At 64.8% G+C, this 57340-nt stretch carries 51 protein-coding genes and 1 tRNA gene (1 of these 52 cut by a window edge); 31 read left to right on the plus strand and 21 right to left on the minus strand.

The window, feature by feature from the left end; genetic code table 11:
* The first annotated feature begins 151 nt into the window (after positions 1-151).
* The 8 genes from KHY18_RS07775 to KHY18_RS07810 all read left to right on the plus strand — a co-directional run bounded on the left by KHY18_RS07775 (position 152) and on the right by KHY18_RS07810 (position 11332).
* The gene (locus KHY18_RS07775) at positions 152-1576 is read left to right on the plus strand and encodes an MFS transporter (RefSeq protein ID WP_249728984.1); all 1425 of its coding nucleotides are present in this window, start codon (positions 152-154) and stop codon (positions 1574-1576) included.
* A gap of 117 nt (positions 1577-1693) precedes the next feature.
* Positions 1694-2485: an SDR family oxidoreductase gene (locus KHY18_RS07780; protein WP_213297397.1), complete on the plus strand. Its 792-nt coding sequence runs from the start codon at positions 1694-1696 to the stop codon at positions 2483-2485.
* Positions 2486-2591: 106 nt separating this feature from the next.
* The gene (locus tag KHY18_RS07785; protein WP_213297404.1) at positions 2592-2993 is read left to right on the plus strand and encodes a PaaI family thioesterase; all 402 of its coding nucleotides are present in this window, start codon (positions 2592-2594) and stop codon (positions 2991-2993) included.
* Between the two features lie 76 nt (positions 2994-3069).
* Positions 3070-4086: an NADP-dependent oxidoreductase gene (locus KHY18_RS07790; RefSeq protein WP_213297407.1), complete on the plus strand. Its 1017-nt coding sequence runs from the start codon at positions 3070-3072 to the stop codon at positions 4084-4086.
* Positions 4087-4095: 9 nt separating this feature from the next.
* Positions 4096-5007: an SDR family oxidoreductase gene (locus KHY18_RS07795; protein ID WP_213297415.1), complete on the plus strand. Its 912-nt coding sequence runs from the start codon at positions 4096-4098 to the stop codon at positions 5005-5007.
* Between the two features lie 309 nt (positions 5008-5316).
* On the plus strand, positions 5317-6657 hold the full coding sequence (locus KHY18_RS07800; protein WP_349630259.1) for an efflux RND transporter periplasmic adaptor subunit: 1341 nt from the start codon (positions 5317-5319) through the stop codon (positions 6655-6657).
* A 14-nt stretch (positions 6658-6671) separates the two neighbouring features.
* The gene (locus KHY18_RS07805) at positions 6672-9848 is read left to right on the plus strand and encodes an efflux RND transporter permease subunit (RefSeq protein ID WP_213297418.1); all 3177 of its coding nucleotides are present in this window, start codon (positions 6672-6674) and stop codon (positions 9846-9848) included.
* Positions 9845-11332: an efflux transporter outer membrane subunit gene (locus KHY18_RS07810; RefSeq protein WP_213297421.1), complete on the plus strand. Its 1488-nt coding sequence runs from the start codon at positions 9845-9847 to the stop codon at positions 11330-11332. The genes KHY18_RS07805 and KHY18_RS07810 overlap by 4 nt, the downstream gene beginning before the upstream one ends.
* On the opposite strand, the gene KHY18_RS07815 is transcribed toward KHY18_RS07810, so the two are convergent.
* Complete coding sequence (locus tag KHY18_RS07815) at positions 11322-12404, minus strand: DUF72 domain-containing protein (RefSeq protein WP_213297424.1); 1083 nt, start codon at positions 12402-12404, stop codon at positions 11322-11324. The genes KHY18_RS07810 and KHY18_RS07815 overlap by 11 nt on opposite strands.
* A 131-nt stretch (positions 12405-12535) precedes the next feature.
* Between KHY18_RS07815 and KHY18_RS07820 the strand changes: the two genes are divergently transcribed.
* Complete coding sequence (locus tag KHY18_RS07820) at positions 12536-13549, plus strand: papain-like cysteine protease family protein (RefSeq protein WP_213297428.1); 1014 nt, start codon at positions 12536-12538, stop codon at positions 13547-13549.
* A gap of 148 nt (positions 13550-13697) precedes the next feature.
* Here the strand turns inward: KHY18_RS07820 and KHY18_RS07825 are convergent, their stop codons facing one another.
* Positions 13698-14315, minus strand: coding sequence for a hypothetical protein (locus tag KHY18_RS07825; protein WP_213297431.1), 618 nt, complete (start codon positions 14313-14315; stop codon positions 13698-13700).
* A gap of 11 nt (positions 14316-14326) precedes the next feature.
* Positions 14327-14779, minus strand: coding sequence for a type III secretion system chaperone (locus KHY18_RS07830; RefSeq protein WP_213297439.1), 453 nt, complete (start codon positions 14777-14779; stop codon positions 14327-14329).
* Between the two features lie 287 nt (positions 14780-15066).
* Here KHY18_RS07830 and KHY18_RS07835 point away from each other — a divergent pair, with 287 nt between their 5' ends.
* Positions 15067-17418 (plus strand): Tex family protein, encoded by a 2352-nt coding sequence (locus KHY18_RS07835; RefSeq protein WP_213297441.1) that lies wholly within the window; start codon positions 15067-15069, stop codon positions 17416-17418.
* Between the two features lie 53 nt (positions 17419-17471).
* On the opposite strand, the gene KHY18_RS07840 is transcribed toward KHY18_RS07835, so the two are convergent.
* From KHY18_RS07840 to KHY18_RS07855, 4 genes are all read right to left on the minus strand, one after another.
* Positions 17472-18707, minus strand: coding sequence for a tetratricopeptide repeat protein (locus tag KHY18_RS07840; protein WP_213297449.1), 1236 nt, complete (start codon positions 18705-18707; stop codon positions 17472-17474).
* On the minus strand, positions 18707-20308 hold the full coding sequence (locus KHY18_RS07845) for a DUF4384 domain-containing protein (RefSeq protein ID WP_213297463.1): 1602 nt from the start codon (positions 20306-20308) through the stop codon (positions 18707-18709). The genes KHY18_RS07840 and KHY18_RS07845 overlap by 1 nt, the downstream gene beginning before the upstream one ends.
* Positions 20309-20479: 171 nt before the next feature.
* The gene (locus KHY18_RS07850) at positions 20480-20887 is read right to left on the minus strand and encodes a hypothetical protein (RefSeq protein WP_213297472.1); all 408 of its coding nucleotides are present in this window, start codon (positions 20885-20887) and stop codon (positions 20480-20482) included.
* Between the two features lie 106 nt (positions 20888-20993).
* A complete protein-coding gene (locus tag KHY18_RS07855; protein ID WP_213297485.1) occupies positions 20994-21767 on the minus strand; it encodes a hypothetical protein in 774 nt (257 codons plus the stop codon).
* Between the two features lie 902 nt (positions 21768-22669).
* On the opposite strand from KHY18_RS07855, the gene KHY18_RS07860 reads away from it, so the two are divergent.
* The 8 genes from KHY18_RS07860 to KHY18_RS07895 all read left to right on the plus strand — a co-directional run bounded on the left by KHY18_RS07860 (position 22670) and on the right by KHY18_RS07895 (position 31896).
* On the plus strand, positions 22670-23464 hold the full coding sequence (locus tag KHY18_RS07860; RefSeq protein WP_502768517.1) for a LuxR C-terminal-related transcriptional regulator: 795 nt from the start codon (positions 22670-22672) through the stop codon (positions 23462-23464).
* A gap of 38 nt (positions 23465-23502) precedes the next feature.
* Positions 23503-24360: a sensor histidine kinase gene (locus KHY18_RS07865; protein ID WP_213297487.1), complete on the plus strand. Its 858-nt coding sequence runs from the start codon at positions 23503-23505 to the stop codon at positions 24358-24360.
* Between the two features lie 240 nt (positions 24361-24600).
* On the plus strand, positions 24601-27042 hold the full coding sequence (locus tag KHY18_RS07870; RefSeq protein WP_249728986.1) for an AI-2E family transporter: 2442 nt from the start codon (positions 24601-24603) through the stop codon (positions 27040-27042).
* An 890-nt stretch (positions 27043-27932) separates the two neighbouring features.
* Entirely contained in the window at positions 27933-28412 is a 480-nt protein-coding gene (locus tag KHY18_RS07875) for a hypothetical protein (protein ID WP_213297491.1), read from the plus strand.
* Positions 28413-28469: 57 nt separating this feature from the next.
* Positions 28470-29171, plus strand: coding sequence for a hypothetical protein (locus KHY18_RS07880; RefSeq protein WP_213297499.1), 702 nt, complete (start codon positions 28470-28472; stop codon positions 29169-29171).
* Between the two features lie 216 nt (positions 29172-29387).
* On the plus strand, positions 29388-30317 hold the full coding sequence (locus tag KHY18_RS07885; protein WP_213297733.1) for an alpha/beta hydrolase: 930 nt from the start codon (positions 29388-29390) through the stop codon (positions 30315-30317).
* Between the two features lie 6 nt (positions 30318-30323).
* On the plus strand, positions 30324-31181 hold the full coding sequence (locus tag KHY18_RS07890; protein WP_213297736.1) for a YbgC/FadM family acyl-CoA thioesterase: 858 nt from the start codon (positions 30324-30326) through the stop codon (positions 31179-31181).
* A gap of 34 nt (positions 31182-31215) precedes the next feature.
* Positions 31216-31896 (plus strand): ankyrin repeat domain-containing protein, encoded by a 681-nt coding sequence (locus KHY18_RS07895; protein ID WP_213297506.1) that lies wholly within the window; start codon positions 31216-31218, stop codon positions 31894-31896.
* A gap of 19 nt (positions 31897-31915) precedes the next feature.
* Here the strand turns inward: KHY18_RS07895 and ygfZ are convergent, their stop codons facing one another.
* Entirely contained in the window at positions 31916-32833 is a 918-nt protein-coding gene (gene ygfZ / locus KHY18_RS07900; RefSeq protein ID WP_213297508.1) for a CAF17-like 4Fe-4S cluster assembly/insertion protein YgfZ, read from the minus strand.
* 9 nt (positions 32834-32842) lie between these two features.
* Here ygfZ and mltG point away from each other — a divergent pair, with 9 nt between their 5' ends.
* The 6 genes from mltG (at position 32843) to KHY18_RS07930 (ending at position 37588) form a co-directional block, all read left to right on the plus strand.
* Positions 32843-33871 carry an endolytic transglycosylase MltG gene (mltG, locus tag KHY18_RS07905; protein WP_249728987.1) on the plus strand — a complete coding sequence of 343 codons (1029 nt, stop codon included), beginning with the start codon at positions 32843-32845 and terminating at the stop codon, positions 33869-33871.
* Positions 33872-33903: 32 nt separating this feature from the next.
* The gene (gene tmk, locus KHY18_RS07910) at positions 33904-34578 is read left to right on the plus strand and encodes a dTMP kinase (RefSeq protein WP_213297512.1); all 675 of its coding nucleotides are present in this window, start codon (positions 33904-33906) and stop codon (positions 34576-34578) included.
* Positions 34575-35585: a DNA polymerase III delta subunit-related protein gene (locus tag KHY18_RS07915; protein ID WP_213297515.1), complete on the plus strand. Its 1011-nt coding sequence runs from the start codon at positions 34575-34577 to the stop codon at positions 35583-35585. Before tmk ends, KHY18_RS07915 begins: the two co-directional genes overlap by 4 nt.
* A gap of 46 nt (positions 35586-35631) precedes the next feature.
* Positions 35632-35991: a PilZ domain-containing protein gene (locus tag KHY18_RS07920; RefSeq protein ID WP_213297519.1), complete on the plus strand. Its 360-nt coding sequence runs from the start codon at positions 35632-35634 to the stop codon at positions 35989-35991.
* A gap of 89 nt (positions 35992-36080) precedes the next feature.
* Complete coding sequence (locus tag KHY18_RS07925) at positions 36081-36887, plus strand: TatD family hydrolase (RefSeq protein ID WP_213297521.1); 807 nt, start codon at positions 36081-36083, stop codon at positions 36885-36887.
* Positions 36884-37588, plus strand: a complete 705-nt coding sequence (locus tag KHY18_RS07930) for an ankyrin repeat domain-containing protein (protein WP_213297523.1) — start codon at positions 36884-36886, stop codon at positions 37586-37588. Before KHY18_RS07925 ends, KHY18_RS07930 begins: the two co-directional genes overlap by 4 nt.
* 70 nt (positions 37589-37658) lie before the next feature.
* Here the strand turns inward: KHY18_RS07930 and KHY18_RS07935 are convergent, their stop codons facing one another.
* From KHY18_RS07935 to KHY18_RS07945, 3 genes are all read right to left on the minus strand, one after another.
* Entirely contained in the window at positions 37659-38132 is a 474-nt protein-coding gene (locus tag KHY18_RS07935) for a nucleoside deaminase (protein WP_213297525.1), read from the minus strand.
* Between the two features lie 161 nt (positions 38133-38293).
* Complete coding sequence (locus KHY18_RS07940; protein WP_213297528.1) at positions 38294-38464, minus strand: hypothetical protein; 171 nt, start codon at positions 38462-38464, stop codon at positions 38294-38296.
* A gap of 89 nt (positions 38465-38553) precedes the next feature.
* Complete coding sequence (locus tag KHY18_RS07945; protein WP_213297530.1) at positions 38554-38745, minus strand: hypothetical protein; 192 nt, start codon at positions 38743-38745, stop codon at positions 38554-38556.
* Positions 38746-38885: 140 nt separating this feature from the next.
* Between KHY18_RS07945 and KHY18_RS07950 the strand changes: the two genes are divergently transcribed.
* Genes KHY18_RS07950 through KHY18_RS07960 form a run of 3 tightly spaced genes read left to right on the plus strand, consistent with a single transcriptional unit; the run spans position 38886 to position 41723 of the window.
* Entirely contained in the window at positions 38886-39683 is a 798-nt protein-coding gene (locus KHY18_RS07950) for a MetQ/NlpA family ABC transporter substrate-binding protein (RefSeq protein WP_213297534.1), read from the plus strand.
* Between the two features lie 18 nt (positions 39684-39701).
* Complete coding sequence (locus KHY18_RS07955; RefSeq protein WP_213297537.1) at positions 39702-40481, plus strand: enoyl-CoA hydratase-related protein; 780 nt, start codon at positions 39702-39704, stop codon at positions 40479-40481.
* Between the two features lie 6 nt (positions 40482-40487).
* On the plus strand, positions 40488-41723 hold the full coding sequence (locus KHY18_RS07960) for a CaiB/BaiF CoA transferase family protein (RefSeq protein WP_213297540.1): 1236 nt from the start codon (positions 40488-40490) through the stop codon (positions 41721-41723).
* A 27-nt stretch (positions 41724-41750) separates the two neighbouring features.
* On the opposite strand, the gene cuyB is transcribed toward KHY18_RS07960, so the two are convergent.
* Positions 41751-42476 carry a cysteate racemase gene (gene cuyB, locus KHY18_RS07965; protein ID WP_213297548.1) on the minus strand — a complete coding sequence of 242 codons (726 nt, stop codon included), beginning with the start codon at positions 42474-42476 and terminating at the stop codon, positions 41751-41753.
* A gap of 165 nt (positions 42477-42641) precedes the next feature.
* Here cuyB and KHY18_RS07970 point away from each other — a divergent pair, with 165 nt between their 5' ends.
* Entirely contained in the window at positions 42642-43532 is an 891-nt protein-coding gene (locus KHY18_RS07970) for a LysR family transcriptional regulator (RefSeq protein WP_213297551.1), read from the plus strand.
* Positions 43533-43656: 124 nt separating this feature from the next.
* On the opposite strand, the gene mqo is transcribed toward KHY18_RS07970, so the two are convergent.
* Both mqo and KHY18_RS07980 read right to left on the minus strand, forming a co-directional pair.
* A complete protein-coding gene (gene mqo, locus KHY18_RS07975; protein ID WP_213297559.1) occupies positions 43657-45351 on the minus strand; it encodes a malate dehydrogenase (quinone) in 1695 nt (564 codons plus the stop codon).
* A 366-nt stretch (positions 45352-45717) separates the two neighbouring features.
* Positions 45718-47034, minus strand: coding sequence for a dicarboxylate/amino acid:cation symporter (locus tag KHY18_RS07980; protein WP_213297562.1), 1317 nt, complete (start codon positions 47032-47034; stop codon positions 45718-45720).
* A 663-nt stretch (positions 47035-47697) separates the two neighbouring features.
* Here KHY18_RS07980 and KHY18_RS07985 point away from each other — a divergent pair.
* Complete coding sequence (locus tag KHY18_RS07985; RefSeq protein WP_213297566.1) at positions 47698-47952, plus strand: hypothetical protein; 255 nt, start codon at positions 47698-47700, stop codon at positions 47950-47952.
* Between the two features lie 65 nt (positions 47953-48017).
* On the plus strand, positions 48018-48164 hold the full coding sequence (locus tag KHY18_RS07990) for a hypothetical protein (protein WP_213297739.1): 147 nt from the start codon (positions 48018-48020) through the stop codon (positions 48162-48164).
* Between the two features lie 57 nt (positions 48165-48221).
* On the opposite strand, the gene KHY18_RS07995 is transcribed toward KHY18_RS07990, so the two are convergent.
* The 6 genes from KHY18_RS07995 to tolB all read right to left on the minus strand — a co-directional run bounded on the left by KHY18_RS07995 (position 48222) and on the right by tolB (position 54919).
* Positions 48222-50675, minus strand: coding sequence for a SwmB domain-containing protein (locus KHY18_RS07995; protein WP_213297575.1), 2454 nt, complete (start codon positions 50673-50675; stop codon positions 48222-48224).
* Between the two features lie 581 nt (positions 50676-51256).
* A tRNA-Lys gene (locus KHY18_RS08000) sits at positions 51257-51332 on the minus strand.
* Between the two features lie 46 nt (positions 51333-51378).
* Complete coding sequence (locus tag KHY18_RS08005; protein WP_213297577.1) at positions 51379-52212, minus strand: tRNA threonylcarbamoyladenosine dehydratase; 834 nt, start codon at positions 52210-52212, stop codon at positions 51379-51381.
* Positions 52209-52985 (minus strand): tol-pal system protein YbgF, encoded by a 777-nt coding sequence (ybgF, locus tag KHY18_RS08010; RefSeq protein ID WP_213297584.1) that lies wholly within the window; start codon positions 52983-52985, stop codon positions 52209-52211. Before ybgF ends, KHY18_RS08005 begins: the two co-directional genes overlap by 4 nt.
* Before the next feature lie 2 nt (positions 52986-52987).
* Positions 52988-53530 carry a peptidoglycan-associated lipoprotein Pal gene (gene pal, locus KHY18_RS08015; RefSeq protein ID WP_213297587.1) on the minus strand — a complete coding sequence of 181 codons (543 nt, stop codon included), beginning with the start codon at positions 53528-53530 and terminating at the stop codon, positions 52988-52990.
* 69 nt (positions 53531-53599) lie between these two features.
* A complete protein-coding gene (tolB, locus tag KHY18_RS08020; RefSeq protein WP_213297589.1) occupies positions 53600-54919 on the minus strand; it encodes a Tol-Pal system beta propeller repeat protein TolB in 1320 nt (439 codons plus the stop codon).
* A gap of 246 nt (positions 54920-55165) precedes the next feature.
* On the opposite strand from tolB, the gene msbA reads away from it, so the two are divergent.
* Positions 55166-56944, plus strand: coding sequence for a lipid A export permease/ATP-binding protein MsbA (msbA, locus tag KHY18_RS08025; RefSeq protein ID WP_213297591.1), 1779 nt, complete (start codon positions 55166-55168; stop codon positions 56942-56944).
* Between the two features lie 48 nt (positions 56945-56992).
* On the opposite strand, the gene KHY18_RS08030 is transcribed toward msbA, so the two are convergent.
* Positions 56993-57340 carry the 3' portion of a hypothetical protein gene (locus KHY18_RS08030; RefSeq protein WP_213297600.1) on the minus strand. The gene runs 165 nt beyond the window's last position, so 348 of the gene's 513 nt are visible here — the last part of the coding sequence; the start codon falls outside the window, past its right edge — the gene reads right to left on this strand; it ends in the stop codon at positions 56993-56995.

Below are 57340 nucleotides of genomic sequence, written 5' to 3' on the forward strand. Positions count from 1 at the left end.
GATCAAGATGCCGCGGCGCCGCGGCGCTGCGGCCTGCGCCGTATCCTCATGGTCTGGTCCGTGAGCCACTACCATTGCGCAGTCGGCCACGGGCCGCGATCGAGCCAGCCAGGAAAGCGCAATGCAAGAGTCAGTCGAGAAGTCACCGCCGATGACGGCAACAGATCAGCCTTTGGCAAGAGAGCCTGGCGCAGACGGCCTGCCCGCAGGGCGGCGCGCGCGCGCGATGCTGGTGATTCTGCTGGGCCTGGCGGTGGTGGTGCTCGACAGCAGCCTGCTCAATCTGGCGCTGCCCGCGATCGCGCGCGCGTTCCAGGCCGATGCCTCGCACACCATCTGGGTGGTCAACGCCTACCAGATCGCCACGCTGGTGATGCTGCTGCCGCTGGCGGCGGTGGGCGAGCGCATAGGCTATCGCAGCGTGTATCTGTGGGGCATGGGGCTGTTCGCGCTGGCCTCGCTGGGCGCGATCTTCGCGCCGTCGCTGGGCGCGCTGATCGCGGCGCGTGCGCTGCAAGGCCTGGGCGCGGCCGGCGTGCTGAGCGTGAACGCCGCCCTGGTACGCTTCATTTTTCCGCGCGCCCAGTTGGGCCGCGGCCTGGCGCTCAACTCGGCGGTGGTGGCCAGCGCTTCGGTGGCCGGGCCGACGGTGGCCGCGGCCATTCTGTCCGCAGGCTCGTGGCCCTGGCTGCTCGCACCCAATGTACCGCTGGGCCTGCTGACGCTGTGGCTGGGGCGCAAGTCCTTGCCCGAAACGCCGCGCCTGGTCGCCGAGCCCGGCGTGAAGGCTTTTTCCACGCTGGACCTGGTGCTCAACATGGCGATGTTCGCGCTGGTGTTCCTCGGCGCCGACGCGCTGGGCGTGGCGCGCAAGGACCAGACCGGCTCCATGCTGATGGGCGCGCTCATGCTGGGCGCGGGCCTGCTGATCGGCGCCTGGCATCTGGTGCGCCAGAGCCGCAAGCCGCGGCCGCTGTTTCCTGTCGACCTGTTGCGCATTCCGGTGTTCGCGCTGTCGATGGCGTCGTCGGTGAACGCCTTTTGCGCCCAGACGCTGGCCTTTCTGGCCCTGCCTTTCCTGCTGCTCGAAACCTACGGCCGCAGCGCGCTGCAGGCCGGGCTGCTGCTCACGGCCTGGCCGCTGGCCATCGTCACGGTGGCGCCGATGGCCGGCTGGATGATAGGCCGCTATCCAGACGGCCTGCTCGGCGGCCTGGGCATGGCGGTGTTCGCGGCCGGGCTGTGGCTGCTCGCGCTGCTGCCGGTGCAGCCATCCGATCTCGATGTCATCTGGCGCATGGCGCTGTGCGGCGCGGGCTTTGCGTTGTTCCAGTCGCCCAACAACCACACCATCGTGCGCTCGACGCCGGTGCTGCGCAGCGGCGCGGGCAGCGCGATGCTGGGCACGGCGCGGCTCACGGGCCAGACCATGGGCGCGGTCATTCTCGCCACGCTGTTCGCGCTGTGGCCCGGCCATGACGGCACGGCCGAAATGGTGGCGCTGGTCGGCGCGGGCGGCTTCGCGGCGGTGGCCGGCGTCTGCAGCAGCCTGCGCATTCGCCAGCCCCGGCCCTGATCCCCGGCCCGTGCCGCGGCTGCGACACGCTGGCGACATGGGGCGCGCCGGCGCCCGCGCACAATGCTCCAGCGGCCCTGCGGCCGGCCAATAACTACCATCACAGGAGACAGCGAGATGACGCGTAAAGTGCAACAACTGTTTGATCTCGGCGGCAAGACGGCGCTGGTGACCGGAGGCTCGCGGGGGCTGGGCCTGCAGATGGCGCAGGCGCTGGGCGAAGCCGGCGCGAAGATCGTGCTGAGCTCACGCAAGGCGGCCGACCTCGAGGAGGCCGTCGCCGTATTGCAGGCCGACGGCATCGATGCGCGCTGGATCGCGGCCGATTGCGCGCGCGAGGAAGACATCCTGCGCCTGGTCGACGAAACGCTGCAGCGCGTGGGCGATGTCGACATCCTGGTCAACAACGCCGGCGCGAGCTGGGGCGCGGCCGCCGAAGACCACCCGACCGCGGCCTGGGACAAGGTGATGAACCTGAACGTGCGCGGCTACTTCCTGCTGAGCCGCGAGATCGCCAAGCGCAGCATGATTGCGCGCCGCACGGGGCGCATCATCAACATCGCGTCGATCGCGGGCCTGGCCGGCAATCCCATCGAGATGAAGACCATTGCCTACAACACGTCCAAGGGCGCGGTGATCAACTTCACGCGTGCGCTGGCCGCGGAGTGGGGCGTGCACGGCATCAATGTGAACGCGATCTGCCCGGGCTTCTTCAAGACCAAGATGGCCACGGTGCTGATCGAGACGCTGGGCGAGGAAAAGATGGCCAGCCACGCGCCGCTGCGCCGCCTGGGCGACGACGAAGACCTCAAGGGCATCACGCTGCTCTATGCCTCGGACGCGGGCAAGCACATCACCGGCCAGTGGATGGCGGTCGACGGCGGCGTGAGCGTGGTCACTGGCGGATAGCGCCCGGTCGGGGCCTGTTTCGCCCTGACAATAGCGCTGCCGCGGCGCGCTCAGCGTCCGGCCCCTGGCGGGCGGGTGCTGCCCCGAATCAAGAAAGGCCGATCCGGTGTTGAGTTTTGAAGCAGATATTCCTTTTGTGAGCGAGTTGGGTTTTACGCTGCACAAGCGCGCCGACGGCGAGTCCGAGCTGCATTACACGCCGCGTTCAGAGCACCTGAACTCGTTTGGCGTGACCCACGGCGGCGCGTTGATGGCGCTGCTCGACGTCACGATGGCCCAGGCCGCCTGCAGCGTGGTGCCGAACACCGGCGGCGTGACGATAGAAATGAAGACCTCGTTCATGCTGCCCGCGCGCGGCGCGCTGGTGGCCAAGGGACAGCTGCTGCACAAGACGCATGGCGGCATGGCCTATGTCGAAGGCGCGGTCTATGACGCCCAGGGCCTGATGTGCTGCAAGGCCTCGGGCACGTTCAAGCTCAAGCACCGCGATCCGGTCAAGCCGGGCTGAGTCGGTCGCGGCCTGCGCATGTCGCCTGTCTCACCCGGCTTTCGATGGCATTGCAATGATCACAAGGAGAAATCACATGACCCAGAATCAGCAAATTCTTCTCGATAACCGCCCCCAGGGCGAAGCCGTGGAAAGCAACTTCCGGCTGGTGCAGACCGACGTGCCGGCGCTGCAGGACGGCGAGGTGCTGGTGCGCCACCATTACCTGAGCCTGGACCCGTACATGCGCGGGCGCATGAACGACAGCAAGAGCTATGCGGCCAGCCAGCCGCTGGGCGAAGTGATGATTGGCGGCACCGTGGGCGAGGTGGTCGAGAGCCGCAATCCCAAGTTTGCCGTCGGCGATCAGGTCGTGGGCATGGGCGGCTGGCAACAATACAGCGTGGTCGACGGCAATGCGCCCGGCCTGCTGCGCAAGGTCGACACCACCCATGTGCCGCTGTCGCATTACCTGGGCGCGGTCGGCATGCCCGGCGTGACGGCTTACTACGGCCTGGTGAAGATCATTGCGCCCAAGGCCGGCGAGACAGTGGTGGTGAGCGCGGCCACGGGCGCGGTGGGCAGTGCCTTCGCGGCGCTGGCCAAGGCGCGCGGCTGCCGCGTGGTGGGCATCGCGGGCGGGCCCGACAAGTGCCGCTATGCGACCGAGGAACTCGGCTTCGATGTCTGCATCGACTACCGCGAGAACGCCGACGTCAAGGCGATGGCGCGCGCGCTCAAGGAAGCCTGTCCCGACGGCATCGACGGCTACTTCGAGAACGTGGGCGGCTACATTCTCGACGCCGTGCTGCTGCGCACCAATGCGTTCGCGCGCGTCGCGGTCTGCGGCATGATCGCGGGCTATGACGGCGCGCCGCTGCCGCTGCAGAACCCGGCGCTGATCCTGATCAACCGCCTGAAGATCGAAGGCTTCATCGTCAGCGAGCACATGGAAGTCTGGCCCGACGCGCTCAAGGAACTGGGCACGCTGGTGGGCACCGGCAAGCTGCGCCCGCGCGAAACCGTGGCCCAGGGCCTGGCGGCCGCGCCCGCGGCATTTCTGGGTCTGCTCAAGGGCAAGAACTTCGGCAAGCAGCTGGTGAAGCTCGTCTGAAAGGCCGCCATGATTGAAGATTTTCAAGGCAAGACCGCGGTGCTGACCGGCGCCGGGTCGGGCTTCGGCCTCGAATGCGCGCGCATCGGCGCGCGCCTGGGAATGAACCTGGTGCTGGTCGACGTGCAAAAGGAAGCGCTCGAAGCCGCGGCCGAGGAACTGCGCGCCGCCGGTGCGCAGGTGCTGACCCAGCGCGTCGACGTTTCCAACCGCATGCAGATGGAGGTGCTGGCGCGCAGCGTGCAGGAGCACTTTGGCGCGCCGCACCTGGTGTTCAACAACGCGGGCGTGGGCGCGGGCGGCCTGGTCTGGGAAAATTCTGTCGCTGACTGGGAGTGGGTGCTGGGCGTCAATGTCTGGGGCGTGATCCATGGCGTGCGCCTGTTCACGCCCATGATGCTCGCGGCCGCGCAGGACGATCCTGCCTACCGCGGCCATATCGTCAACACGGCCAGCATGGCCGGCCTGCTCACGCCGCCCAACATGGGCATCTACAACGTGAGCAAGCATGCCGTGGTGAGCCTGACCGAGACGCTGTACCAGGACCTGTCGCTGGTCACCGACCAGATCGGTGCGAGCCTGCTGTGCCCGTACTTCGTCGCCACGGGCATCAGCCAGAGCGAGCGCAACCGGCCCGAAGGCAAGGCCAACACTGTGCAGACCGCGAGCCAGAAGATAGGCCAGGCGATGACCGACAAGGCCGTGTCGTCGGGCAAGGTCTCGGCCGCCGAAGTCGCGCAGAAAGTGTTCGACGCCGTGGCCGCCAATCAGTTCTACATCTACAGCCATCCCCAGGCGCTGGGCGCGGTGCAGGCACGCATGGAAGATGTGGTGCAGGGGCGCAACCCCTCCGATCCGTTTGCGCACAAGCCCGAACTGGGCGCAAGCCTGCGCGCGGCCTTGCGGGCCGAGCCCGGCTGAACTTTCGAGCTGCAACAACACCAAAGGCCGTCTCCACGGCCTTTTTTCATGGGTTTTTCATTCCTGGCATTTTTTGCGCATATGGGCAAAAAAAGGCGGAAAAAAATGTGGCGACCGCGCCCAAACCATAGGAATGCCCATGTAACAAGGCGCTACATGGTGGCATGATTCTCAGGCTTGCCATGGACCGTTTCGCGGCTGTGCGGTGCCCATCGCCCGCGCGCTCGGCGTGCGCGCGGCGGGCTTTACAAAAGATAAATATTAGGCTTGCACAATGGTGCTCGCCTTCCACCCCTCGAGTTCCAATCCATGACGTCTGCACTGTCCCCATCCCTGCGCGAGCGCCTGCAATCCTATTGGTCATCTCATAGGCCCGGCAGCGGCAAGCACGGCACGGATTGGCGCATGGCGGTGGTGGCTGCGGCGGTGGTGGTCGTCGCGGCGGGCTGCTCGCCCAAGGCCAAGGAAGCTCCGGCCGCCAAGGTGCCGACCAAGGTGGGCGTGGTCACGCTCAAGGCCCAGAGCCAGCAGCTCGATGCCAGTCTGCCGGGCCGCACGCGCGCTTCGCTGACGGCCGAAGTCCGGCCGCAGGTGTCGGGCATCGTGCAAAAGCGCTTGTTCACCGAAGGCGCGAGCGTCAAGGCCGGCCAGCCGCTCTACCAGATCGACTCCGCTTCGCTGCGCGCGACCCAGGCCAGCGCCGAAGCGGCCCTCGCCAAGGTGCGCGCGAGCCAGCGCACGCTGCAGGCGACGGCGGCGCGCAATGCCGAACTCGTGAAGATCGACGCGATCAGCCGCCAGGCCAACGAGGAAAGCCAGGCTGCGGTGGCGCAGTCGGCCGCCGATGTGGCCGCGGCCCAGGCCGCGCTGGAGAACGCGCGCATCAACCTGCGCTACAGCAGCATCCAGGCGCCGATCAGCGGCCAGACCAGTCTGTCGACGGTCACTCCGGGCGCGCTGGTCACGGCCAACCAGGTCGATGCGCTGACGACCATCGTTCAGCTCGACCCGATGTATGTGGATTTCACGCAGTCGAGCACCGAACTGCTGCAGCTCAAGCGCGATATCCAGGACGGCCGCTTTCAGAAGCTCGAGCGCGATGCGCTCGCGGTCCAGCTCAGGCTCGAAGACGGGCGTCTTTACGGACAGACCGGCAAACTCCAGTTCGCGGGCGTGATCGTGAACCCCAGCACCGGCGTGGTGACGCTGCGCGCGGTGGTGCCCAACCCCGAAGGCGTGCTGCTGCCGGGCATGTATGTGCAGGCGCTGCTGCCCACGGGCGTGGCGCCCGAGGCCTTGCTCGTTCCCCAGCAGGCCGTGACGCGCGACATCGCGGGCAAGGCCAGCGTGCTGGTCGTCGACGCCGAAACCAAGGTGCAGCGCCGGCCGATTGAAATCGACCGCGCCATCGGCAGCCGCTGGATGGTCACATCGGGCCTGACGGCGGGCGAGAAAATCATCGTCGACGGCTTTCAGCGCATCAAGGTCGGTGACGCGGTGGATCCCCAGGAAGTCGACCTGAGCGCCAAGGCCAAGGTCGCCGCTGACCGGGCGGCGCAGGCCAACGGCAAGCCCGCCGCCGATGCAGCGCCGGCCAGCGGCGCGCCGGCAAGCGCCGCGCCGGCTTCCGCCCCAGCGGCCAAGCCCTGAGAGAGCCGCACACCATGGCACAGTTCTTCATCGACCGGCCCATTTTTGCCTGGGTCATCTCCATCGTCATCATGCTTGCGGGCGCGCTGTCGATCTCCACGCTGCCGCTGGAGCAGTATCCCGACATCGCGCCGCCGCGCGTGACCATCACCGCCACCTATACCGGCGCATCGGCCGAAACCGTCGAGAACTCGGTCACGCAGCTGATCGAACAGCAGCTCAAGGGCATCGACAACCTGCTGTACATGGACTCGGTCAGCGACCAGTCGGGCCGTTCGCGCACCACGCTCACTTTCAGCCCCGGCACCAACATCGACGTGGCGCAGGTGCAGGTGCAGAACAAGCTGCAGTCGGCGATGAACCGTCTGCCCGAGGCCGTCAAGAGCCGCGGCGTGTTCGTCAACAAGGGCGGCAACGACTATCTGACGACCTATAGCTTCACTTCGCCCGACCCGAACGTGAGCCAGGTCGACATCGGCGACTACCTGACAAGCAACGTGGTCGATGTGATCGGCCGCGTCGACGGCGTGGGCGATATCCAGATCTTCGGCACCGGCTATGCGATGCGCATCTGGATGGACCCGGCCAAGCTGCAGAAGTTTGCGCTCATGCCTTCGGACGTGATCGCCGCGCTCAACAACCAGAACGCCCAGGTCTCGGCAGGCCAGCTCGGTGCGCTGCCGGCCGTCAATGACCAGCAGCTCAATGCGACCATCACCGCGCGCACCAAGCTCAAGACCGTGCAGGAATTCGAGTCCATCCTGCTGAAGTCGTCGGCCGACGGCGCCATTGTGCTGCTCAAGGACGTGGCGCGCGTGGAACTCGGCGCCGACAACCTGAGCATCACGTCGCGCCTGAACGGCCGTCCCGGCGCGGGCATGGGCATCGTGCTGGCCGACGGCGCGAACGCCACGGCCGTGTCCGAGGCCGTGAACGCCAAGCTCGCCGAAATGCAGCCGTTCTTCCCCAACGACCTCAAGCCGTTCATCAGCTCCGACTCGACGCCGTTCGTGCGCGCCTCGATCGAGGAAGTGGTCAAGGCCTTGTTCGAGGCCATGCTGCTGGTGGTCGTGGTGATGTTCCTGTTCCTGCAGAACCTGCGTGCCACGCTGATCCCGGCGATCGCCGTGCCCGTGGTGCTGCTGGGCACGTTCGGCGTGCTGTCGGTCGCGGGCTTCTCGATCAACACGTTGACGATGTTCGGCCTGGTGCTGGCGATCGGCCTGCTGGTCGATGACGCCATCGTGGTCGTCGAAAACGTGGAGCGCGTGATGAGCGAGGAGGGCCTGTCGCCCAAGGAGGCGACGCGCAAGTCGATGGCCGAAATCACGCCGGCGCTGGTCGGCATCACGCTGACGCTGTCGGCGGTGTTCATTCCCATGGCCTTCTTCGGCGGCTCCACGGGCGTGATCTATCGCCAGTTCTCGATCACCATCGTTTCGGCCATGGTGCTGTCGGTGTTCGTCGCGCTGACGCTCACGCCCGCGCTGTGCGCGACGCTGCTCAAACCGGTGGAAAAAGGCCATGGCCACCATGACGGCCCGCCGCGCCCCGGCCTGCGCGGCGGCATGGACCGGTTCTTCCGCGCTTTCAACAAAGGCTTCGACTACAGCTCCCACAAGGCGCAAAGCACGGTGGGCGGATTGCTGCAGCGCAGCAAGCGCATGGCGCTGGTGTTTCTGCTGATCTGCGCGGGCACGGCCTTCCTGTTCACCAAGCTGCCGACCTCGTTCCTGCCGGTCGAGGACCAGGGCTACATGCAGGTGCAGATCACGCTGCCTTCGGGCAGCACCAACGCGCGCCTGCAGGCGGTGATCGCCGAAGTGCAGCAGTATTTCGCCGAGCAGCCCGATATCGTGAGCTTCAACTCCATTACCGGTCTGGGCGGCGACCAGGCGTCGGCGCGCGGCTTCGTGCGGCTCAAGAGCTGGGCCGAGCGCCCGGGCAAGGACCAGTCCGCGGATGCGATCGCCCGCAAGGCCACCAGGGACCTGCGCCGCCTGCGCGATGCGCGCATCTTCGTGATGCTGCCGCCCGCGGTGCGCGGCCTGGGCGCGAACGCCGGCTTCAACTTCCAGCTCAAGGACCTGAACGGCATGGGCCATGAGGCGCTCGTCGCCGCGCGCGACAAGCTGCTGGCGCTGGCTCCAGGCGAATCCACGATTCAGAACCTGCGCACCAACAATCTGGACGACACCTCGCAATTGGGCGTGACCATAGACGACCGCAAGGCCGCGGCGCTGGGCGTGAGCACGGCCAACATCAACAGCGTGCTGTCCAGCGCCATGGGCGGAACCTACGTCAACGACTTCCTGAACAACGGCCGCGTCAAGCGCGTCTATGTGCAGGGCGACGCGCCTTACCGCATGCTGCCCCAGGACATAGGCCAGTGGACCGTGCGCAACGACAAGGGCGAGATGGTGCCGTTCTCGGCGTTCTCTTCGACCAGCTGGACCTACGGCTCGCCGCAGCTGATGCGCTACAACGGCAGCCCCAGCTTCGAATTCGTCGGCGACGCCGCGCCAGGCGTGAGCTCGGGCGCGGCGATGGACGCGATCGAACGCATGATGGAACAGATGCCCGTGGGCATTGGCTACGAATGGACCGGCGCTTCGTACCAGGAGCGGCTGTCGGGCGCGCAGGCACCGCTGCTGTACGCCATCTCCGTGCTGTTCGTGTTCCTGTGCCTGGCCGCGCTTTATGAAAGCTGGACCGTGCCGCTGGCCGTGATCCTGGCCGTGCCGCTGGGCGTGGTCGGCGCGCTGATCTTCACGGGTCTGCGCGGCATGAACAACGACGTGTACTTCCAGGTGGGGCTGTTGACCACCGTGGGGCTGGCGTCAAAGAACGCGATTTTGATCGTCGAGTTCGCGACCCAGCTGCAGGAGCAGGGCCGAAGTCTGCGCGACGCCACGGTCGAGGCCGTGCGTCTGCGGCTGCGCCCCATTCTGATGACGTCGCTGGCCTTCGGCTTCGGCGTGCTGCCGCTGGCCATAGGCACGGGCGCGGGCGCTGGCGGCCGTCAGGCCATAGGCACGGCCGTGCTCGGCGGCACGGTGTTTTCGACGGTGCTCGGCATTTTCTTCGTGCCGGTGTTTTTCCTGCTGGTGCGCAGCTGGTTTGCCTCGCGTCCCAAGAGCGCGGCGCCGGCGGCGAGTACCGATGACAGCAACGCAAAGGGCGTGGCATGACCATTCAAAACAAGAGCGCCTACCGACTGCACGGCCTGGTCTTTGCCGTGGCCCTGGCGGCCGCGGCAATGACCGGCTGCATGAACCTCGCGCCGAAATACACCACGCCCACGGGCATGGTGCCCGCCGAAGTCGGCACGGCCGCGGCGCCGGTAAATGCCACGGCCGCAAGCCTGGACGCCGCCCAGGCCCTGGCCTGGGTGCAGTCGCCGGGTCTGCGCGAAGCGCTGGCACTGGCGCTGGCCAACAACCGCGACCTGCGCGTGGCGCTGGCCAATATCGACAAGGCGCGCGCGCAGTACGGCATCGCCGAGGCCGATCTGCTGCCCACGCTCAACGCCAACGGCCAGGGCAGCCGCAGCCGCACGGCGGCCGATCTGGCGAGCACCGGCCGCTCGGCCGTGGTCAGCCAGTACACGGCGCAGCTGGGCATGACCAGCTACGAGCTCGATCTGTGGGGCCGGGTGCGCAACCTCAACGAAGCCGCGCTGCAGGCTTTTCTGCAGTCGGGCGAAAACCAGCGCAATGTGCAATTGACACTGCTCGCCGACGTCGCCAATGCCTGGCTCACGCTGGCCGCCGATCAGGCGCGGCTCACGCTCGCCGAGCAGACGCTGGCCGCGCGCCGCCAGTCGTTCAAGCTGACCGAGCGCATGTATGAGTTGGGCTCGACTTCGGGTCTGGTGCTTGAACAGAACCGCACCACGGTCGACGCCGCGCGCGCCGACGTGGCCAGCTTTGCGAGCCAGGTGGTGCGCGATCGCAATCTGTTGCAGCTGCTGACCGGCGGCCCGCTGCCCGAAACGGCCATGCCGGCGCCGCTTCAGCTGTCGGCCGCCACGTCCGCGGCGGCGCTGCTGCCTTTGCCCGTGCCCTTGCCGTCCAGCGTGCTGCTGGCGCGCCCCGACGTGCGCTCTGCCGAATACCAGTTGCGCGCGATGAACGCCAATATCGGCGCCGCGCGCGCCGCGCTGTTCCCGACCATCAGCCTCACGGCCGCGGTGGGCACGGGCAGCGACGAGCTCTCGGGTCTGTTCGGCAGCGGCAACAGCACCTGGAGCTTTGTGCCGCTGGTGCGTCTGCCTATCTTCGACGGCGGGCGCAACCGCGCGAACATCGCCGTGGCGCAGGCCAATGAACAGGTGGCGCTGGCGCAATACGAAAAAGCCGTGCAGACCGCGTTCCGCGAAACCGCCGATGCGCTCGCCGACCGCGCGCAGTGGAGCGAACGGCTGTCCGCCCAGACCTCGCTCGTGGCTTCGACGCAAAAGGCCTTCGATCTGTCGGAAGCACGCTTCAAGTCGGGCGTCGACAACTATCTGGCGGTGCTTGACGCGCAGCGCAGCCTCTACGCCGCGCAGCAGACGCTGATCACGCTGCAGCTGCAGGAGCAGCTCAACCGCGTGACGCTGGTCAAGGTGCTGGGTGGCGAGCCCGTGCCCGTGGTGGCCGCGGCCGCGGCCGCCGCGCCCATCAGCCGCTGAGGCGTGCGGCGCGCCGCTGCCGGTCGTCGGCGGCGGCCTGCAGCACCGCTTCGGCCAGCAGCGCAATCGAGCGCGGCGCGCAGCCTTCGGCGTCGTTGCTCACGGTGACATAGGCGCGCTGGCCCCGGCCCGTGATGCCCGCGATGGTGCGCGCCAGCAGCGCGCGCGTGTGCGGATCGGGCGAGCGAATTTCGCTGAACGGTGCGTGCGCTTTCTGCGCATCTTCATAGCCATAGGCGCCAAAACGCCGGTTCAGATTCCAGCGGCAGACCAGGGGCCCCGGCCACAGCGTGCGCAGCAAATCCAACTGGATTTCGATGGGCGGCATCTTGCCGTGCAACCCCAGGCAGAACGTGGTGCCGGTCGCGCGCAGCACGTCGGCGAAAGCCGGCACCAGCAGTTCGGGGTCGCGCACTTCGACGGCGACGATCACTTCGGGGTGCTGCGTGAGTTGTGATTGCACGCTGGCCAGCAATGCCTGCAGGCGCGCGAACAGCTCCGTCGGCCGCGTCATCCAGTCCCATGACAGGGGGCTGAGCTGGAACACCAGCACGCCCAGCTGGGCGCCCAGGCCTTCGAGCGTGGGTTGCACGAAGGCCGTCGCGGCCAGCGTGGGGTCCAGAAACGCGGGGTTGGCTTCGCGCCCGCGGCCGTCTTCGGCGCGCACCAGCGCGTCGGTGATCACGGACGGGCATTTGACGACAAAGCGGAAATCCGCGGGCGCCTGGCCCGCATAGGTGGCGTACTGGCTCACCGTGAGCGGGCGCCAGAAACTGCGGTCCACGCAGATCGTGCGCAGCAAAGGGTGCTGGGCATAGGCCGTGAGGCCCTTCTTGGCGAGCACGCTGGCGTCATAGGCGCCGTCCCAGACCAGGCCTTCCCAGCCGGGGTAGGACCAGGTGGACGCGCCCATGTGCAGCAGCGGGGGCAGGGCGCCGGCCATCTCGTCCATGACTGCCGGCCTGGGGGCGGGCTGAACGCCCGTGTTGCGCGCAGCGCGCGGCGCAGTGCCAGGCTTTTCAGGGCCATCGTCTTCAGGCGGCAGCGCTTCTTCAAATAGATCGTTTTGCATGGAATTGGAACGGTTTGTAAAACGATGTCACAAAAACCATGGCATGTTGTGCTGTGGGGTTGAGCTGCGGCCGCCGTTGCGGGAACTCCTGACATTCATTTCAAAAGTCGAAAAATATGAGTATCTCATCATTGCAACAGACGTTGACCGCCATTGGCTCCAACCAGGTGTCCGGCGAAAGCCTGTTGAAGCCCTTGGGGAAAACCTTGGGAAAGATACTCAACGTCATCTCGCTGGGGATCTATGGTGCCTACAAGCAAAGCGCTGCATCAGACATGAAAAATGATCTTCTTGACCTGGGCAAGGCAATTATCAAATGGGATCCCGATTTTCCGGAAATTCCGGTTCAATTGATGCTCAACGGCCAGAAATATGAAATATCCGACGTGCCTCATGGAGGCGTGCGCTTGCATGAGTGCTCTGGAGGGGAAAGCACGGAGATTGATGGCGTCAGTCTTTCTTCGCTTAGGGATATGATTTTTTCCGAGCTGATGAATCATCCTGATTTTTCGGACGCGATGGAAAGAAGAATATTTGAAGATTCCACGGTGCATGTGGATTTAAAAGGAATGAAGCAGGAGCGAGCCAACGCATGCGGGGAAGCCTGCAGGAATATGATTCTGGCCTACCATGGCATCGATTATGATCCTGCCACCAACTCGCGTGCAATTTTCGAAGGAAATACCAAGGACGAGTTGCTCGACCAGTTTCTGGACAATGGATTGATCGCCAGGCCTTTATTTGCGGGAGGAGTGAAGGCCTACACTTGCGAGCAAATTCAGGAAAGTTTACAGAAAGGGCCTTTGCTCTGCGAGTTGGAAGGGCACTACATCGTCGTGCATGGCGTCAACGCGCTGTTCGGTCGCATCGATGTGTATTGTCCATTGCTTGGTAATCGATCTACCAGTCTGGAGGAGTTCAATGCGCATCTGGATTGGGATCAAGAATCCCACCAATCGCCATTGATGCAGTTTGAAAAAAAGAATATTTCGACCGAAGAGTCTTTGAGCGGATTCGGGCAAAGCAAGGATGCGGATTTCTCGCCCGGAATCATCGATAGATTGGGCGTTTTAGCTCTCACGAGCATCATTTCTATTGGAAACAGCTGGCTCAAGGCTCCGGAAGATTTTTCCAGCATGAAATGATCAGAATGAGGTCTTGAGAAAAATCGCTCAGGTCCATGGGGAATTCCTGCGGCGGTTGGCGTAGCAACCTTGGGCAGCCGCACGGGCATCAGGCATTCATCCGGCGCAGGCGCATTCCAGGGCAATCGAAGCCGCTGGCTTGCGCTGGCTATGGTCTGGCGGGAGCTTGTGGCCTGACAGGGTAGTCCGGCACATGCTTTTGTCCGCTCAGACGTTTTTCGAAGTCGGCCACTTTCTTCTCCTGTTCTTCTACCTTGGCCTTCAATTCGGCTTCCTTGGGGTAACCCACTTTCAGCGCGGCAATCGAATCAGTATCGCTGATGTCTCTTGTGGATTTATTGAAGTTGATGCGGTTTTGTTCATGAATGAAATTCAATCCGTCTTTCAGCCTCGCAAGCTCGAATTGCATGGTTTTGAGTTCATGCCAGCTTCCCGGGGGGCGGGGGGTAACGCTTGCGTCTCTGGCTTTTAATGGCTTATCGCTTTTGAGGAAGTCAGCTGCATTTTTGATGGCATTGGAAAAAACACCTCGCTTCAGTAAATGACTGATGGCGGATTGAAGCGCTGCTTTCAGTAGTTCTCCCATGTTTTTTGGCGGGAAAGGAAAAACCAACGCCGTCGACCTGCCCTTGAACAAATTATTTGCATTGATCCTTTCTTTGCCGTTGTTTTTCGCGGACTCTTCACTTTTTTCGCTGCCGAACAGCGCCTTTGACATGCTTAAATTGGGAGTAAGCGATGTGGAGATACGTGAAATGTCGCTCATGGCATATCCATTCATGCAAGGGTGGTATGGTCGAAGCTTGGAGGGGTAGCCATTGGCTGGGCCGAGCCCGGCACTGCATTGAATAGTTCGGTGCAGGCTTCGGCAGAATCCACAAAGCCTTTCACAACGGCTTCCCAATCGGATAGCTCCATGTTCGCTGTATCCACCAGCTGGGTCATGGCAACCAGTCCGGTGCCGGCTTCGAGGCCGATGGTTCCTCCAGACGTCTTGTGGAAGAAATAATTGGCTTCAAGCAATCGCTTGTAGACTTCGGCCCCCGCGTCCTCCGGCACGACCCCCAGGCTACTATAGATAAGCACAGCGGATCCTTCTCCCACAGCTTCGATATTCAAATATATATCGTCGAAAGTCAGGCAACAATAGTCGTTCTCGTCCAGTGCGAGAGATTCCAGTCCGAGGTAATTTCCAAAATCAGTCAATAGGCGATTGATATCTTTGTGCATTGGAATTCCTCTCTGAAAGTGTGTGCCCGGCAGAGGCCGGAAGATGAATAGGCCCTTTTGCTGTGTAACCCGCAGATATCAAAAGTTCCGGTTGCCACAGGGCGGCGGCCGCTGCGCAATATGGACAACAGGGCTGCGAAAAGTCTCGCCAGCCTTGCGGGTGATCAATGACGCAAACACGCGGAAAAAGGTGTGTGCGCTGCTGGTTCATCGCTCTCATGTGAGTCTTCCCGCCTATGGCACACTGGCAGGCTTACCTTGATCCATCGCCGTGGGGCGAGTACCGCATGCAAAAAATCATCGGGCAAATTGCCGCAGAAATCAAAGTCAGCCAGCAACAGGTCACCGCGGCCGTCGAATTGCTGGACTCCGGAGCCACCGTGCCCTTCATCGCCCGCTACCGCAAGGAGGTCACGGGCGGACTCGACGACGTGCAGTTGCGCGAACTCGAAGCCCGGCTGTCCTATCTGCGCGAACTCGAAGACCGGCGCGTGTCGGTGCTCAAGAACATCGACGAGCAGGGCAAGCTCACCGATGCGCTGCGCCTGGCCATCGCCGCCGCGCCGACCAAGCAGGAACTCGAAGACATCTATCTGCCGTTCAAGCAGAAGCGCCGCACCAAGGGCCAGATCGCCAAGGAGTTCGGCATAGAACCCCTGGCCGACAAGCTGTTTGCCGACCCCACGCTGGACCCGCACGCCGAAGCCCAGGCCTATTGCCGCCCCGCGACGCTGCTCGACGACGGCAAGCCCGGCCCCGATTTCTCCCACACGCTGGCCGTGCTCGACGGCGTGCGCGACATTCTTTCCGAACGCTGGGCCGAAGATGCGGTGCTGGTGCAGTCGCTGCGCGAATGGCTCTGGGACGAAGGCCTGCTGCGCAGCAAGAAGGTCGACGCGAAGAACGAGAACGACCCCGAAGTCGCGAAGTTTCGCGACTATTTTGAGTACGACGAACCCATAGGCCGCGTGCCTTCGCACCGCGCGCTGGCGGTGTTCCGCGGCCGGGCGCTCGAAATCCTCGAAGCCAAGCTGGTGCTGCCGGTCGAGCCCGAGCCCGGCCAACCGAGTCTGGCCGAAGGCCGCATTGCGCTGCACCTGGGCTGGAGCCATGCCAAGCGCGCGGCCGACGACCTGCTGCGCAAGTGCGTGGCCTGGACCTGGCGCGTGAAGCTGAGCCTGTCGACCGAGCGCGACCTGTTCTCGCGCCTGCGCGAAGACGCCGAGAAAGTCGCGATCAAGGTGTTCGGCGACAACCTGCGCGATCTGCTGCTGGCCGCGCCCGCGGGCGCGCGCACCGTCATGGGCCTCGATCCCGGCATTCGCACCGGCGTCAAGGTGGCTGTGGTCGATGCCAACGGCAAGCTGGTCGATACCGCCACCGTGTTTCCGCACGAGCCGCGCAAGGATTGGGACGGCGCGCTGCACACGCTGGCCAAGCTCGGCGAAAAGCATGGCGTGAACCTGATCGCCATCGGCAACGGTACGGCCAGCCGTGAAACCGACAAGCTCGCGGGCGAACTGATCAAGCTGCTGGCCCAGGCCGAGCGCAGCATCCAGAAAGTCGTGGTCAGCGAGGCCGGCGCGTCCGTGTATTCGGCCAGCGAATTCGCGTCGCAGGAAATGCCCGATGTCGACGTGAGCCTGCGTGGCGCGGCCAGCATTGCGCGGCGCCTGCAGGACCCGCTGGCCGAACTCGTGAAGATCGACCCCAAGAGCATAGGCGTGGGCCAGTACCAGCACGACGTGAACCAGAGCGAACTCGCGCGCACGCTCGACACCGTGGTCGAAGACTGCGTGAACTCCGTGGGCGTAGACCTGAACACCGCGAGCGCGCCGCTGTTGGCGCGCGTCTCGGGCCTGTCGGGCAGCGTCGCCAAGTCGGTGGTGCGCTGGCGCGATGCCAACGGCAGCTTCAAGAGCCGCAAGCAGCTGATGGAAGTCAGCGGCCTGGGCGCCAAGACCTTCGAGCAGAGCGCGGGCTTTCTGCGCATCCGCGGCGGCGACAACCCGCTCGACATGACCGGCGTGCACCCCGAAACCTATCCCGTGGTCGAAAGCATCATCGCCACCACCGGCAAGCCCGTGGCCGAACTGATGGGCCGCGCCGACATGCTCAAGACGCTCAAGCCCGAGCTGTTCGCGAATGCGCAGTTCGGCGTGATCACCGTGCGCGACATCCTGGGCGAACTTGAAAAGCCGGGGCGCGATCCGCGGCCCGACTTCGTCGTCGCGCGCTTCAACGACGGCGTCGACGACATCAAGGACCTCAAGGAAGGCATGACGCTTGAAGGCACCGTGAGCAACGTCGCCCAGTTCGGCGCCTTCGTCGATCTGGGCGTGCACCAGGACGGTCTGGTGCATGTGAGCCAGATGAGCCACAAGTACATCACCGACGCGCGCGAAGTCGTCAAGACCGGCCAGATCGTCAAAGTCAAGGTGCTGGAAGTCGACGTGGCGCGCAAGCGCATCAGCCTCACCATGAAGCTCGACGCCGCGCCCGCGCGCCGCGACGGCCCGCGCGACAACCGCTTCGAAGGCGCGGGCCGCGGCTATGCGCCTGCGCCGCGGCGCAACGAGCCGGTCGCGCAGAACGCCATGGCTTCGGCGTTCGCCAAGCTCCAGCCTGGGCGCAAGTAGTCTTCAACCGCTGGGCATCGCGCGCGCCGTGCGATGCGCCAGTACGGGCCGCCTCATTGCGCAATTTGCTGCAATTGCTGCTGCCAGAACGAACCCAGAAGATCGAACAGCGGGGTGGGTTGGCGCAGCATTTGCGGTGTATTGACGCCCGAGGCCATGGTGACGCCGGGGTGGCTGAGATCGGCATTGGCCAGTTGCTGCATCCAGGCGACGTTCAGGCTGCCATCGGGCATGGGCCGGGAAAAGATCAGCTCCACCATCTTGTGCGCCTCGGGGCTGCCGCGTTGTTCGGCGAGCCGGTAAAAGCGCACGGCCTCCGCAAAGTTCGCCGGCACGCCCTGGCCCCGGTGGTACATGCGCGCCATGCTGAGCGCCGCCTGAGCGGTGCCGCTCGCGGCGGGCATCACCGGCGCCGACATGGAAGGTGAATGCGCCTTCAACTCCTTCAGGTTATGGGCGGCAAAAGGGGAGCGCGAGGCCACGCGGCGAAAGTAGGCGTCTGCCTGAGGCTGTTGCCGGTTGCTGAAGGCGATGATGCCCAGTTCGATGTTGGCGGGAATGTCCCCGGCCGCAGCGGCACGCTCGAGCAACTGGGATTCAGGTATGGGCGTGGCGGCGTTGCCTGTCTGGCCTGGCGTGGCGATCTGCAGCGGTTGGCGTTGCGCGGCTTGCAGCCAGGCCAGGTAATCCGCGCGCCCGGGATGCGCCGCGCGCAGGCGCTGAATGGCGCGTGTGGCGGTGGCGGGATCGCGCGGGCCGGCGCAGCCATCGATCGCACACCAGGCCAGACCGGCGAAAGCCCAGGGTTCGCGGCCTTGCCGGGCGGAGCGTTCAAACCACTGCAGGGCCAGCGGCCGGTCTATGCGCACGCCGGCGCCATGCAGGTGTATCAGTCCCAGCTGCCATGCGGCCTGCGCGGCCACCGCCGTGGAGCCGTAGCCGCTGGCGGGCGCCGCGGCGCGCTGCAGCTGCTGCAATTCGCGGTCCAGCGCCTTGTCACGGGAGTCGCGTGGCAGCAGCGGGCCCGCGGCCACCGGCGCGGCGTTCATGGCCGGCCTTTGCACCACCGGAGGGGCCTCGATGGGATGCACCTCGGCATCCAAGGGTGCAATGCTTGAAGCATTGACCCGCGCACGCTCCATGCGCTGCGGTACGGGGGCAGCCATCTCCAGCTGGGCCACCTGGGTGACGCGGGCACGCGCCGCCACGGGCACGGTGGTGATCAGCATGCCCAGGCCTAGGGCTTCGATCACCACGGGCCAGCGGCTCCTGTGCAGGGCTTGGCGCATCACTTGGCCTCGTTTTCGGCGGGGCCAGCGGCCTTGCGGCCGACCACGTTCCAGCGTATCACCTGTGCCACCGAGCCTTGCGGGCCCATTGCATCCAGGAAGCGCTGGCGCAAGCCCGGCGCGCCTTGCAAGTCCTTGACGGCAGTCAATGCCGGACCCTGCAGTTCGGGCGGCAGCTTGGGCATGGCATCCTCATTCGTGGCAATGCACAGCGCGCTCTCCGTGCCTGGCTTGCCCGCATCCAGGATGAAGCCTGGATTGGCGCCCATCCAGTCGGGAATGCGTATGGCCTGATCGGCCGCCACCAGCGTGTTGGTCTGCAACGCATTGGGCAGCAGGCGCGTCGCCGTTCCCGCCGCATCGACGTAATAGCAGTAGAGATGCGATGCCCTGGAGACGGTGGCGGAAAGGAAGATCTGGTCGCCTTCGCTGAACGCCGGGCGCAGGCCCGCGGGTTGTGGGTTCTCCAGTTGCATGTTGATGAACCACGGAGCGACAGCGGCGGTGGCGGGGACGGTCACGCGGCTGGTCGATGGCCCGCTGTTGTCCCAGCCTATCCGGGTAAGCGCCCCGTTGTCATCCAGGGCCACGAAGTTGCGCAGCGCGAATTCATAGGTGGAAAAGTCGATGATGCCGGTCACGATCAAGCCGGTGTCGGCCTGGAAGCGCGCAGTGGCCTGGCGCATGACGGGGTGGTTGGCGCCCAGGTCGCTTTGATCGCTGGACAGATACCCGCGGCTGATGAGCGAGGAGCGTACCAGCCGCAGCTGGCCTGAAGTGCCGCTTTCGTTGTACCAGTCGCGCATCTGGCGCTGAAAATTGGGGTTGGTCTGGTTCAGCATCAGGCATTGCCAGTAAGGAACGCGTGCCCACTTGCCCACCAGCTCGATCATGGCCAGATCGACCAGGGTGCGCAGTGCGCCACCCGTGCCCATGGCGTAGTCGCGCCCGACATTGAAGCGCACGCCGTAGGTGCCGATGCGGCCGGCCAGATCGAGGCCTTGTCCGGCGCCGCCTATGACCACCTCATTGGCGGAGTCGAGGCCGGGAATGATGGTGCGCGTGCGGAAGTCGCCCAGATGCACTTCCAGGGCCACGACGGTGGCGGAGTTGCTGGCGCTGTAGCCCGCGTCCACGCGGTCGCTGGAGACGCCGGCGCTCTTGCGCTGGCTGGTGACGTTCTGGTCGACAAAGGCAATCGCGCCCGACACATAGAGTGCGGGGCGCTGCAGCTGCATCTGGTTGTTGTTGAGCAGGATCGTCGTCAGGTTCTGCACCGTGTCCTGGCGAGCGATGTCGACTTCATAGTCGACGTAGCGAAACGCATTGCTCAGATGGGACATCTGCGACAGCGACGTCACCACCATGTCCTTGACTGCCACAGGCACCTTGCCGGAGAAATCCGGAAACTGCTTGCTGCTGATCAGCGTGGTCGGCAACTCGGCCGCGCGCAGCATATGATCCATGCAATTGAGCGACTCCGAGAAGCTGGAAATGGAACGCACCGGCCGCACCACGGGCCGGTTCAGAACCGTGGCCTGCGAGTGCACTCCGATGTCGCGTCGCGCATCCAGCTGGCCGCAGCCGCTGGCCAGCATCATGGCGGCCAGCGCGGCGAAGTGCCATCGTTTGCCGGCCCTGCTCCCAGACACCGGCTTTGCAGCCAGCAACTCCCTCGCAGCGTATGTCGTGTGTTCCATGATGACCTCTTATTACTGACCTTGGTGCAACCATGTTTTCGGGATATTTGGCGATGCGCGGCGCTGCCTGCTTCAATTGCAGATATTGATGACGTCGCCGCGCAAGACCACCACTTGTTCGTTGTTCATTGTCTGTACGCCGCCCGGTGCCGACACGCTGCCTATCGATTGATAGCAAGTGGTTTGCGTGCCATTGGTCTGGACGGATTGCACGACATCCTTTTCCGTCTTGATCTGGCCGAGATTCGGCGAGTAGGCCTTTGCCGTGTAGCGGCTGACCTTGGCAGCGATGTCATCGGAGAGATCTTTGCGGTACTGCACATTGCCGGAGCGCACAGCCGGTGCGGTGGGCAGTTGCAGGTAGGTCACGCGGCCGGTGATCGTCACCGGGTCCTCACCAGGGGCCGCAGTCGCTGGTGCCATGGGCGCCAGGAGGCACAGCAAAGCCCCGAGGTGCAGAGAGCGAAGAAAGTAAGTCATGAGAAATTCTCCTGGCAGATACTTCAGCCAAGGCGCCGGATCGGCAAGCCGATCCGGTACGCCTCGACCGGCGCGTGCGACGCCGGTCGGTGCCGAGCCCAGTGGCTCAGCGCATTGCGAAGGGGCCGCAGGCCGGACCTACGCAAACAGCTGGAGGAGGGTCGCAGGAATCGTTGGAGGCAATGTTCTGGATTGCCACCGCATGCGTGCCCCGGGCCAGGTTGGCGACCTGAGCGCCATTGAGAATGCTGGTGCTCTGGTTGGAGTAGCCCGTGATGGCGACCTTGCCATAGTTGGACGACAGGTTCTGGATGGCTGCAGTGCTCTTGCCGTCCGCTTCGTTGCTGACCTTGGTGCCGTAGCCCGAGACACCGACGGACTGGACGCTGGTGCCGCTGATGCTGATGTCGCCCATGTTGCTGGCGGCGTTCTGATAGGCCAGTGCCGCATCCCGGCAGTTGGATCCGTAGCAGCCGCTGCCGCTGTCGGCTTCATTGGTCATGGAGCCGTTGGTGATGTAGACCGTCTGTGTGGAACTGCCGGTGAGCCAGTAGCTCTTGTCGACGGTCACGTCGCCGACGTTGGACGCCAGGTTTTGCACGGCGACATCCCCGGCAGACCGGGCGTCGTTGGTGACATTCGCCTGGGTCAGGACGGCGGTCTGTGACGAAGTTCCCTTGATCTCGACGCCGCCCTTGTTGGATGCGATGTTCTGGTTCGCATAAGCGTAGTCTTTGGCAGTGTTTGACACGTTGCCGCCATTGACCGACGCGACTTGGACGGAAGTTCCACTGATCTTGAGTGTGGGTGTGCTGACGGGCTGTGTCGCCATGGCAGCCGTGGCGATAGCGCTGAGGGCAAAGAAGGCAAGCGATTTCATGAGATTTCTCCTAGAAGAGCCAACAAATGCCGCGGTGAGATTGGTGTACTTCCATCTCCCCCCCCGGATCTAGACTTGGCCAGGGCTGCAAACCTTGGCTTTGTCGGGGTCCAGTTTCAGCGCTTGTTCGCAGCGCCTCAATCACCACAAATGCGACCGTTGAATAGCGGTTTTTACTATCCACCTTGGCCCACGAATAGCTAAATTCAGCACGGCTGTCGCATCGCTTGCTATGAAAATAAAAGTTACAACGAGCCCGGATTATTTGAAACAAATTGAATCTTTTGAAAATTACAGTGAATAGTTGAACCTTTGTCATTTCTGCGCCAGCTGCATGCCTCTGATGCGGCTGTCCTGGGTGATGCCTCTCGGAACGACTTGGCCTGAGCTTGCCAGGGCCGCGCAAGCCTGCGTGCGCAGGGCTTGGCGCCGCTGGCGAACGCATACGCTTGGTTACCAGATGCTGTAGCTCGATGTGCACCAGCGCGTGATCGGAATATGTCTCTGCATATGGACCTGGCCACCGCGCCAGATGCCTCTGGCGGCACGCTTCAATGCGGCGATGCGACGCGCCGTTCTTTCTGTGCAGTCTTGTTGCTCGGTCTGTCGCAAAGCTGTCTGGTTGGCCTGCGCGCATCCCGTGGTGGCGGAGCAGAATTGCGCACCATGGGGTAGCCTGCTGCAGACCGTTTCCCTGAGGTGACAGGAGGAGGTCTAAGGGTTCCTCCTGAATTGTTACTAAAAGTAACTATTGAAATTAAATCTGAATTCTGAAAAAAGATGTAGAGACTTGTTTCATTATCTTTTGGACGGATGAATGAACGCGGCGGCTAGGCCTCCGCTGTCAGCAGCAATCGCTTGTCTCTGTCGAAGGAGTTCTTATGATGCCCGTTGACGTTTCCCTGGCGCCGCCAGCTGCAAGCTCACTTGGTGCCTCAACTGCCGAGCCCCTGCAGTTGCATGCTTTTTCCGCCGCACCGGCGCGTCCGAGTGCCCGGGTCTGGCCGGATTTCCTCGTTGGGCAGCTGGACAAGCCGGTGCGCGTGCTGCTGATCGATGACGATGCGCACATCCGCATGGTGATCGCGCAGGAGCTGATGGCCGATGAACGCACCTTGCTGGTCGCACAAGCCAGCAGCATCAAGGAAGGGCGCAAGGCGATACGCCAGCATTCCTTCGATGTGATGCTGGTCGACATGCACCTGGGCGATGGCGAAGGGCTTGAGTTGATCGACTTCATGAAGACCCACCATCCTTCGGCCGAAGCCGTGGTGGTGTCAATCATGGAAAGTGACGATCTCGTGCTGCGCGCGTTCGAGCTCGGCGCCACTGGCTACCTGGTCAAGAATTCCTGGTTCGGCAACTACCCGATGGCCGTGCTGCAGGTCGCCAACGGCGGGGCGTCGATCACGCCCAACCTCGCACGCCGTCTGCTGCAGCGTTTTGACAAAACGGCAGACAAGACTGCCGTCGAGGAAGAGCGCCGGCGCCAGCCCGACGAGGCCGAACGCCTTTCGGCGCGCGAGCGCGAAGTGCTGCGCATGGTCGCCGGGGGCTACACCAGCGTGGAAATCGGCGTGCGGCTGACCATCAGCAGCATGACCGTCAACACCCATATCAAGAACATCTACCGCAAGCTCCAGGTGCGTACACGTGCGCAGGCCGTGCGCTTTGCATCGCTGCGGGGGATGTTCTGATGTGCATGTGCTGAGGCCACGGCAATTGCGGGCAAAACATGTTCGGCCATCGACCCCTGCGCCGTGCCGACCTGGCCGCGCTGCTGGCGCTGGTGGCACTGCTTTTGTGGTGTCTTCCCTTTGGCCTGCTGTGCTGGCTGATGGGCGCTGGCCGATTCCAGCCAAACTCTGATCCCTGGTTTCAGGTTCTGCTGGGCCTGGCCCTGGCGAGCTGGCTGCTGGTCGGCGCCTGGCTGGGCTTGCAGGCCCGGCGTGCCTGGGTCTGGCGCCGCCGGCGCAACCCGCGGCCCTCGCGCGAGATCCAGCAGGAACGCCAGCGCATTGCACGTGCGCTGCACGATGCCGTGGGCTCGCAACTGGTCAACGCGTCCATGCTGCTGGACACCCGCGACACACGCCAAGTCCAGCTGCATGCAGTGCTCGAGCATTGCCTGCTCGATCTGCGGCTGCTGGTAGACAGCATGGACGGTGACCAGAGCATGCTCACCGACCGGTTGGCCATTTTGCGCCACCGCCTGCAGCCGGTGCTGGAGCGCCGCGGCATTCACTGCCAGTGGGATGTTCCCGACAGCCACGCGCCGGGATTGTTCACGGGCGAGCCCGCGCAGCACATTGCCGCCATCGTGCAGGAGGCCTTGAGCAATATGCTGCAGCATGCGCAGGCCACGCAGCTCGAAGTCACGCTGGAGCAGCACGCGGAAGAATGGCATCTGCGCGTGCGCGACGATGGCGTGGGCATTCCCCCGGCGGCGGGCAAGGCGTCGGCAGGCAAAGGTCTGCAGGGCATGGCCCACCGCGCCGCGCGCGCCGGTGCACGTCTGGAGCGCGGCGCGGGAATCAGCGGGCGGGGCGTGTGTGTCCATGTGTACTGGCCTGTGACCGCGGCGCAGCACTGATCTGTGCCGCACGCTGCACTCATCCATCCGCTGCTGAGGGCGTTTCGAGGTCCCGGCTGACAGGCGTGCGCAGTGGTTTGGGATGCAATGGACGCTTGCTGCTTCCCTCTCTCACCCACCGTCCAAGCCATGCCCGAGACTTTCACTGACCCTGCATCGGCTGCTCCATCGGTGCCACGGCCCACCACTGCATCGGCTGCGCCCACGAAAGCTGCGCGTGCCCGCGCCGATGCGCCGGAGATGGCACCCGTCGAATCGCCGGTTCTGGCCCAGCTCGCATCGATGCTGCCGGCCTTGCGCGTGCTCATCGGCTTGTTGATTGCGGCGCTGGTCATTGCAGGCCTGTTTTTCGGCCGCGACCTGCTGGTGCCGCTCGCATTGGCGCTGCTGCTGGGTTTTCTGCTCGATCCCGCCGTGAGCCGGCTCAAGCGCTGGGGGCTGTCGCGCATGGCGGCCACGCTGCTGGTGGTGGCCGTCACGCTGTGCACGCTCGGCGGCATGGGGGCCTATCTGGGCAATCAGGTCAGCCAGTTGAGCGCAGATTTGCCGACCTACCAGAACACCATCCGCACCAAGCTGCGCGATCTGCGCAAGTACATCAGCGGTCCCAGCGTATGGGATGGCGCGCGCAAGACCTACGATACGGTCGAGAAGGAAATCACCAGCCCCAGCAGCCGCACCCCGGCGCCGCGCGTGCAGAAGGTCGAGATCCAGCCGGTGGAGCTCAAGCCCATGGCGCAGTTCACGGCCTGGCTCGACAGGGTCAGCGAACCGGTGCTGATGGCCGGCATCGTGCTGCTGTTCGTGGTGCTTATCCTGCTCGATCGCGATGATCTGCGCGACCGCCTGGTGCGGCTGATGGGCGGCAACCTGCATCTGGCGACCAATGCGCTGGATGAAGCGTCCGAGCGCATAGGCCGCTATCTGCGCATGCAGTTCATCGTCAATGCCAGCTATGGGCTGCCGATGGCCGCGGGGCTGTGGTTCATCGGCGTGCCCGGCGCGATTCTGTGGGGCGTGGTCGCGGCGATCATGCGCTTCGTGCCTTACGTCGGGCCCATGGTGTCGGCGGTTTTCCCATTGGCGCTGGCGTTTGCGGTCGATCCCGGATGGAACATGTTCCTCTGGACGCTGTGCCTGATCCTGCTGCTCGAGTTGATCAGCAACAACGTGGTCGAGCCCTGGCTCTACGGCACGAGCACCGGACTGTCGACGCTGTCGATCATTCTCGCGGCCACGTTCTGGACCGCGCTGTGGGGGCCCGTGGGCCTGATCCTGTCGACGCCGCTGACGGTGTGTCTGCTGGTTCTGGGGCGCTACCTGCCGGCGCTGAAATTCATGGAAGTGCTGCTGGGCAACGCGCCCGTGCTGGATGCGCCGCGGCGTCTCTATCAGCGTTTGCTGGGTGGCGATGTCGAGGAGGCCATCGAGCTGTGCACCGACACCGTCGATGCGCTGCTGCCACCCAAGCCTACGCCGGCGCAGGTCAGCGATGGCGTGACCCGGCTGTATGACGATGTGGTGATGCCCGCGCTGCGCGTGGCCACCAGCCACCACACGGGAGCTGCCACGGCCGAGCACCGGCTGCGTCTGGCCCAGGGCATGGAGCTGCTGCTGGCCGAGCTGGCGGAGCAGTATCCCGCGCGCGCGCCGGCCGATGCCGATGCCGCGCCGCGCCCGCGCGTGCACTGCGTGGGCGCGCGCTGGGAAGTCGATGCGCTCGCGGCGTCCGCGATGGCGCATGCTTTGACCCTCAGCGGCCATGCCGCTAGCCATTCGGCGCATGCGCTGAGCGCGCGCATGCAGGCGCCCGACGATGCGAGCTGGGGCGAAGTCGATTTGCTGTGCCTGTCGGTCTTCACGCCACAGCCCGAGGCCCAGGTGCGGCAGATCTGCCGCCGGCTGCACCGGCGCTGGCCCGGGCTGCGCATCGTGCTGGCCTTGTGGAATGCACCGCCCGCGCTGCTCGTCGAAAGCGCCGCGGCCCAGCTGGGCGTGCAGGCGATCACCACCAGCGTGCGCGAATTGCGGCTGCGTGCCGATGCCTTGCTCGCCGCTTCATCCGATGCCGGGCCGCGCGCCGCGCCGGTGGGCGAGGGCGATGCGGCGCGGGTGGCGGCGCTCAATGCCAGCGGCTGGCTCGATACCAGCCATACGGAAACCATTCATGACATGGTGGTGCACGCGGCCAATGCGTTCCATGTGCCTTTTGCCCAGGTCTCGCTGGTGGACTCCGACTGGGTGCATACGCCGGGCACGCTGCTGACCTCGACACGCGACAGCACGCACAGCGGCGGCCTGGAGCGCGCGCTGTCGGTCTGCTCCTATGTGGTGCATGACGACAATGAGTTGCAGGTGGAAGACATCGCGCGCGATCCGCGCTTTGCCGACAACCCGCTGCTGCAGTCGGCGCGGCTGCGCTTTTATGCCGGCGTGCCGCTGCATGACCGCCACGGCATGGTGTTGGGCAGCTTCTGCATCATGGACACCGTGCCGCGCAGCCTCGCGCCCAACGAGTTCGCGCTGTTGCATGACATGGCGCGGCAGTTGCAGGCCGCGCTCTCGCGCAGCGCCGAAGTGCCGCCGCCGTCGGACGCGGGGCCGGCCGCGCCGGCCGAACCCGCTGACGCGCCTGCACCTGGCCCGCTTCTGGGCCCGGGTGCCGGGCCGGCAATGGTCTGAGCCAGGCGCGTCGCGGCCAGCCACTGTTGCAAAAGGTGGTCAGCGCGGCGTTTTTGCATTCCCTGCGTCTTGATCCTGCAATGGCAAGCCATGCCAGAGGGGCGGCGGCTGCAAAAGCGGCTGCGAAATTGCCTGTGCGGGCCAAGCGATGCCAGCACTGCCAACAGTTGTTCTTTTGGCGCGAGCCTCGGCCCTTCCCATACTGCAAATGACGTCGCTGCTGCTGCCAGCACGCGTTGCGTCACGGGAAGGGACGTGTTTTGTCTGCAAGGAGAACAGTTATGCAACCCAAGATCAGCCATCTCGCAACGGCGCTGGTGGGGGCGGTCGCCGCATTGGCGTCGGTGTCCAGCATGGCGTGCACGCTCGCGCCAGCGAATCCGGTCAGGATCAAGCAGATGATGACCAATGAAGTCGCCTATCGGCTGGGAATGCGGCCCCAGCAGATTCCATTCGATGCGATCACAGAGCCCCGGTTGATCACTCCGCTGGGTCTGGGCGCCGATTGCAGCGGGCTAGGCGCCTATCACCACACAGCGGGTTTCCGGATCTGGCAACCAGGACGCCAGGGCCCTGGTTCCGGTCCTGGACCCAGGCCTGGGCCTGGGCCTGGGCCTGGCCCTGGCCCTGGCCCTGGCCCTGATCCCTGGCCCGGCACCGGGCCCGACGGCGGCCCCCGGCCGGGCTGGCCGCCGGGCGGCGGACCCAGGCCATGGCCCGGTCAGGGCCGCCAATGCGTCTATGAAGGCGTGGTGGTCGTGCTGGGCTATGGCTATTCCAGCCCGGTGTCCGTGAACTTCGAGCGCCGCTGCCGTTGAGCACGGCCAGGCCTGCGCCCGTGGCCGCGCTGCAAGCGGCCACTTCTTCTTCTTGATGGCAAAGGAGAACCCATGCCCATGCATTTGCGTCGTCTAGCCACCGCCATGGTCGGCATCACCGCCTTCACGGCTTCGGCCGTCAGTTTGGCCTGTTCGCTCGTTCCTGCCGATCCGCAGCGCATCACGCAAATGATGCGCAAGGAGATCGCCCACCGCCTGGGCATCGCTCCCATGCGTATTCCGGCCAGCGCCATCTCGCCGCCGCAGTTGCACATGCCGTTTGCGCTGGGCGCGGATTGCAGTGGACTGGGCGCCTTTCACCATAGCGCGGGCTTTCGCTGGGAAGAGACTCTGCGTCCGGGCCCGGGGCCCATGCCCATACCGGAGCGGCCGTCGCTCACCGAGTCCCCCGCGGCCATCGAGCGCATGCCGCCCGGCAGCGCGGCACTGCGGCCCGCCGCGCGGCAATGCATCTATGAAGGTGTCGCGGTGGTGATGGGGTTCGATTACACCAGCCCCGTGGCCGTGCATTTCAGCCGCCGCTGTCGCTGAGGGCCGGGCAACGTTGTCTGCAAGGAGAATCGCGTGCAAACTTCAAGAAAACCGCTGGTGATCGCCGTGCTGGGAAGCGCTGCCGTGACGGTGCCGGCATGCTGCCTGGCCTGCGCCCTGGCGCCCGCCGACCCTTTGCTGCTCAAGCAAATGATGGCCAAGGAAATCGCGTTTCGGCTGGCGATCGATGCCGAGCAGATTTCCTTGAGCGACATAACGCCGCCCAAACTGCACCGACCATTGGAACTGGGCGCCGATTGCAGCGGGCGCGCGGCCTTGCATCACAGTTCGGGCTTCAGAATTGTCGTGGCGCAGCAGCAGCATGCCTTTGCCACCATGGGCAAACCGCATACGGCAGCGGGCGCCGGTGCCCGGTATCGAGGTCGTGTGTCTTCGGGTTTCTATTCGGGCCGGGACTGGGCCGGAGTGCGGCGCAACTTCTGGCGTGCGCCCAAGGCGCAGCGAACGCCCGATGCGAACTATTCGGGTTATGAACGCTGGCCGCAGTACCCTATGGAGAAGGATGTCGCGCCCGCCAATCCGGCCATGCAGCCGGCGCAGCGCTGGCGGCAGTATCCGCACGAGTCGCAGGTCACGTGGCAAGAAACGCCGCAGCCTCCCGTGCGTTGGTCAACCATGGGTGTGGCGCCCGCCAAGCCTGCCGTGCAGGGCCTGTGCCGCTATGAGGGCGTGGCCGTGGTGCTGGGCTATGACGCTTCCAGTCCGGTGGCGGTGAACTTCCAGCAGCACTGCGATTGACGGTGGCGCGCGCGCCTGTACAGCGACCGGCGTGCAGCGCTGTGCCCATCGAGACGCGAATGGGGCGCGGCTTGCGGCATGATGGCGGCTGCCGGTGTCGGCTTATCCCTTGTTTGTACAATCTGCTGTGCTTGCCTTCGGTGGGTACCGCCTGGAGGCCTGCAGCACTGTGCCCTGCTTACCGTGAATGCTCCCCAAAATTTGTTGACCGCGCAGATGCGCGATGTGATTCGCCGCATGGAGCGGGCCGGGCGCCCGCCGTTGCACAGCCTGTCGCCGCAAGCCGCACGCGCCGCCTATGCCGCGGGCTCGGGCGTGCTCGAAATCGCCAAGCCCGCGCTGGCGCGCGTCGAAGACCTGCAGGTGCCCACGCGCGACGGCCATGGCATGCTCGCGCGACTGTATGCGCCCGCAGCGGCCGAGGCCGGCCCCTTGCCCGTGCTGCTGTATCTGCACGGCGGTGGCTTCACCATAGGCAGCGTGGAAACCCACGATGTGCTGTGCCGCGAACTCGCGCGCCTGGCGGGCTGCATGGTGGTGTCGCTGGACTACCGGCTCGCGCCCGAGCACCGCTTTCCCACGGCCAGCAACGATGCCTGGGATGCCTTGCAATGGCTGGCGCATAACGCCCAGGCGCTGGGCGCCGATCCCGCGCGCCTGGCTGTCGGCGGCGACAGCGCGGGCGGCACGCTGGCCGCGGTGAACGCCATTTTGGCGCGCGATGCAGGCCTCACGCTGGCCTTGCAGTTGCTGATCTACCCGGGCACGACCGCCCACCAGGACACCGATTCCCACCGCCGCTTCGCGCACGGCATGGTGCTCGAGGAGGCCAGCATCACCTGGTTCTTCGGCAACTATGTGCGCAGCCCCGCGGACCGCGACGACTGGCGCTTCGCGCCGCTCAATGCCCACGACCTCGAAGGCGTGGCGCCGGCCTTCGTGTGCCTGGCCGAATGCGATCCGCTGGTCGATGAAGGCGTGGCCTATGCCGACAAGCTGCGCGCGTCGGGCGTGGCCGTGGACCTCGAAATCTACCGCGGCGTGACCCACGAATTCATCAAGATGGGCCGCGCGATTGCCCAAGCGCGCCAGGCCCATGCAGACTGCGCGCGCGCGCTGCGTTTGGCATTTGGACTGGAGAACTGAGCTATGTTGCACCGAGAATCGTTTCGCTGTTTTCACCGCCTGCGCGTGCGCTGGGCTGAAGTGGATGCGCAAAAAATCGTCTTCAATGCCCATTACATGATGTATGCCGACACGGCCATCAGCGAGTACTGGCGTGCATTGGCCTTGCCCTACGAGAGCGGCTTTGCCAAGCTGGGCGGCGAACTCTATGTCAAGAAAGCCACGGTCGAATACCACGCGTCGGCGCGCTACGGCGATGTGCTCGACGTGGGCGTGCGCTGCGCCGCCATCGGCAATTCGTCGCTGCGCTTCGAGATCGGCATCTTCAGCGGCGCGGCGCTGCTTTCCAGCGTCGAGCTGGTCTATGTGTTCGCCGACCCGGCGACGCAGAAGTCCCAGCCCGTGCCCGCTGCGCTGCGCTCGCTGATCGACGATTTCGAAGCCGGCCGCGCGTTCACCGAACTGCGTTCGGGCGACTGGAATCTGCTGGGCCGCGAAGCGCTGCGCCTGCGCACCGACGTGTTCGTGCGCGAGCAGCAGATCGATGTCGCGCTCGAAGTCGACGGCCGCGACGAAGCCGCACGCCATGTGGTCGTCTACAACCGCCTGGAGCAGGCCGTGGCCACGGGCCGGCTGATCACCGAGTCGCCGGGCGTGGGCCGCATAGGCCGTCTGGCCGTGGACCGCGATCTGCGCGGCAGCCGCCTGGGCCGCCAGGTGCTGGACGCGCTGGTCGCGGCCTCGCAGGCGCGTGGCGACCGCGAAGTGCAATTGCACGCGCAGCGCAGCGCCGAAGGCTTCTACCTGCGCGCGGGCTTCAGCGTGCAGGGCGAGCCCTACGACGAAGCGGGCATAGAGCACATCACCATGGTGCGCGGTTTCTGAAGCCCGTACTCCTTCACCTTACCTGGGCCATTCCATGCGCAATTCATTGGCTTTGAGCGCCGCCCTGGTGCTGGGTCTGCCTCAGGTCCAGGCCCAGCCGAACGCCGCGGCAACGGCGGCCGCGGTTTCCACGCCGCTGCACCAGGCGGCGGGGCGCGATGACGCGCCCGCCATCTGGCAGTTGCTGGCCCAGGGCGCGGCCATCGATGCGCGCGATGCCCAGGGCCGCACGCCTTTGCTGGTCGCCACCCACGGCAACCATATCCAGGCGGCGCGGGCGCTGATCGGCGCGGGTGCCGATGTGAATGCCAAGGACCAGATTCAGGACAGCCCTTATCTGTATGCGGGCGCGCGCGGCCATCTCGAGATTCTGACGATGACGCTGGCCCAGGGCGCCGATCTGCGCAGCACCAACCGCTATGGCGGCACGGCGCTGATTCCGGCGAGCGAGCGCGGCCATGTCGAAACCGTGCGCCGGCTGATCAACGCCGGTGTGGCCGTGGACCATGTGAACCGGCTGGGCTGGACGGCGCTGCTCGAAGCCATCATCCTGAGCGACGGCGGGCCGCGCCACCAGCAGATTGTTCAGGCCTTGATCGACGCCGGGGCGAACGTGCAGCTCGCGGACGCCGAAGGCGTCACGCCGCTGCAGCATGCGGTGCAGCGCGGACACACCGAGACCGAAAGCATTCTGCGCGCGGCGGGCGCGCGCTGAGCGTCAGGGGCTTGCGGCCTCAGATATCGTCGAGCAGCGCGTAGGGCAGGGGCTGGATCGCCAGCGCCGGTCCGCTGGCGCTGCCGGCGTGCAGGGCTTCGCCGGCCGATGCGATCTGAATCGATACCAGTGCGAGCCAGCCGCCTTCAGGCGCGGGCGCGGCCTGCACCACGGTGCCCGTGGGCTGCTCGGCGTCGCTGGCCGCGAACACTTCCATGCCCGCTTCGAGCGCTGCATCGGCCTGCACGATATAGGCGCGGCGCTTGAGCGTGCCGCGAAACTGGCTGCGCGCGACGATTTCCTGGCCCGGGTAGCAGCCCTTCTTGAAGTTCACGCCGCCCAGCGATTCGTAGTTGAGCATCTGCGGCACGAACAGCTCGAACAGCGGCGCCGTGAGCGTGGCCACACCGCTTTGCACTTCGCTCCACAGCCAGATGTCGGCGGGCAGCGCGGCTGCCTGGGGCAGGGCCGTGCCCACGGGCGCGATCCACAGCGCGCGCGGCTGGCCGGCCGCGGGGTAGAGGTGCACTAGCTGGGCTTCGCCCAGGTCCTGCTTGTCCCAGGGCGCGGCCTGGGCCTGGCCCGACGTCGCGGCCACGGCGTCGCCTATTAGGCCGTACAGCGTGAATTCGGCCGTCGCGTCGCTGAGCTTGGCCTTGGCGCGCATCACGAACATCGACAGGCGCTTGAGCGTGGTGGCCAGCAGATCCTGGCTGCAGATGAGCAGGATTTCGGTGGCGCTGCGCTTGAATCCGATGAAGCTGGCCTGCATTCTGCCCTTGGCCGAGAGGAACGCGGCCAGGCGTGCATGCTGCAGGTCGAGCAGCGCGAAGTCTTGCGTGAGCTGGTTGTGCAGAAAGCTGGCGGCGTCTTCGCCCTGCACGCGAATCACGCCGAGGTGGGAAATGGGGGCAATGCCATGAAAGGACTGGGTCATGGGTGAATTATGATGCCCGGTCACTTTCATGGGACGGTAAAGGTTGTGCGTAGATTCTTTCAAGGACTGCTTTTTCTGCTGTTGATGGCGCTGGTCGCCGGGGGCGCGGCTGCCTGGTGGCTGCTGCAGCCGCTGGCGCAGAGCGCGCCGTCGCTCGAGCTCGAGATCGAGCCGGGCACGACACCACGCGGTGTCGCACGCAATGTGGTCCAGGCGGGCGTGCAGACCGATGCGCGGCTGCTTTACGCCTGGTTTCGCCTGTCGGGCAAGGACCGGCTGATCAAGGCCGGCAACTATGAGATTCCCGCAGGCACGACGCCCTACCAGCTGCTGCAGAAGCTCGCGCGCGGCGAAGAGTCGCTGCGTGCGCTGACATTGGTCGAAGGCTGGAACTGGCGCCAGGTGCGCGCCGCGCTGGCGCGCGAGGAATTCCTGCGCCAGGACAGCGCGGCTTTGAGCGACGAAGCGCTGATGGCTGCGCTGGACAAACCCGGCGTCGCGCCCGAAGGCCGGTTCTTTCCCGACACCTATACCTATGCCAAGGGCAGCAGCGACCTGGCCGTGCTGCGCCGCGCGGTGCACGCGATGGACCGGCGCATGGCGCAGGTTTGGGAAATGCGCTCCGCCGACCTGCCTCTGCGCTCGCCCGACGACGCACTGGTGCTGGCCAGCATCATCGAGAAGGAAACCGGGCGCGCGAGCGACCGTGCGCAGATTTCGGGCGTGTTTATCAACCGTTTGCGCATAGGCATGCCGCTGCAGACCGACCCGACGGTGATCTATGGCCTGGGCGAAGCCTTCGACGGCAATCTGCGCCGCAGCCACCTGCGCGCCGATACACCCTGGAACACCTACACCCGCAACGGCCTGCCGCCCACGCCCATTGCCATGCCCGGCAAGGCGTCGATGATGGCCGCCGTGCAGCCCGCGACCACGCCGGCGCTGTATTTTGTTGCAAAGGGCGATGGCAGCAGCCACTTCAGTGCTTCGCTCGACGAGCACAATAGGGCTGTGAACCGTTACCAGCGCGGACGCTGACCCAGCGACCGCCGCATTGAGGATTTTTGACGATGAGCCGTACCGGCCTGTTTATTTCATTTGAAGGCATCGATGGCGCGGGCAAGTCCTCGCACATCAGCGGCCTGGCCGCGGCATTCACTGCCCAGGGCCGGCGCGTGGTGCTCACGCGCGAGCCCGGCGGCACGCCGCTGGCCGAGAAGCTGCGCGTGCTGCTGCTCAATGACGCCATGGACCCGCTGACCGAAGCGCTGCTGGCGTTTGCGGGCCGGCGCGATCATTTGGTGCAGGTGATAGAGCCCGCGCTGGCGCGCGGCGATGTCGTGCTCTGCGACCGCTTCACCGACGCCACCTTCGCGTATCAGGGCGCGGGCCGGGGCTTCGATCTGGCGCCGCTGGCCCAGCTCGAGCGCCTGGTGCAGACCGGCGTCGCGCCCGATCCGCTGCAACTGCGCGAGCCCGATCTCACGGTCTGGTTCGATCTGCCGCCCGAAGTCGCGGCCGAACGCCTCGCGCATGCGCGCGTTCCCGACCGCTTCGAAGCCCAGCCGCTCGAGTTCTTCCGCCGTGTCGCCCAAGGCTATGCCGACCGCGCCGCGGCCGCGCCGCAGCGCTTTGCGCGCATCGATGCCAACCACGAGCGCGCGCTGGTCTGGGGCCAACTGCAGGCCGCGTTCGCGGGCCGTGGCTGGCTGCCGGCCGCGCCCGCCGACCAGGACAGCGCATGAGCGCCGCCGAGCGCGCCGTGGTCGCGCCCTGGATCGCGGCCCAGCGCCAGGCGCTGCTGGCCCAGCGCGGCCATGCCTGGCTGCTGCAGGGGCCTTCGGGCCTGGGTCAATACGCCCTGGGACTGGAAATGGTCCGCGCCTGGCTTTGCGAGGCGGTCGTCGACGGCCAGGCTTGCGGCCAATGCCGCAGCTGCCATGCGATCGACGTGCGTGCCCATGCTGACCTGTGCGTGCTGATGCCCGAGACCCATATGCTGGCGCTGGGCTGGCCGCTGTCGGAAAAGGCCCAGGCCGATATCGACGACAAGAAGCGCAAGGCCAGCCGCGAAATCCGTGTCGACGCGATGCGCGACGCCGTCGAGTTCACGCAGCGCACCAGCGCGCGCGGGCGCGGCAAGGCGGTGCTGGTCTATCCAGCCGAGCAGATGAATGCGATCACGGCCAATGCCTTGCTCAAGACGCTTGAAGAGCCGCCCGGCGACGTGCGCTTCGTGCTGGCCAGCGAATCCGCCCACCAACTGCTGCCTACCATTCGCAGCCGCTGCCTGATCCACACCATGGGCTGGCCCCAGGACGCTGAAATGCTGGACTGGCTGCAAGCCCAGGGCCTGGAGCCCGCGGCCGCGCAGGCGTTTCTCAAGGCCTCGGGCGGGCGCCCCGAAGACGCGCTGGCGCTGGCGCGCAGCGGCAAGCCGGCCCAGGCCTGGACCCATCTTCCGCGGGCGCTGTCGCAGGGCGATGTGTCGGCGTTCGCCGATCTTGCGCCGGCGCAGGTGATAGGCGTGCTGCAGAAGATCTGCCACGACCAACTGGCGCGCGCCAGCGGCGCCGCGCCGCGCTATTTCGCGCCCAATGACCTGCCCGTGCCCGCATCCCTGGCGCTGCTCGCGGCCTGGAGCAAGGAGCTGACGGCCGCGCTGCGCACCGCCGAACACCCCTTCAATGCGGGCCTGATGCTCGAAGCGCTTGTCGCGCGGGGCCGAAGCGTCCTAAACTCCAGGCCATGAGGGCCCGCATTCTGCGGCCCCGAGCAAGCCAATTCCAATAATTCCCATGAGCCAGATCCCCACCACGCCGCGTCCCAGCGTCATGCAGTTGGCCATCAAGGAAAAGGCCGCCCTGTACGCCGCCTATATCCCCATGTTCGCCAGCGGGGGCATTTTCGTGCCCACGCCGCGCGAGTACCGGTTGGGCGACGATGTCTACGTGCTGCTCACGCTGCCCGAAGACACGCAGCGCTACCCGATCGCCGGCAAGGTCGCCTGGGTCACGCCCGCGCGTGCCGCGGGCAACCGTACCCAAGGCATAGGCATACAGTTTCCCCAGGACGAGAAGTCGAACCAGCTCAAAGCCAAGATCGAGCAGATTCTCGGTAACGCGCTGTCCTGGGACAAGGCCACGCAAACGGTGTAGCAGCGTATTGTTGCGGCTGCATGCCGATCCGCGGGCAGCGCGAATGCGCCGCAGTCGTGGATCGGCATTTTTGTTTTGAGAGTTTTTTGATGTTTACCGATTCCCACTGCCATCTGAACTACCCCGCGCTCGCGCAGAATCTGCCGGAAATCCGTGCCGCGATGGCCCAGGCCCAGGTCGACCGCGCGCTGTGCATCTGCACGACCATGGAAGAGTTTCCCGACGTTCATGCGCTTGCCACGGGCTACGACAACTTCTGGTGCACCGTGGGCGTGCACCCCGACACCGAAGACATGACCGAGCCCGGTGTGCAGGACCTGCTGGACCGCGCCGCGCTGCCGCGCGTGGTGGCTATCGGTGAAACCGGCCTCGACTACTATGGCATGGAAGACCGCAAGGGCGGGCGCACGATTGCCGACCTCGAATGGCAGCGCGAACGATTTCGCGTGCACATTCGCGCGGCGCGCGCCTGTCACAAGCCGCTGGTGATCCACACGCGCAGCGCGTCCGACGACACGCTGGGCATTCTGCGCGAGGAAGGCGAAGACGGCTCGGCCGACCAGGCCGGCGGCGTGTTGCACTGCTTCACCGAAACCGCCGAAGTCGCGCGCGCGGCGCTGGACCTCGGGTACTACATCTCGTTTTCGGGCATCGTGACGTTCAAGAACGCGCAGCATCTGCGCGACGTCGCGGCCTTCGTGCCGCTGGACCGCATGCTGATCGAGACCGACAGCCCCTATCTCGCCCCCATGCCTTACCGCGGCAAGACCAACAGCCCGGCCTATGTGCCTTACGTTGCCAAGCAGATCGCGGCCGTGCGCGGCATGCCGGTCGAAGAGATCGCGGCGCTGACCAGCGCCAACTTCGACGCCTTGTTCAAGGGAGTGGTTTCATGACCCGACTGCACACCCGCCGCATCTGGCTGCAAACCGTGGGCGCCGCCAGCGCCCTGGGCCTTGCGGGCCTGGCCCGGGCCGACGCCGCGCTGGACTTCGAGCGCGCGTTGATCCAGGACAACCCCAAGACCATGGTCGACCTGATTTTTCATGGCGCCGACCCAAACACCAAGGATTCGCGCGGCCGCCCCGGCATGGTGGCGGCGCTGCACCGCGATTCGCTGCGCGTGTTCGAAGTGCTGCTGCAGTCGCCCGGCATACGCCTCGATGAAGTCAGCGCCCAGGGCGAAAGCGCGCTGATGATGACCGCCATCAAGGGCCATCTGGCGCTCGCGCGCAAGCTGCTCGAGCGCGGCGCCGCGGTCGACAAAGATGGCTGGACCGCCTTGCACTACGCGGCCTCGGCCGCGCTGCCCGACAGCCTGGCGCTCGTGCAACTGCTGGTGCGCAAGGGCGCCAAGGTCGACGCGCCATCGCCCAACGGCACGACGCCGCTGATGATGGCCGCGCAATACAGCTCGGAAGATGTCGTCGCCCAGCTGCTCAAGTATGGTGCCGATCCGCGCGCGAAGAACCAGCGCGGCTGGACTCCCGTGGACTTCGCGCGCCAGGCCTCGCGCGACTACCTGGTCGAGACCCTGACCCAGGCCCAGAAGCGCCAGCCCAGCGCGGCCCAACCGGCGCGCCGACCGGGTTGGTGAGCGGCGCCAGGCCCTGCAGGTCCATTCCCCGGTCCCTGCCGCAGGCAGCAAGGCAGAGGCCTGCACCGGCTTACGCCTGCGTGTTGCGTGCCTGTGCCCATTCGGCGTACAGGTTGGGTTCGCCCGATGTGCGCACGGGCTGGTGGCATATCGCCATGGACTGCTGGTCGAAGGGCTTGGCGAGGTCCTCGTAGACGGCCGCGGTCGACAGCCCGAACGGCGCGCCGTCTTCGTTGGAGTAGGCATAGGCGACCTTGCGCACGCCGGACATGCGCATCGCGGCCATGCACATGGGGCAGGGATGTCCGCTGGCATAGACGGCGCAGCTGCTCAGGTCGGGCGAGCCGAGCCGGCGGCTGGCGGCGCGCAGCGCCGTCATCTCGGCATGGGCGGTAGGGTCGTTGGTGGCCTGGATTTCGTTGACGCCGGTGGCGATCACCGCGCCATCGCGCACCACGACCGCGCCGAAAGGGCGTCCGCCCTGGGCGATGTTGGCGCGCGCCAGCGCGACGGCTTGCAGCAAGTAATGGTTGTCGTTCGTCATGGGGCGGTTTCCTTGGTGGGCCGGGGACATCGAGAAGTATCTGGAAAACAAATATCAAGATGGTATTTGTCTATTCTCTGCATGTTGTGCCCGCCACATGGCGCATCCTCGCCTGCTGCGCTCCTTTTATTGCCATCGCCGACGCGTGCCGCGTCGGGTTTTCAGTCGGGCGCGATATCCGGCTCGCGGTGCGGCGAGAACGTCGGGTCTGGCGGATCGTCGCCGTCGGCAGGCTTGGTGTCGTCGGGCGTGAGCGGTTCCTGTTCGGGGTAGGGCTTGCCCACGGGGTCCATATCCTCGTCTTCTGGCAGCGATGCTGGCGGCTTGTTCATGTCCCGGTCCTTTGCGTTGGTGTTCCCAGCGTGGGGCAAGACGGCCTTGGCATTTGTAGGAGCGCTGCGCCGATTCACGCCACCGCGGTTCACTCCCCTGGACGCTCCGGGTCCAGGTACTCGATGAAGAAACGCATCGCGGGAATGCCGTCCTGGCCGCCCAGCGGCATGCTCTCTGATAGCGGCCCGGGTTCTGCAACCACTTGGTAGCTGCTCAGGCCTGCCTGCTGCGCATGGGCATGGGCTTCTTCTTCCGACTTGAACGATTCGCTGCGTGGCATGTGCGTACTCCTTGGGTGTTGCGCACAGCATGCAGAAATGAGAGCGGGGATGCAAGCCGCCGCATAAAGAAATGAGATTTCTGTATTTGGCGTGCCTAGGTGTAAACGATAGGATTTGTCGATAGATCCTATCGCTTCCTATGAATAAACGTAATCTCTTCAAATCGACCGTGGCTTTGGCCGCCTGCGCACTGTTCTCGGCAACGGCCTTCAGCCAGAGCGCGGAAATCAAAGTGGGCGTCACCGCTGGCCCGCATGCGCAGATCCTGGAAGCCGTGAAGGCCGCGGCCAAGAAGAACGGCCTGAACATCAAGATCGTCGAATTCAGCGATTTCATCCAGCCGAACGCCGCGCTGGCATCGGGCGAGCTGCAGGCCAATGCCTACCAGCACGCGCCGTATTTCACCCAGCAGGTCAAGGACCGCAACTATGCGCTGTCGGCCGTGGGCAATACCGTGATCCTGCCGATCGCGCTGTATTCCAAGAAGATCAAGAGCCTGGACGCACTCAAGGTCGGTGCCCAGATCGGCGTGCCCAACGACCCCACCAATGGCGGGCGCGCCTTGCTGCTGCTGCAGCAACAGGGCCTGATCAAGCTCAAGCCCGGCGTGGACATCAAGGCGACGCCGCTGGACATCGTCGAGAACCCCAAGAAGCTGCGCATCCGTGAACTCGACGCCGCTCAATTGGTGCATGCGCTCAACGACCTCGACGGCGCGGTCATCAACACCAGCTACGCGATCGCCGCCAAGCTCAATCCGACCAAGGATTCGATTGCGCGCGAATCCACCGATTCTCCCTATACCAACCTGATCGCCGTGCAGACCAAGGACAAGGACAAGCCCTGGGTCAAGGAATTGATCAAGGCCTACCAGTCCGAAGACGTGCGCAAGTTCGTCGAGGCCGAGTTCCAGGGCTCCATCGTTCCCGCCTTCTGATTTACCGGGAACAATGACGTGACGGGAAAAATCACCGAGGAACGCGACGGCCATGTGGCCCGTCTGCTCATCGACAACACCGCCAAGCGCAATGCGATCAGCCAGGCCATGTGGGTCGAACTGGCCGACAGGCTTGAAGTGTTGAACGCCGACGAGCAGCTGCGCTGCATCGTGGTGCGCGGCGCGGACGCACTGGCCTTTGGCAGCGGCGCGGACATCGAGGAATTCGAGCAGTTGCGCTCGTCCAAGGAAAAGGGCATTGCGTTCGGCCAGCAGGCCCACCGCGCCATGCGGCTGCTCAAATCCTGTCCCGTGCCCACGCTCGCTGCCATTCAGGGCGCCTGCATAGGCGGCGGCCTGGAGCTGGCCGCCTGCTGCGACATCCGCATCGCGAGCAATGATGCCAAGTTCGGCATCCCCATCGGTCGCCTGGGCGGCGTGCTCGCCTATCCCGAGCTCGAAGCCTTGCTGGCCATCGCCACGCCCAGCGTCGCCTATGAGCTGCTGTTCGAAGGCCGGGTGCTCAATGCCGAGCAAGCCTATGTGAAGGGCCTGGTCGCGCGCAGCGTGCCCGGCGAGGAGTTCGAGGCCGAGATCGCGCGCAGCGTGAAGAACATCGCCGAGCTCGCGCCCTTGTCGGCGCGCTGGCACAAGCAATTCATTGCGCGCATGGGTTCGCGCCAGCCGCTCGATGAAGCGCAGCGCAACCAGGCCTATGATTGCTTCGATACAGAGGACTTCCAGGAGGGCTTCAAGGCCTTTCTGGAGAAGAGAAAACCGGTTTTCAAGGGTCAGTAGTCAGTTATGTCGATAGTGAAAAGAAAAGGGCCTCTGGCCGGGTTGCGCGTGATCGAGCTGACCAACGTGATGGCCGGCCCGGTCGCGGGTCTGCTGCTTGCCGACATGGGCGCCGATGTCATCAAGGTCGAGAAGCTGCCGGGCGGCGACGACACGCGCCGCGCGACTCCGCCTGAAATCAACGGCGAGTCGGCCGCGTTCATGATGGTCAACCGCAACAAGCGCGGCATCGTGGTCGATCTGAAAAATGCCGCCGGTGTCGAACTGCTCAAGAAGATGATCAAGTCTTCCGACGTGGTGATCGAGAACTTCCGCCCGGGCACCATGGAAAAGCTGGGCCTCGACTTCCCCGCGCTGAGCGCCTTGAACCCGGCGCTGATCTACTGCAAGATCACCGGCTTCGGCCTGACCGGACCCTATGCCCAGCGCGCCGGCTATGACCTGATCGCCCAGGGCATGTCGGGCCTCATGAGCCTGACCGGCGAAGGCGAGGGCCGCCCGCCGGTGAAGGTGGGCGTGCCGATTGGCGACGTGACTGCGGGCATTCTGGCGTCCAGCGGCATTCTGGCCGCCTACATCGAACGCCTGCGCACGGGACAGGGCCAGTACCTGGACACCTCGTTGTTCGAAGCCTCGATGATCCACACCTACTGGCAGATGGCCATGGCCTTTGCCACGGGCGAGTCCGCAGGCCCCATGGGCTCGGCCCATCCCGTGGCCGCGCCTTACCAGGCCATGCCCACCAAGGACGGCTGGCTGAACGTGGGCGCCGTGAGCCAGGCCACATGGCAGGGCCTGACGCGCGCCGTGGAGCTTCCCGAACTGCTGGCCGATGCGCGTTTCACGACCAATGCCGACCGCATGCGCAACCGTGACCAGCTGATAGCGATCCTCTCCGAGGCGCTGGCCGCTGACACCACCGCCAACTGGGTGCTGCGCTTCGAGCGCCAGGGCGTGCCCGCAGGCCCCGTGCTGAACATGCAGCAAGTGATCGACGATCCGCAGACCGCGGCGCGTGAAATGGTCATCAACGTCAAGCACCCTGTCGCTGGCGAAATTCAGTCGCTGGGCCTGCCGATCAAGTTCTCCGGCGGCAATGGCGTGACCGACCGCGGCGCGCCCTTGTATGGCGAGCACACGCTGGAGTTGCTCAAGGAGTTCGATGTCTCGCCAGCCGAAATCGATGCGCTGATCAAGGCGAATGCGGTGCATGCACTGGTGGGGGCGACAGAGGTCGCCTGAAGCCAGGCCGCAGACACACGCAGCGCTTCACACGCTGCGCGCGTGCCGTGACCATTCGACGGCCCTGCGCGCCAACGCCGCCGTCGCATCGATCGTGGGAAGGGGTGCGTTTGCGTCATTGAGCACCAGCGGAACCTCGGTGCAGCCCAGAACCACGGCGGCCGCACCGCGGACATGCAACGCATTTGCGGCCTGAACCAGCAGGCAATGCCCTTCATCGAGCCTGCCGGCCTTGACCGCCGCGATGCCAGGCGTGATCCATTCGCGGATTTCGCTGGCAGTGGGCAGAAACCACTGCACGGCCTTGCCGTACGGGCGGTCCGTGTACAGGCCCGATGCCATGGTCGCTTCGGTCGCGAGCAGGCCCACGCGGGGTGTATCGCCGCTGGCCGCCGCCGCCATCGTCAGCGTCGCGTCAACGATGTGCAGCAGGGGAATCGCCACCGCGGCCTGGATCGCGTCGAACCACAGGTGGGCCGTGTTGCACGGCATCACGATCACGCCTGCACCCGCGGCCTCCAGCCGCCTGGCGCAGGCGACCAGGGCGGGCAAGGGCGATTCGCCCTGGCCCTGGAACGCCTGGGTGCGGTCAGGAATCTGCGGGATGGAGCTGATCAGCGCGGGCACATGCTCCTGGTCCCGTGTCGCTGGCGTGGCCGCGACCATCTTCTGCATGAAGTCCACCGTTGCGAGCGGCCCCATGCCGCCGAGCACCCCGACCAGGCCGGGCAATGTACCGTCGCCTAAGGTCATGGAAGCTCTGGAATGAAAGCGCCTGCGCGAGGCGGTCTTCGGTGATTTGGGGTGGCGAATCTGCATGCCTCAATCCTATGAAACGCACAGGGTTCGTGTCATAGCAGTCTCGCCGCAGTTCATAAGCCCAGCTAATATCCCGCCTCCGCCAGAAAGGATGACCGCATGCGGCTCAAGCACATAGAAGTGTTCAATGCATTGATGTTGACCGGCACCGTGAGCGCTGCGGCCAAGCTGCTGCATGTGACCCAGCCGGCCGCGACGCAAAGCCTGCAGCTCGCCGAGCTGCAGCTGGGCTACCAGCTGTTCACGCGCCAGCGGCGCCGGCTCGTGCCCACGCGCGAAGCGCATGCGCTTTACGTGGAAGTGCAGAAACTCATGACGCAGCTCGAGAGCGTCAAGCGCCTGGCCCAGGCCTTGGGCGAAGACGATTCGAGCAAGGGCTTGCGCATTCTCATTGTTCCTTCGCTGGCGATACGGGCGCTGCCGGATGCGCTGAGCCTGTTTCGCCAGCGCCACCCGAAGATCGCGGTGTCGGTGCGGACCCTGCACTCGAACGAGATCGCGCGCGCGATCGCGCTGCAGGAAGGCGATGTCGGCATCGTCTATGGCAATGTGATGCATGCCGGTTTGAACGAGGCGCACATCGCCACGGGCCGGCTGGTCTGCGTGTCGCGCGTGGGCAAGAAGGGGGACGACCGCCGCAGCACCGTGGCGCTCGAGGAGCTGATGCGCGAGCCTTTCATCCGCATCGATGAACGCGACCCGCTGGGCGCCATGCTGGCGGACCAGTTTTCGCGCATGCAGGCGCAGCCCGTGGGCGGAATGTCGGTGCAGACGCACCACATCGCCATGGTCTTTGCCGAGCAGGGTTTCGGGCCGGCCATCATCGACTCGTTCACGGCCAAGGCCAGCCAGGTGGCGGAGTTGCACGTGCGCACCGTGACGCCTGAAATTCCGGTGGAAGTGCGCGCACTGATGCCGCGCGGCGAGATGTCTCAGCGCCCGGTCGACGACTTCATCGAAGCCATGCGCGCCGCGACCACCAGCGTCTGAGCGGCGGAAAGGGCCGCACCATTGAAAACGCCCGATGGATTGCATCGGGCGTCGTCGGGCTGCGCTGGGGGAGAAAAAGGGGCCGCCATTGCGACGGCTCCTGTTTTCCCGGCGCTGAGCGGGTTTAAAGCGCTTGCATTTCCGTGTTGGCGTTGCGCGGTGCAACGGCTGGTGCAGCCGGCGCGGCAGGCGCCTTGTCTGCCACGGCGCCCTGGGCATTTACCGGCACTTCGAGGTAAGGCAGCTTCAGTGCCTGGCCTGTCATGGCGCGGATTTCGTTGGTCAGGGCCGCGCTGTCGTTGATCTTGCGGCCGTACGACGGAACGATGGTCTTGAGTTTTTCCTTCCAGCCTGCTTCCATCTCCTTGGGGAAGGCCTGGGCCAGCAGGTTGAGCATGATCGGCGGCGCAGTGGAGGCGCCTGGCGAGGCACCCAGCAGGGCGGCGATGGTCTTGTCCTGGTCGGTCACGATTTCGGTGCCGAACTGCAGGATGGGGCCCTTTTCAGGATCATTCTTGATGATCTGCACGCGCTGGCCGGCGGTGACGAGTTGCCAATCTTCGCGCTTGGCGTTGGGGTAATACTTGACCAGCTCGGCGTGGCGATCGGCGTCGCTCAGTTCGGCCTGCTGCAGCAGATACTTCACCAGATCGAGGTTTTCGCTGCCGACCTTCAACATGCCGGCCACGTTGTTGTGGTTGACCGACGAGTACAAGTCGAACCACGAACCTTCCTTCAGGAACTTGGTGCTGAACAGCGCGAAGGGGCCAAACAGCACCACGGGCTTGTCGTCGAGCTTGCGCGAGTCGATGTGCGGCACCGACATGGGCGGCGAACCGGTTCCGGCCATGCCGTAGACCTTGACCTTGTGGCGCTCGGCCACGGCCGGTGCCTTGAACGCCAGGAACTGGCCGCCGACCGGGAAGCCCGCGTAGTTCTTGGCTTCGGGAATGCCCGACATCTGCAGCAGCTTGAGCGCGGCGCCGCCAGCGCCGATGAACACGAAGCGCGACTTGACCGTGCGTTCCTGGCCGCTCTTGAGGTCCTTGACGGTGACGTTCCAGATCTTGTCGCTGCCCTGGCGCAGCGCCGTGACTTCATGCTGCACCTGCAGCTTGAAGTTGGGGTTGCGCTGCAGGCCGCGCGTCAATTCGTTGGTGATCACGCCGAAATTGACGTCGGTGCCCAGGGGCATATAGGTCGCGGCGACCTTCTGGTTGGGATCGCGCCCTTCCATCACCAGCGGTGCCCACTGCTTGATCTGCGCGGCGTCGGTGGTGAACTGCATGCCGTAGAACATGGGGTTCTTGACCAGCGCCTCATGGCGCTTGCGCAGGTATTCGATGCGGTCTTCACCCCAGACGAAGCTCATGTGCGGCGTCGGGTTGATGAAGTCGGACGGCTGGGGCAGGCGGCCCAGCTTGACCTGGTGCGACCAGAACTGGCGCGAGACTTCGAACTGCTCGGCAATGCCGACCGCGCGCTTGGTCTCGATCGAGCCATCGGGCAGCTCTGGCGTGTAGTTCAGCTCGGCGAAGGCCGAATGGCCGGTGCCGGCGTTGTTCCAGCCGTTGGAGCTTTCCAGGGCCACGCCGTCAAGGCGTTCGAACAGTTGCACGTTCAGGTCGGGCTGCAGTTCCTGCAGGTAGGTGGCCAGCGTGATGCTCATGATCCCGCCGCCGACCAGCACCACATCCACAGGCTTGTCGTTCTCGGCGCCGGGCACCGAGCGCTCATAAAGAGGCCAATAGAGGAACAGTACCCCCGTGATTGCCAAAAGGGCCAGCAGGCTGGCGCCCCATATCTTGAATTTCCGCATGAACATACTCCGTCGCATTGGCGAATCGGTTTGAATAGAAAGAAAATTGCGCACGGCCCGCCACCCCCTCCGGATTGCCGGCCCGGCCGTCAGGCCGCAGCATCAGCAGATCACTGTGTCGAGGGAATGCGCGCCTGGCGCTCGCAATTCATCGCGGCTGTCCGCGCTTGCTCCTGTAACCGTTTCCATCGCTGCAATCGGGCATGGCGCCCTGATCGGCAATGGTCCACACATGGCTTGGATGTGGTCGGTTTTGATGCGCGTGACGGGCTTGATGCCGAAGCAGGCCACCGTCGCGGACGACAGTGTGCCCGGTCATGGCGCGGATCGAAAGCCTAAACAGCAAATGTCATCGCTGCATCAAGGTCATGCAGGCTGTCCGCCGGTCGGGGCCATTGGGTGCGCCTCGACAGGATTGGCTTCGGCGGTCAGCAACACGTCGGTATCCGGCTGGGTTTCGCCCAGCTTGCCTTCCCACTTCGCCACCGCTGCCGTGGCGATGCTGTTGCCGATGACGTTGGTCGCGGTACGACCCATGTCGAGGAAGACGTCAATGCCCATGATGAGCAGCAGGGCGGCCTCTGGCAGGCCGAACAGCGGCAGCGTCGCGGCCACCACCACCAGCGAGGCGCGCGACACGCCGGCCATGCCCTTGCTGCTGATCATCAGCACCAGCAGCATCGACAGCTGGGTGGCGAACGACATTTCGATGCCATACACCTGGGCGATGAACAGAATGGCGAACGCCTGGTAGATCATCGAGCCGTCGAGGTTGAAGGCGTAGCCCATGGGCAGAACGAAGCCCGTGACTTCATCCTTGACGCCGAACTTCTCGAGCTGTTCCATGGTCTTGGGATAGGCCGCCTCGCTGCTCGCGGTGAAGAACGCGATCAGGGTGGGGGCCTTCACCAGGCTCAGCAGCGTGAACACCCGCTTGCGCAGCACGATGTAGCCGGCCGTGATCAGCACCAGCCACAGCGTGGCCAGCGCGAAATAGAAGCTCGCGATGAACTTGGCATAGGTCGTCAGAACGCCCAGGCCTTGCACCGTGATGGCCGCGGCCACCGCGGCGAACACGCCGACGGGAGCGAAAAGCATCACATAGTCGGTGACGCGAATCATCACGTGCACCAGCTCTTCGAAGAACGACTTGATCACGTCGCCGGTCTTGCTTTTCACCGTGCACAGTGCGAAACCGAAGAACAGCGAGAACACCACGATCTGCAAAACGGAATTGGTGGCCAGCGCCTCGAAGATGCTCTTGGGGAAGATGCCGACGATGAAGTGCTTGAAGTCCAGCGAAGCCGTCTTGAGGTGGGTGGACGCGCTCGCATCCGGCAAGGCCAGGTGCGTGCCGTCGCCCGGCCGAAACACATTGGCCCACAGCAGGCCCAGCAGCAGGGAAATCAGCGAAGCCGTGACGAACCATCCCAGCGCCTTCGCGCCCACGCGGCCCACGCTTTTCGCATCGCCCATGCTGGCAATGCCGACCACCAGCGTGGCGAACACCAGCGGGGCAATGATCATCTTCACCAGGTGAAGAAATATCTCCGTCAGCGCCGTGAAGTAGCTCGCAATTTCCTTGGAGGTTTCAGCCGGAAAAGCGGTGTTGCAGATATAGCCGACGACGATGCCCGCGACGAGCGCGATAAGTACCCAGGTGGTGAGTTTGTTGAATTTCATTCTGTCTCCGTTTTCTCGAACGCGTGCGCGCGGGCGCGGCTCTCAAAGCGATAGGGCAATAGGTAAGAAGGGGGATGGGACGAAAGCCTGAACCGGCGCGAACGATGGAAATGCGACACAAGCGCAAACATCGGGCTTTCGTTTCATTTCATCGGTAAGTCAAACAGGAGGCATGTAGACGTGATACAAAAAAAGCCTGCTATTTTTTAAATAGCAGGCTTTTCAACAACGGAGACATCTTGCCGGTAGATTGGGCACAGTGCGAAAGCGCGACCCAAGGTTTGAAAGTCCAATCCGCTGTTGAGGATTGGCGCGGATTCTACGGCTTTTCGGAGAGTGTTTTCTCAAATTGGGTCCCAGCATCCATGCGTCTTTTGGGGATTTATCCTCAACAAGCTTGCGCCATGGGCCCGCAATGTGCGGCCCGGGTATGGAGATGGCGGTGGGAACCCTTGTGCCTTGCCTGACCAGTGCGGCGCGCACGAGCGCGAGCTGGCTTGACCATCATTGAAGCGGGCTGGGCTTGATTCCAGCTCTGGAAAACCGCGTGTCGCGTTTGTGCTTCGCTTCACTCTACGGCCCCCGCGTGTCCCTCCACGCCGCCACTTCAATGATGGCCCCGCATCTTCGTTGCCGGAGCCCGGGCTTGGCATTGCAAACCCGATGACTGTGATTGTATACAGTTATTTTGCTGGTGGATGCTTTTTGTTGATCGAGCTGGAAAGGACTCCGCAATCGTTGCTGCCTGCGAGTGGGTACGCGGCGTTGTTGCTGGCGCGATCAGCGATGGCGGGAAAACGCGCTCGCAGCTTGGCTGGGAAGACCGGCCTGCGCGCAGCCTTCGACCAGAAGCACGAAGCAGAGCGTGCCGGCGACGGCCACGGGTTGGCTGTGGATTGGAAGATTTGTGTTTGGTAGGCGACTTTGGCACCTCATTTCTCCGCTCTGGTGCACGGGATCACCTGCAAGTTGAGCGACCGAGCATGCCGACCGAGGCGCTGGCCGAAGATGCGGACCCGTTCGGCCTGATGCGCGCGACCCTGGCCGAGATTGACCGGCGCGAGGGCTATGAAGTGAAACTGGTCGCCGCCCTGGAGAACTGCAAGCGCCCGCTCATTTCACCTGAGTGAGTTGCTGCGAATGGGAAAATTATGGAAGAAATCATCCCCGTCCATAACTCACACGATTCAGGCGAACTCGATGCCCGTAGCCGCCAGACCCACCAGATCGATGCGCGTGGCGTTCAGGTCCAGATTGCTGGCCAGCACCGCCAGTTCTCCGCCTGTCACACCCTTCGCCATCATGTTGACGAAGGGTTGCAGCTGGGCCGGAGTCGCGGCGCTGCCCACGACATTGGTCCAGATCAACTGCGTCACTTCGATTGATGTCTTCGCGCCCAGCGCCTGCAGGCCCAGTTGCGCCAGGCTTTGCGCACTTACACCCTCATCCAGCGCGCGAATCACTTCACCCACCAGCGGCTTGTTTTCCAGGAACGCGACGCCGGCCACGGCACCAATCAGCTTCGCGGCCTGGCCTGCATTGCCGTCAAGGTCCAGCGCCACCTGCGTGTCTTCCAGCGTCACGCGTTCGACATTGCTCAGTTCCAGCATCGCGCCATCGGTCATGCGCTGCAGCGTGTAGCCTGCATCGCTGGCCTCGATATGCAGCTGCGCAAAGCTGGCCGGGAAGACCACGGTGTCTATGCCCGCGCCACCATCCACCGACCAGGCCAGGCCAGGTGTCGGGTTGAAGGTGTTGTCGCCGGCATCGCCCGTGAACGTGGTCGCGCGCGCCGCGTCCACGCGAATCGCGCCCGCGCCGGCCATGCCTTCGAGCAACTGCTGCGCAGTCTTGCCGGCTGCCTGCTGCGGGTACACCTGGGCAAACACGGCGGCAACCTGCACGGCGCTCAGGCCATCCAGCGTCTGGATCACCGCGCCTTCGGCCTGCGTCAGGTCGCGTCCCATCCACTTCTGGAACAGAAAGGCCGCGGCTTCTTCAGCCGCGCTATGGGCCACCGTGAGACTCGGGCCTGTCGCGAAGCGCACCTGCTCCACATCGACCAGCCAGTCGGCGACGCCGCTGGCGATATGAGTCAGCTTGATACCCGCTCCGTCCAAGGTGATCGAGTAGTCGCTGCGCTTGCCTTCCTGCAGCGCCAGGTCAAATCCCGTGCCGCCATTGAGCAGGTCGCTGCCCGTGCCGCCCGACAGCAGATCGTTGCCCGCGCCGCCAAACACGATGTCGTCGCCCGCATCGCCGTAGATTTGGTCGTTTCCGCCCTTGCTGCCCACGGTGTCGTTGCCACCGCCGCCATGGATGATGTCGTCCTCGGCGCCCAGCACGATGTACTGAGCCGCGCCGTCGCCGCTGGCCATGTTCTGGCCCGCGCCGCCGTTGACGCGCACCGCGCCCACCACGGCCAGGAAGTCGACGTTGTCCACCTGGATGGTGGTGCTGTCGGGCAGGGCGCTCGCGTCCAGGATCACGGCCTGCATGCCGTCGCCCGCAATGGCGCTGCCGTTGATCACCAGCGGCACATCGGGGTCAAAGCCCGCGCCGGCCGTGACGGTGATGGTCTGTATGGTCAGCGGCACCGACGGGTTCAGGGACGCCAGGAAGGCTTGGGCGTTGTTGGTCAGTTCGGCGTCGCCACCGGCCAAGCGCTCTATGCGCAGTGTCAATTCAGCCAGCGCTGCGGTACCGGTCATTGGTGCTGGCATGCCCTGGGCCTGCAGCGCCAGGCCCACTGGTACGCTGACCTGCAGGATGGAGTGGCCGTCTGCGCCCTTGACCAGGGGAATGTCGGCCAGCGGCGAAGGCGTACCGGGCGTGTCGGGCCGGCCGGGCAAGACCACCGGAATGCTGATGATGGCGCTGCCGCCGTCGCCGGGCGTGGTCACCACGGGCACGCCGTCGACGGACACAGCGGCGGAATCGGTCGGCGGCGCAGGCGTCGTATTTGTCACTGCCGTCGCCGCGAGCGGGGCGGCATCGTTGCCGGCGAGGTCCTGGATGGCACTGGCGGCATTGCCCACTTCGAGTTTGTCATAGGCAACGGTCACATTGTCGCCATGGGTCACGGGTTTGGCCAGGGTCAGGGTGACGGTGTTCTTGGCCGCGCTGACGACCACTGCCGTGACCACATTGCGCACCAGACCCACCATCACCGTAAAGGATTCTGGCGCTGGACCGTTGACGTCATCGAGTGTGTCCGACTTGGAGAAGGACAACACCAGGGTGCTGCGATTGACGGCGGCCGACTCAAAAACCGGCGCTTGCGTGTCGATGGTGACAACCAGTGCGTTGGATGCAGCGCTGATAGTGCCAACCGCGCCCAAAGCCTTGGCTGTCACGATGTGCATTCCTTCGGCTAGCGCAACGTAGGTTGTCACTTGCCACACGCCTTTGACAGCACGCGTCGTTGCCAGCACGGTGGTGCCGTCTGTGTCGTACAAGGTGACGAGGGCGCCCGACAGCGTCGAGCCTCCGATGGTGAGTTTGGTGGCATTGGTGATCTGATCCCAGTACGATTTACCGGTATCGCTGCCGTAAACCAGCCGTAGGCCGACTGGTGGCGGCATCACAACCTGGTCGGCAATACTCGCTTGGTTGAATTCCAGCGGTGCTAGTTCGTGCATTTTGAGCTCCGGCTTCGGTATATCTCAACTGGGGCGTGCGTGCTTCGTGCAACGGCCACGCACCATTCATCCACGGAAATCCCCAACTTGTTTGTCGCCTGTATGGCGAACTGGGCATCGAAGTCAATGGCCACAAGTTACTGTTGACAGAACATGGACCGGATTCGGCCTGTCGTATGTGCGGTGACCCACAGTGCGGTTGCGTTGTTGTTACGCCTGACCACACACTGAACCCCGTCTGAGCCTTGGCAACGTGACACGCACCTGATTCGCAGGCACCGAGACGCACTCGAGTCATGCTATCACATGCGTTTGCGGGCCCCCATTGCTGCCGGACAGGACCCGAGGCAGCCCGCAGACCAGCAGGACAAGCGCAGCGTTATCACGATCGAGCGCCAAGACGTGGATCTATGGCTTGCGGGCACCATATAACACTTCGAAGACGGTGTAATCGGCGGGCAACTCGGGGGGGATGTGCACTGCGCCATCAACGTGCGCTGTCCAACCATACATATTCCCACGGTGGGAATAAAACAAAAAAGCCTGCTATCTTTTGGATAGCAGGCTTTCTTTATGGGGGTTGGTGGGTCGTGCGTGATTCGAACACGCGACCTACGGATTAAAAGTCCGCTGCTCTACCGACTGAGCTAACGACCCAACCTGCTTCACAAAACTGTTGTTCTGATCAGCGAAGAACTCGATTCTAGCATGAAATTTTAGACACTTTTGGCTCGGTGGCCGCAATTTGGTCGAGCACCCAGCCGGCCGCGCATTGGCCGAAAGTGGCTGTCACGGCAACGACCGAGCCGTAGCCGTGGCAATTGAGCGTGCCGTCGGCGTTGTCGAGCGCGCAGGATGCGTCGGGCGGGGCGACGGCTTCGCGACTGAAGACGCAGGCTACGCCCATCTTCTTGCCGTCGCGCGGCGCGTTGTGTTCCCGGCGCAGGCGGTAGCGCAACTGGGCGAGCAGCGGGTCGTGGGTGGTCTGGCTCAGGTCGTCGATGTCGACCTTGTGGGCCTGGCGCTTGCCGCCGGCTGCACCCACGCTGATGAACAGCAGTTTGTTGCGGCGCGCATGGGCGGCCATGGCCGTCTTGGCCTTGACCTGGTCGCAGGCGTCGATCACGGCCGTCACGCCCTCGGGCAACAACGCCGGCCAGTTGTCGGGCTCGACGAATTCCTCGATGCAGTGCACTTCGCAATCGGGGTGGATCTGCGCAATGCGTTCGCGCATCGCGACCACCTTGGCCTGGCCCACGGTCGAGGTGAGCGCATGGATCTGGCGGTTGATGTTGGATTCTGCGACCTGGTCCAGGTCGATCAGCGTGATGCGGCCCACGCCGCTGCGCGCCAGCGCTTCGGCGGCCCAGGAGCCGACGCCGCCGATGCCGACCACGGCCACATGCGCGCCGCGGATGCGCTGCGCACCCGGCACGCCGTACAGACGTTCCAGGCCGCCGAAGCGGCGCTGGTTGTCGGGGGCCAGAAAGTCGGCGTCGGGCAGGGCGGCCGTCGCAATGCTCAGCGCTTCGGTCATTTCAGACGAGAGAGCTGTTCCTTGGCCGCGCCCGCGGCTTCGCTGCGGGGATAGGCCTTGATCAGGTCTTCCAGCGTCTTGCGTGCCGCGCGCGTGTCTTTCAACTCGGTCTGGCAGTTGGCGATGGACAGCGCGGCTTCGGGCGCACGCGCGTGTTCGGGCGTCGCGGTCAGCAGCGACCTGAAGTTGGCGATCGCCTCCTTGTAGTCGCGTTCTGCGTATTGCGCATTGCCCAGCCAGAAGCGGGCCGACGGCAGGTAGCCGCTGCGCGGGTACTGGCGGATGAACGCGCTGAACGACTTGTTGGCATCAGCGAACTTGCCGCCGCGGAAGACTTCGAGCGCGGCTTCGAAGTCGCGCTTTTCAGCTGGGTCGGCGGTGAACTGCTGGCCGTCGACGGTCACGGTGACCGGCTCGAATTGCTTGAGCCGTTCTTCCACACCCTGGGCGATGTCCTTTTGCTTGCGTTGCAGTTCAGACGACTGCTGCAGCAATTGTTCATTTTGCCCACGCAGACGGGCCTGGTCCTGGCGCAGTGTTTCGATCTGCGACTGCAGATCGAGCAGGCTGCGGCGCAGCTGCGAAGTGTCTTCGCTGGCGCGCTGATTCGACTGCTGCATCGCGTCCAGACGCTGGCGCAGCTCGATGATCGCCTTGCGCGCCTCGTCGTCACCGAACAGGGCGGCCTGGCTGGCCGTGGCGAACGACGCAGTACAGGCGAATGCCAGTACCAGTCGGGCCACGGAAGTGGTGCGGAAAAACGGTGTTGCCATATTTAACGGTAGGACAGTTCAGCGCGACGGTTCTGGGCGAAGGCATCTTCGCTGAAACCTTGCACGGCAGGCTTTTCCTTGCCGAAGCTCACCGCTTCGACTTGGGCGTCGGACACGCCCAGCAGGCCCAGCGAGCGGCGCACGGCTTCGGCGCGCTTCTGGCCCAGTGCCAGGTTGTATTCGCGGCCGCCGCGTTCGTCGGTGTGGCCTTCGACCACGACCTTGCGGCTGGGGGCAGCCTTGATGAAGCGTGCGTGGGCTTCGATCTGCGATTGTGCGTCGGCCTTGATGACGTACGAGTCGTAGTCGAAGTACACGATGCGGCTCACGCCTTGGGGGCCGGCCTGGTCGCCACCCGATTGCGTCAGGTCGACACCTGCCACACCGCTTTGGCCCGTGGCGCCGCCGTTGGCACCGGTGCCCGCGCCGCTGCTCAGGGCAGACTTGTCGGTGACGGGGGTTTCGTCGAGCTTGACGCCCGAGCTGCAGCCTGCCATCAGGGCGGCAACGGTCATGGCGATGGAAAGGCGTTTGAAGGTAATCATGGAAAAACTCCGCAGCGTTCGACAGAACGCCATCAGCGATACGGTTGAAAAGAAAAGAACTACAGAAACTCAGTGTTTGAGGAACGGGCCCCAGTCGGGTTCGCGGATGTCGCCACCCTGGCCGGCGAGTCGCGCCTTGATCTTGCCGTCCAGTGTCGTGGTCATCAGTGATTCACGCCCTTGTTGCAGGGTCGCGTACACAATCTGGCGGCTGTTCGGAGCAAAGCTCGGGTTTTCATCGGCCGTGGTATCGGTGATCGCGGTCACGGTGCCCGCGCTCAGGTCCATCACGTGCAGCTTGAAGCCTCCGCCCACGCGCGAAATATACGCGAGCCAGCGACCGTCCGGACTGACACTTGGAGAAATGTTGTAGTTGCCGGTGAAGGTCACGCGTTCGGCGCTGCCGCCGCCGGCAGAAACCTTGTAGATCTGCGGTGCACCGCCGCGGTCGCTGACGAAGAAAATCGTCTGGCCGTCGCTGGAGAACACGGGTTCGGTGTCGATGCCGCTGCTTTGCATCAGGCGGCGCGGCTCGCCGCCTTCGGCGCTGATCATGTACAGCTGCGAGCCGCCGTCGCGCGTGAGCGTCACGGCCAGCGATTCGCCGTTGGGCGCCCAGGCCGGAGCGCTGTTGGAGCCGCGGAAGTTGGCCAGCAGGCGCCGGCGGCCGCTGGCCACGTCATGTACGTAGACCACGGGCTTGCGCGATTCGAACGACACATAGGCCACCTGGCGGCCGCTGGGCGACCAGGCCGGGGAGATGATGGGCTCGGGGCTCGACAGCGCCGATTGCGCGTTCTCGCCATCGGCGTCGGCAATCCACAGGCTGTAGCGCTTGCCGGCCTTGGTCACATAGGTGATGCGCGTCGAGAAGATGCCGCGCTCGCCGGTGAGTTTTTCGTAGACATAGTCGGCGATGCGGTGGGCCACGAGGCGCAGATCGCCTGAGGTCACGGCAAAGCCCTGGCCGCCCAGATCCTGGCCGCGCACCACGTCCCAGAGGCGAAAGCGCACGTCGAAACGGCCGTCGGCCAGGCGCGTCACGCTGCCTGTGACCAGCGAGTCGGCCATTTTCTGCTTCCACAGCGCGACGTCGGGGCGCGAAGTTTCATCGAGCTGCGTGCCCGAGGCGTCGACGCCTCGGAACTGGCCGCTGCGTTCGAGGTCGGCCTGGACGATGGCCGCAAGCTTTTGCGGCGACTGGGGCTCGCCGCGGAACGGGGCGATTGCAATCGGCAACTGCGTCAAGCCCACGCCCGTGACTTCGACACGGAACTGGGCCAGCGCGGGCAACGCGGAAGAAGAGGCGAGGGCCGCGAGAAAACTGCGGCGCATCGTTTGCGGCACCGCCGCGGAAAAGGAGGTGGATGGAGTTCGGTCAATAGTCATTGGCAACCATCTTAGTGTGACCAACACAACCCTTGGCACATCGTTGCGTTGCCTGGGCGCGTGCAAGTTGCACTGCGCCTGGTGTCCACCGCAAATCCCGCGATTTTTCGGGCCGTGTCAGGCCGTGTCAGCGACTGTTGCTCCGGGTAAATCCCGGTGCTTACGGATCGCATGTTACACACTCTGGCGCGGCCGAACTGTAAGAGGATGAACAGTCATGCCGTAGGGCCGTAAAATTCGCGTCACATGCAAGCATCCCACTCCGCCCCAGAAGCCCCAGCCCTCGTGCCTTCGCGTCCCTTGAGCATGCGCCAGCGTCTGCAGCGTCTTGCGCCTTATTTCGGCGGACGTCGCTGGACCTGGGTGCTGGCCGTGGCCGCAATGCTGGTCGGCGCCGCGACCGAACCCATGATTCCGGCGCTGCTCAAACCCCTGCTGGACAACGGATTTACCGACGGCAGCCTGCAGCTGTGGCTGGTGCCCGTGGCCATCATGGGCGTGTTCCTGTTGCGCGGCATCGCCCAGTTCGTCGGCCAGTACGCGCTGGCGCGCATTGCCAACGAAGGCATGCTGAGCCTGCGGCACGCGCTGTTCGACCGACTGCTGGCCGCAGACATGGCGCTGTTCTCGCGCCACTCGGCGAGCAGCTTGTCGAACACCGTGGTCTATGAAGTGCAGACCGGCTCGACGCTGCTGGTCCAGGCCATGATGGGCCTGTCGCGCGACAGCTTCACGCTGATCGCCTTGCTCGGTTACCTGCTCTATCTGAATTGGCAGCTGACGCTGGTCGTGGGCCTGGTCGTGCCCGGCGTGGCATGGATCATGAAGACGCTGTCGCGCCGGCTGTACCGCATCACCAAGGACAGCCAGGAAGCCACCGATTCGCTGGCCTATGTGGTCGAAGAGAACGTGCTGGCCCACCGCATGGTGCGCCTGCACGGCGCGCAAGACGTGCAGCAAAAGCGCTTTGGCGGTTTGAGCCAGCGCCTGCGCCACCTGGCCGTCAAATCGACGATTGCCTCCGCTGCCATGACGCCGCTGACGCAGCTGCTGGCCGCGGCCGCGCTGTCGACCGTGATCTGCATTGCGCTGTGGCAAAGCCGCCAGGCGCTGCGCGCCGACGATGTGACCGTGGGCGGCTTCGTGTCGTTCATCACCGCCATGCTGATGCTGGTGGCGCCGATACGCCGTCTGGCCGATGTGGCCAACCCGATCACGCGCGGCGTGGCCGCGCTCGAACGTGGCTTGGCGCTGCTCGACAGCACTCAGGCCGAACAGGGCGGCACCCACCGCCAGGAGCGCGCGCAAGGTGCGATCGAGTTGCGCGATGTAGGCGTGGCGTTCGGTGAAGATGAGGCCCCCGCGTTGGCCCAGGTGAACCTGCGCGTGCAGCCCGGCGAAGTCGTGGCCCTGGTCGGGCCTTCGGGCGCGGGCAAGACCACGCTGGTCAACCTGCTGCCGCGCTTTCTCGCGCCGACCAGCGGCGAGCTGCTGCTCGATGGCCGGCCGCTGGCCGAATGGGATCTGGCCAGCCTGCGCCGGCAGTTCGCGATGGTCAGCCAGGACGTGGTGATGTTCAATGACAGCATTGCCGCCAACGTCGCGCTGGGTGCGGAGCTCGACGAGGCCAAGGTCTGGGCCAGCCTCGAAGCGGCGAATCTGGGTGATCACGTGCGCCGCATGCCCCAGGGCCTGCAGACCGTGGTCGGCCACAACGCGGTGCAGCTTTCGGGCGGCCAGCGCCAGCGGCTGGCGATTGCGCGCGCGGTCTACAAGGACGCGCCGATTCTGATTCTGGACGAAGCGACTTCAGCGCTCGATACCGAGTCCGAGCGCCTGGTGCAGGACGCGCTGCAGCGGCTGATGCAGAACCGCACGACGCTGGTCATTGCCCACCGCCTGTCGACCATAGAACATGCGGATCGTGTGGTGGTCATGGAGCGCGGTCATATCGTGGAGCAGGGCACGCACGCGCAGTTGCTGGCCCAGGGCGGGCTGTATGCGAGGTTGCAGGCCGCGGGCTAGGAGCGCGCCGGGCAGGTGCTGCCGGCGAGGTGCGGCCGGGTGCGCCGTTCAAATCCCGTTCTTTGCCAATTCAGTGCCCACCTGAAGTACCGCCGATGCAATCGCCATGGGTGGCGAAAAGGTCGCGCCTACATTGAATAGCAGTTTGGCACCCGACACCGCGACGGACTCGAAGTCTCCCGACTGGTAGTTGCGATAGGCTTCCTCGGCGTTGCCCACCGCATCGGCAAGGTTGTAGAAGCGGCCCAGGCCCAGGGCTGCAGCGGCTTTGAAGATTGAGATTCCAGCCTGCAAGGAATCGCCCTTCTTGTAGGATTGCGCGCCGCTGTAGAGATTGGTGAACATGCCCACCTTGGCCATGAACAGCTGGGCTGCCAGTTTCGGAATGCCCTTTTT

This window comes from Acidovorax sp. CCYZU-2555, from assembly GCF_018413525.1.
In the GTDB taxonomy this organism is placed as follows: domain Bacteria; phylum Pseudomonadota; class Gammaproteobacteria; order Burkholderiales; family Burkholderiaceae_C; genus Comamonas.

Coding starts and splice junctions, on each gene's coding strand:
- KHY18_RS07935 (WP_213297525.1), bottom strand. CDS start 38,132: ATGACGAACGACAACCATTACTTGCTGCAAGCCGTCGCGCTGGCGCGC.
- tolB (WP_213297589.1), bottom strand. CDS start 54,919: ATGACTATTGACCGAACTCCATCCACCTCCTTTTCCGCGGCGGTGCCG.
- KHY18_RS07885 (WP_213297733.1), top strand. CDS start 29,388: ATGCGCGATGTGATTCGCCGCATGGAGCGGGCCGGGCGCCCGCCGTTG.
- KHY18_RS07825 (WP_213297431.1), bottom strand. CDS start 14,315: ATGAGCGACATTTCACGTATCTCCACATCGCTTACTCCCAATTTAAGC.
- KHY18_RS07920 (WP_213297519.1), top strand. CDS start 35,632: ATGAGCCAGATCCCCACCACGCCGCGTCCCAGCGTCATGCAGTTGGCC.
- KHY18_RS08005 (WP_213297577.1), bottom strand. CDS start 52,212: ATGACCGAAGCGCTGAGCATTGCGACGGCCGCCCTGCCCGACGCCGAC.
- KHY18_RS07875 (WP_213297491.1), top strand. CDS start 27,933: ATGCCCATGCATTTGCGTCGTCTAGCCACCGCCATGGTCGGCATCACC.
- KHY18_RS07840 (WP_213297449.1), bottom strand. CDS start 18,707: ATGCGCCAAGCCCTGCACAGGAGCCGCTGGCCCGTGGTGATCGAAGCC.
- KHY18_RS07775 (WP_249728984.1), top strand. CDS start 152: ATGACGGCAACAGATCAGCCTTTGGCAAGAGAGCCTGGCGCAGACGGC.
- KHY18_RS07805 (WP_213297418.1), top strand. CDS start 6,672: ATGGCACAGTTCTTCATCGACCGGCCCATTTTTGCCTGGGTCATCTCC.
- KHY18_RS07930 (WP_213297523.1), top strand. CDS start 36,884: ATGACCCGACTGCACACCCGCCGCATCTGGCTGCAAACCGTGGGCGCC.
- msbA (WP_213297591.1), top strand. CDS start 55,166: ATGCAAGCATCCCACTCCGCCCCAGAAGCCCCAGCCCTCGTGCCTTCG.
- KHY18_RS07800 (WP_349630259.1), top strand. CDS start 5,317: ATGACGTCTGCACTGTCCCCATCCCTGCGCGAGCGCCTGCAATCCTAT.
- KHY18_RS07845 (WP_213297463.1), bottom strand. CDS start 20,308: ATGATGCTGGCCAGCGGCTGCGGCCAGCTGGATGCGCGACGCGACATC.
- KHY18_RS07780 (WP_213297397.1), top strand. CDS start 1,694: ATGACGCGTAAAGTGCAACAACTGTTTGATCTCGGCGGCAAGACGGCG.
- KHY18_RS07945 (WP_213297530.1), bottom strand. CDS start 38,745: ATGCCACGCAGCGAATCGTTCAAGTCGGAAGAAGAAGCCCATGCCCAT.
- tmk (WP_213297512.1), top strand. CDS start 33,904: ATGAGCCGTACCGGCCTGTTTATTTCATTTGAAGGCATCGATGGCGCG.
- KHY18_RS07960 (WP_213297540.1), top strand. CDS start 40,488: ATGTCGATAGTGAAAAGAAAAGGGCCTCTGGCCGGGTTGCGCGTGATC.
- KHY18_RS07990 (WP_213297739.1), top strand. CDS start 48,018: ATGCCGACCGAGGCGCTGGCCGAAGATGCGGACCCGTTCGGCCTGATG.
- KHY18_RS07855 (WP_213297485.1), bottom strand. CDS start 21,767: ATGAAATCGCTTGCCTTCTTTGCCCTCAGCGCTATCGCCACGGCTGCC.
- KHY18_RS07995 (WP_213297575.1), bottom strand. CDS start 50,675: ATGCACGAACTAGCACCGCTGGAATTCAACCAAGCGAGTATTGCCGAC.
- KHY18_RS07835 (WP_213297441.1), top strand. CDS start 15,067: ATGCAAAAAATCATCGGGCAAATTGCCGCAGAAATCAAAGTCAGCCAG.
- KHY18_RS07915 (WP_213297515.1), top strand. CDS start 34,575: ATGAGCGCCGCCGAGCGCGCCGTGGTCGCGCCCTGGATCGCGGCCCAG.
- ygfZ (WP_213297508.1), bottom strand. CDS start 32,833: ATGACCCAGTCCTTTCATGGCATTGCCCCCATTTCCCACCTCGGCGTG.
- KHY18_RS07830 (WP_213297439.1), bottom strand. CDS start 14,779: ATGCACAAAGATATCAATCGCCTATTGACTGATTTTGGAAATTACCTC.
- mltG (WP_249728987.1), top strand. CDS start 32,843: ATGATGCCCGGTCACTTTCATGGGACGGTAAAGGTTGTGCGTAGATTC.
- cuyB (WP_213297548.1), bottom strand. CDS start 42,476: ATGACCTTAGGCGACGGTACATTGCCCGGCCTGGTCGGGGTGCTCGGC.
- KHY18_RS07970 (WP_213297551.1), top strand. CDS start 42,642: ATGCGGCTCAAGCACATAGAAGTGTTCAATGCATTGATGTTGACCGGC.
- KHY18_RS07850 (WP_213297472.1), bottom strand. CDS start 20,887: ATGACTTACTTTCTTCGCTCTCTGCACCTCGGGGCTTTGCTGTGCCTC.
- KHY18_RS07980 (WP_213297562.1), bottom strand. CDS start 47,034: ATGAAATTCAACAAACTCACCACCTGGGTACTTATCGCGCTCGTCGCG.
- KHY18_RS07865 (WP_213297487.1), top strand. CDS start 23,503: ATGTTCGGCCATCGACCCCTGCGCCGTGCCGACCTGGCCGCGCTGCTG.
- KHY18_RS07940 (WP_213297528.1), bottom strand. CDS start 38,464: ATGAACAAGCCGCCAGCATCGCTGCCAGAAGACGAGGATATGGACCCC.
- KHY18_RS07985 (WP_213297566.1), top strand. CDS start 47,698: ATGACTGTGATTGTATACAGTTATTTTGCTGGTGGATGCTTTTTGTTG.
- KHY18_RS07810 (WP_213297421.1), top strand. CDS start 9,845: ATGACCATTCAAAACAAGAGCGCCTACCGACTGCACGGCCTGGTCTTT.
- KHY18_RS07895 (WP_213297506.1), top strand. CDS start 31,216: ATGCGCAATTCATTGGCTTTGAGCGCCGCCCTGGTGCTGGGTCTGCCT.
- ybgF (WP_213297584.1), bottom strand. CDS start 52,985: ATGGCAACACCGTTTTTCCGCACCACTTCCGTGGCCCGACTGGTACTG.
- mqo (WP_213297559.1), bottom strand. CDS start 45,351: ATGCGGAAATTCAAGATATGGGGCGCCAGCCTGCTGGCCCTTTTGGCA.
- KHY18_RS07790 (WP_213297407.1), top strand. CDS start 3,070: ATGACCCAGAATCAGCAAATTCTTCTCGATAACCGCCCCCAGGGCGAA.
- KHY18_RS07870 (WP_249728986.1), top strand. CDS start 24,601: ATGGCACCCGTCGAATCGCCGGTTCTGGCCCAGCTCGCATCGATGCTG.
- KHY18_RS07950 (WP_213297534.1), top strand. CDS start 38,886: ATGAATAAACGTAATCTCTTCAAATCGACCGTGGCTTTGGCCGCCTGC.
- KHY18_RS07815 (WP_213297424.1), bottom strand. CDS start 12,404: ATGCAAAACGATCTATTTGAAGAAGCGCTGCCGCCTGAAGACGATGGC.
- KHY18_RS07925 (WP_213297521.1), top strand. CDS start 36,081: ATGTTTACCGATTCCCACTGCCATCTGAACTACCCCGCGCTCGCGCAG.
- pal (WP_213297587.1), bottom strand. CDS start 53,530: ATGATTACCTTCAAACGCCTTTCCATCGCCATGACCGTTGCCGCCCTG.
- KHY18_RS07795 (WP_213297415.1), top strand. CDS start 4,096: ATGATTGAAGATTTTCAAGGCAAGACCGCGGTGCTGACCGGCGCCGGG.